The organism is Agrococcus sp. GW821-FHT14H11, assembly GCF_058803545.1.
In genome coordinates, this window is sequence record NZ_JBXAPA010000013.1 from 1 (window position 1) to 54,290 (window position 54,290).

Sequence of the window (54,290 nt, forward strand, 5' to 3'; positions counted from 1 at the left end):
CCCGGTGGTGTCGTCGAGGTCGCGGGCGGCGCCGCGGCGGCCGCGGCGGTGCGCGCGCAGGCGGCGGCGGGCGCGAGCCTCGTGAAGCTCGTGTCGAACACCGACGACGGGCCGGCCCTCGACGACGAGGCGCTCGCGGCGGCGGTCGCCGAGGCGCACGCGCTGGGGCTCCGCGTCGCGGTGCACGCGCAGGGCGCGGGCCAGCCGGAGCGCGCGATCGTCGCCGGCGCCGACGTGCTCGCGCACACGCCGTGGACGCATCCGCTCGCCGACGACGTCGTGCGCCGCGCCGCCGGGCGCACGGTGTGGATCTCGACCCTCGGCATGCACGCGCGCGACGGCGACGACGAGGCCTTCGCGCGCGCCACCGACAACCTCGCGCGCTTCGCAGCGGCCGGGGGAGCGGTCGCCTACGGCACCGACCTCGGCAACGGCTCGAGCCGCCTCGACCTCGACCAGGCGGAGGTCGCGGCGCTGCGGCAGGCCGGGGTCGAGGGGGCGGCGCTCGTCGACGCGCTCACCGCGGCCCGGCTGCTGCCCGGCGGCGCCGTCGCGAGCGCCTTCCCGCCCGACGTCGACGGCGACGCCGCCGCGCTCGCATCCCTGCACCGGTCCCGGCCCGTGCGCATCACCGACCTGGAGGCCCCTCGATGACCGACACCGCCCGCCTCGCCGCCGAGCTCGACGCCGCCGACCCGCTCGCCGCCCACACGAACGCGTTCGTGCGCGACCCCGGCGTCGTCTCCTACCTCGACGGCAACTCGCTCGGCCGCCCGCTCGCGTCGCTCGAGGAGCGCTTCGCGCGCTTCGTCGGCCACGACTGGGGCAGCCGCCTCATCCGCGGCTGGGACGAGGGCTGGATGCGCCTGCCGTACGAGCTGGGCGACCGCATCGGCGCGCTCGTCGGCGCGGCGCCGGGCCAGACCGTCGTCGGCGACTCGACCACGGTGCTGCTCTACAAGCTCATCCGCGCCGCGGTCGACGCGCCGCGCAGCGCCGGCCGCACCGAGATCGTCATCGACGACGACAACTTCCCGACCGACCGCTTCATCGTCGAGGGCGTCGCCGCCGAGCGCGGCCTCACGATCCGGTGGATCGAGGTCGACCGCACCGCCGGCGCGACGCTCGAGCAGGTCGAGGCCGCCGTCGGCGAGCGCACCGCGCTCGTGGTGCTGAGCCACGTCGCCTACCGCTCGGGGTTCCTCGCCGACGTCGCTGGCGTCACCCGCGCCGTGCACGACGCGGGCGCGCTCGTGCTGTGGGACCTGTGCCACTCGGCGGGCGTCATCCCCACCGAGCTCGACGCGCACGGCGTCGACCTCGCGGTCGGCTGCACGTACAAGTACTTGAACGGCGGGCCCGGGTCGCCCGCCTTCGCCTACGTGCGGCGCGAGCTGCAGGGCGAGCTGCAGCAGCCGATCCAGGGCTGGATGGGCGCCGCCGACGTCTTCGCGATGGCGCCGAGCTACCGGCCCGCGCCGGACCTGGCCCGGTTCCTCAGCGGCACCCCGCCGGTGCTCGCGACCGTCGCGCTCGAGGCGATGGTCGAGCTCGTCGAGCAGGTGGGCGTCGCCGCCGTGCGCGAGAAGTCGATCGCCCTCACCGGCTTCGCCGAGCAGGCGCTCGCCGCGCACGTGCTGCCGCACGGGGCGGTGCTCGCGAGCCCGCCCGCCGGGCCGCGCCGGGGCGGCCACCTCACCGTCGCGCATCCGTCGTTCCGCGACGTCAACGCGAGGCTCTGGGAGCGCGGCGTCATCCCCGACTTCCGGGCCCCCGACGGCATCCGCATCGGGCTGTCGCCGCTCAGCACCACGTTCGCCGAGGTCGAGCTCGGCGTCGCGGCGCTCGGGGAGGAGCTCGCGCGCGCTACTCGCGGATGAGGTCGTGCACGGCGACCGCGGCGTCGACCGCCTGCTGGCCCGTGAACGCCGCCTCGCCGCCGTCCCAGCCGACCGAGACGGTCTCGAACTGGTCGAAGGTGTTCACGGTGCCCGAGAACGTCTCGCTCAGCACCGGCGGCTCGCCCACGCCCATCACGAACAGGCCGCGCTCGTTGGCGCCCGGGTCGGCGACGGTGAGGCGCGAGCTCGCGAGCGCGATGAGCTCGTCGGGCGCGAACGTGATGCCGCTGAGCGTGAGGCGCAGCGTGCTGCCGCCCGCCGTCCACGCGCACTGGCGCTCGACGGCGATGTCCTCCTGGTCCTGCGCGTCGCTCGCGGCCTGGTCGAAGTCGAGGCCGCCGGTGAGCTCGGCGACCGCGCCCTCGAGCGCCGCGCACTCGGGGAACTCGGTCGGCGGCTCGATCGGATAGCCCTCGGGGGCGTCCGGGTCGCCCTCGGCGGTCACGGGCGACTCGGATGCGGCGGGGTCGGATGCGGCCGGCTCGCTCGCGGTCGGCTGCGGGCCGGCGGCGGTGGGCTCGGGCGTCTCGTCGGGCGCGGCGGAGCCGCAGCCGGCGAGCGCGAGGGCGGAGACGACGGCGAGGGGGAGCAGGAGTCGGGGCACCAGGGCAGGGTACCGGCACCGCGGACCCTCCCCGGCTAGGCTCGTCAGCGGCGGGCGACCCCCGCATCCGCACACCTCCCAGGCCCACCAGGCGCTGGGCCACCGACGGCGATGGAGCCCGCATGACCGACACGCCCCAGTACAAGCTCGACCCGGCCCCGCAGGGCGAGCACCACTACACGGGTCCGACCCGCCTCGAGCGCGACTCGCTCGGCGAGCTGCCGGTCCCCGCCGACGCCTACTGGGGCATCCACACCGAGCGCGCGCTCATCAACTTCCCGATCACCGGCCGCTCGATCTCGGTCTACTCCGACCTCGTCAACGCGCTCGCGGTCGTCAAGCAGGCCTGCGCCCGCGCCAACCGCGAGATCGGGGTGCTCGACCCCGAGAAGGCCGACCTCATCGACCGCGTGTGCCGGCGCATCCGCGGCGGCGAGCTGCACGACCAGTTCAAGGTGGGCGTCATCCAGGGCGGCGCCGGCACCTCGACGAACATGAACACGAACGAGGTCATCGCCAACGCGTGCCTCGTCGAGCTCGGCTTCCCGAAGGGGTCGTACGAGCACTTCAGCCCCATCGACGACGTCAACCGCTCGCAGTCGACGAACGACACCTACCCGACCTCCATCAAGGTCGCGATGTCGTTCACGCTGCGCCGCCTGCTCGACGAGCTGACGCGGCTGACGGATGCGTTCGACGCGAAGGCCGACGAGTTCCGCGACGTGCTGAAGGTCGGCCGTACGCAGCTGCAGGACGCCGTGCCGATGACGCTCGGCCAGGAGTTCCACGGCTTCGCCGTGACGCTGCGCGAGGACCGCGACCGGCTCGAGGAGACCATCAAGTGGCTGAGCGAGGTCAACCTCGGCGCCACCGCGATCGGCACGGGCATCACCGCCGACCCGCGCTACGCCGAGGCCGCCTGCCGGCACCTCGCCGAGCTCACCGGCCTGCCGATCACGGCCGCCGCCGACCTCATCGAGGCGACGAGCGACACCGGCGTGTTCATGACGCTCTCGGGGACGCTCAAGCGCTGCGCGGCGAAGCTGTCCAAGATCTGCAACGACCTGCGGCTGCTCTCCTCGGGCCCGCAGGCGGGCTTCGGCGAGATCTCGCTGCCCGCGAAGCAGGCCGGGTCGTCGATCATGCCCGGCAAGGTCAACCCGGTCATCCCCGAGGTCGTGAACCAGGTGGCGTTCGCCGTCATCGGGTCGGATGCGACGGTGACGGCGGCGTCGGAGGCCGGGCAGCTGCAGCTCAACGCGTTCGAGCCGGTGATCGCCCACTCCATCCTGCAGAGCCTCCACTGGATGACGCAGGCGTGCCTGACGCTGCGGGTGAACTGCGTCGTCGGCATCGAGGCGAACCGCGAGCGGCTCGATCTCATGGTCGGCACGTCGGTCGGCGTCGTCACGGCGCTCACGCCGTACCTCGGCTACGCCGAGTCGGCGAAGCTCGCCCACGAGGCGCTCACGAGCAGCAAGTCGATCGCCGACCTCGTCGTCGAGGCGGGCCTGATGGAGCGCGAGCGGGTCGAGAAGCTGCTGCAGCCCGCGCGCCTGTCGGGCCTGCAGCCCGTGACGCAGGCGATCCCGGTCATCCCGCTGCCCGACGCCGAGCGCTGAGGCGCGGCACGGCACGGCTCGGTACGCTCCTCGGGTGACCGCCACCGCACCGCTCTCGCCGCTCGCGCGCCGACGGGAGGGCCCGAACGTCGGGCTGATCGTCGGCATCATCGGCATCGCGGTGCTCGCGCTCGCCTCGTTCGGCGTGATCTTCGTGCTCGGCGGCGCGATCGGCAACCCGCTGCTCGTCGCCGTCTCCGGCGTCATGGCGCTCGTGCCGCTCGGCTTCGTCATCTGGGCGGTCGTCGCGATCGACCGGTGGGAGCCCGAGCCGCGGGTGGCGATGTGGTTCGCGGGCCTGTGGGGCGGTGTCGCGGCGGTGCTGCTGACGCTCGCGCTCAACGAGTGGGTGCTGCAGCCGCTCGTCGTGCCGCTGCTGCGCTCGCAGGAGGAGTTCGAGTTCTACGCGACCGTCATCCAGGCGCCGGTGGTGGAGGAGCTCTGGAAGGCGATCCCGGTCGTCATCATGTTCCTGTTCTTCCGGCGCACGTTCGACGGGCCGGTCGACGGCGTCGTCTTCGCGGCGCTGTCGGCAGCGGGATTCGCGTTCACCGAGAACATCCTCTACTTCGGCACGTCGCTCGCCGAGTCGGGCGACGGCTCGTTCATCTTCTTCCTGCGCGGCATCATGAGCCCGCTCACGCACGCGATCTTCACGGCGGTCGGGATCGGGCTCGCGCTCGGCTTCGCGGCGAGGCTGCGCAGCCGGTGGTGGATCCTCGTCGCCTTCCCGGCGGGCTGGCTCGTGTCCGCCGCGCTGCACGCGCTGTGGAACTCGGCGAGCTGGTGGGTGCCTGGCGGCACCGTCGGCTTCTTCGTCTACTACCTCGTCGTGCAGGTGCCGCTGTGCGCGCTCGCCGCGGTCGCGGTCTGGCTCCTGCTGCGCCAGGAGGTGCGGCTCACGCGGCTCCGCCTCGACGACTACGGGCGCGCCGGCTGGTTCACCCGCGAGGAGGTCGAGCGACTCTCGAGCGGCGACGGCCGCGCCTCGCTCATGGACTGGGCGAAGCGCCGCGGCGTGCGGCGGTCGATGCACCACTACATCCAGACCGCGACGAAGCTCGCCAACCACCGCCAGCGCGCGCTCGTCGGCCGCACGGGCTCCGGCCACGCCGCCGACGAGACGGCGCTGCTCGGCGACCTCATGCACCACCGCCGCTCGATGGCGGCCGCCGCGATGGGGCAGCCGGTGCAGCTGTCGCACGGCCAGGCGGTGGCGGCACCGGTCGGCGGACGCGTGCAGCGCTTCGGCGAGCTCGACGCCCGATGGCCGGTGCGCCGCTGACCTGGTAGTCTTGGCCAGTTGCCGTACATCGGCCGCGGACAGAGAGCGCTCGTGCATCCCGCACGGGCACCGCGCTGTGAGCAGAGAGGGGTCCACATGAGCCTGAACGCAGAGGTCAAGAAGGCCATCATCGAGGAGTACGCCACGCACGAGGGCGACACCGGGAGCCCCGAGGTGCAGGTCGCGATGCTGTCGCGCCGCATCAAGGACCTCACGGAGCACCTGAAGGAGCACAAGCACGACCACCACTCGCGTCGTGGCCTGCTGCTGCTCGTCGGTCAGCGTCGTCGTCTGCTCGGCTACCTGTCCGACGTCGACATCGAGCGCTACCGCTCGCTGATCGAGCGCCTCGGCCTTCGCCGATAGCCTTCCCAGCGTTCCCGAAGGGCCGTCCCGCGAGGGGCGGCCCTTCGTCGTGCTCAGGGACCTGGTGCGCCTCGGCGCCTCCCTGGCATCTCGGGCCCGGCTGATAGCATCGTCGAGGCTGCAGCAGTTCTTCGCAGCCGATCGCGCATCCGCAGACGAGAGCCACGGGGCTGGTCGTTGGTGGAGGATGCCGAAGCGGAGCTTCGACCTCCTCCACTGATGACCACCTCCTCGCCCGTCGATCGCGATATCGACAGCGCGTCCGCGCGCCCACGAGAGGAGTGACCCTATGGAGGGTCCAGAGATCACATTCGCCGAAGCCGTCCTCGACAACGGCCGCTTCGGCACCCGCACCGTCCGCTTCGAGACCGGCCGCCTCGCGCAGCAGGCGCAGGGCGCCGCGGTCGCATACATCGACGAGGAGACGATGCTGCTGAGCGCCACGAGCGTCTCCAAGCAGCCGAAGGACCACTTCGACTTCTTCCCGCTCACCGTCGACGTCGAGGAGCGCATGTACGCCGCGGGCCGCATCCCCGGCTCGTTCTTCCGCCGCGAGGGCCGCCCCTCGACCGACGCGATCCTCACGTGCCGCCTCATCGACCGGCCGCTGCGCCCGTCGTTCGTGGAGGGCATCCGCAACGAGGTGCAGGTCGTCGTCACCGTGCTCGCCATCGAGCCCGACGAGATCTACGACGCGCTCGCGATCAACGCCGCGTCCATGTCGACGCAGCTCTCGGGCCTGCCGTTCGACGGCCCGATCGGCGGCGTGCGCGTCGCGCTCATCGACGGCCAGTGGGTCGCCTTCCCCAAGCACTCGCAGCTCGAGCAGGCCGTGTTCAACATGGTCGTCGCCGGCCGCGTGGTCACCGACGCCGCCGGCGTCGAGGACGTCGCGATCATGATGGTCGAGGCCGAGGCCACCGACAACGCCTGGGAGCTCATCCAGGGCGGCGCCGTGAAGCCGACCGAGGAGATCGTCGCGCAGGGCCTCGAGGCCTCGAAGCCGTTCATCAAGCAGCTCGTCGCCGCGCAGGCCGAGGTCGCCAAGACCGCCGCCAAGGAGACGCAGCAGTACCCGCTGTTCCCGCCGTACTCGGAGGAGGCGCTCGTCGCCGTCCGCGAGGTCGCGCAGGAGCGCCTGTCGGAGGTCTACCGGATCGCCGGCAAGCTCGAGCGCCAGGACGCCGACGACCAGCTCAAGGAGCAGGTCAAGCAGGAGATCAATGCGCGCATCGAGCGCGGCGAGCTGGAGGCCGTCGTCGCGACGCAGGTCTCGGGCGCCTACAAGGCCGTGACGAAGGAGGTCGTCCGCGGACGCATCCTCTCCGAGCAGGTCCGCATGGACGGCCGCGGCCTGGCCGACATCCGTCCGCTCGACGCCGAGGTCGCGGTCGTGCCGCGCGTGCACGGCTCCGCGATCTTCCAGCGCGGCGAGACGCAGATCATGGGCATCACGACCCTGAACATGCTGAAGCTCGAGCAGCAGATCGACTCGCTGAGCCCGGTCACGTCGAAGCGCTACATGCACAACTACAACTTCCCGCCGTACTCGACGGGCGAGACGGGCCGCGTCGGCAGCCCGAAGCGCCGCGAGATCGGCCACGGCGCCCTGGCCGAGCGCGCGCTCGTGCCCGTGCTGCCGAGCCGGGAGGACTTCCCGTACGCGATCCGCCAGGTCTCGGAGGCGCTGGGCTCGAACGGCTCGACGTCGATGGGCTCGGTCTGCGCGTCGACCCTCGCGCTGCTGAACGCCGGCGTGCCGCTCAAGGCGCCCGTCGCGGGCATCGCGATGGGCCTCGTCAGCGACACGGTCGACGGCGAGACCCGCTACGCGGCGCTCACCGACATCCTCGGCGCCGAGGACGCGCTCGGCGACATGGACTTCAAGGTCGCCGGCACGCCGGAGTTCATCACGGCCATCCAGCTCGACACGAAGCTCTCGGGCCTGCCGGCCTCGGTGCTGACGAGCGCACTGACGCAGGCGAAGGAGGCGCGCACGAAGATCCTCGAGGTCCTCAACGCCGCCATCGACGCCCCCGACGAGATGGCGCCCACCGCGCCGCGCGTCATCAGCGTGCAGATCCCGGTCGACAAGATCGGCGAGCTGATCGGCCCGAAGGGCAAGACGATCAACCAGATCCAGGACGACACGGGCGCCCAGATCTCGATCGAGGACAACGGCACCGTCTACATCGGCGCCGTCGACGGGCCGTCGGCCGAGGCCGCGCGCTCCGCGGTCAACGCGATCGCCAACCCCTCGAACCCCGAGGTCGGCGAGCGCTTCCTCGGCACCGTCGTGAAGATCGCGTCGTTCGGCGCGTTCGTCTCGCTGATGCCGGGTCGCGACGGCCTGCTGCACGTGACCGCCATGCGCGCGCTCAACGGCGGCAAGCGCATCGAGAGCGTCGAGGACGTCGTCTCGGTGGGTCAGAAGATCCAGGTCGAGATCACGAAGATCGACGACCGCGGCAAGCTCTCGCTCGAGGTCGTCGACGAGTCGGCGCCGGTCGCCCCCGTCGCGGCGGACGGCTCCGCGGAGTCGTCGGTCTCGGCAGACTCGGCCGAGTAGCGCACGACGCTCGGATGCCCCCACCCCGCCGGGTGGGGGCATCCGTCGTCTCCGGGCGGCTCGTAGACTGGACGGATGCCTGCCGTCGCCCTCCCGCTCGAGACTCCCGAGATCGCCATCGCCGCCGCCGGCGGCGCCGTCGTGCGCCGCAGCGTGCTGCCGAGCGGCGTGCGCGTGCTCACCGAGCAGGTGCCGGGCGCGCTGAGCGCGTCGGTCGGCTTCTGGGTGCCCGTCGGATCGCGCGACGAGCCGGGCGACGCGCGCGGCGCGACGCACTTCCTCGAGCACCTGCTCTTCAAGGGCACCCCGACGCGCACCGCCTTCGACATCGCGGTGGCGTTCGACGAGGTCGGGGGCGAGCACAACGCGCTCACGGCCAAGGAGCACACCTGCTACTACGCGAAGGTGCGCGACCGCGACCTGCCGATGGCCATCGACGTGCTCGCCGACATGGTCACGTCGTCGCTGCTCGACGCCGACGAGTTCGAGCACGAGCGCGAGGTCATCCTCGAGGAGCTCGCGATGGCCGACGACGACCCGGGCGACGTCGCGGGGGAGCGCCTGAGCGAGCTCGTGCACGGCGAGCAGGCGCCGCTCGGCCGCCCCATCGGCGGCACGCCCGAGTCGATCCGGGCCGTCTCGCGCGACCGCGTGCACGAGCACTACCGCGAGCACTACGCGGCGCGCGACCTCGTCGTCACCATCGCGGGCGCCGTCGACCACGACGCGGTCGTCGAGCAGCTGCAGCTCGCGCTCACCCGCTACGGCTGGTCGCTCGCCGATGCCGTCCCGCGGCCCCGCCGCACGGGCAGCGGCGAGGGCTACGCGGCCGGCGGGCTCGCCCTCGTGCAGCGCCCGCTCGAGCAGGTCAACCTCATGCTCGGCACGCCCGGCCTCGTGGCCACCGACGAGCGGCGCAGCGCCATGGCGGTGCTGAACGCGGTGCTCGGCGCCGGCATGTCGTCGCGGCTGTTCCAGGAGATCCGCGAGAAGCGCGGCCTCGCCTACTCGGTCTACTCGTTCGCCTCCGGCTACGCCGACGCGGGGCTCATGGGCATGGCCGCCGCGTGCGCGCCCCGCAAGACGCTCGAGGTGGCCGGCCTCATGGTGGGCGAGCTCGAGCGCCTCGCCGAGGGCGTCGACGACGACGAGCTGCGCCGCGCGAAGGGGCAGCTCGCGGGCGGCTCCGCGCTCGCGCTCGAGGACACCGACACGCGCATGTCGCGCCTCGGCCGGGCCGAGCTGACGCTCGGCGAGTTCCTCGACATCGACGCCACCCTCGAGCGCATCGAGCGCGTCACCGACGCCGACGTGCGCGCCCTGGCCGCGCAGCTCGCATCCGGACCCCGCTCGATCGCGGCCGTCGGCCAGGTGCCGGACGGCCTCGACGCGCTCGCCGTGTCCCCCACGGCGGGTAGGGTGGACGGAGCGGCGGCGGCCGCTCACTGACAGCGAACGACGGCGCGTCCGCGCGCCCACGACGGGGCGCGATGCTGCGCCCGCCGGAGGAACGATGGCGCACCTGCTCTACCTGGTCCGACATGGGGAGCAGCTCGATGCGGAGCACGGCGTCGAGGACGGCCGGCTCTCCGGGCGCGGCGTGCGGCAGGCGCACGCGATCGCGCAGCGGCTCTCGGGCATCGACTTCGACCACGCGTGGACCTCGCCGCTGCAGCGCGCCACCGAGACCGCCGCGATCATGGGGGAGCGACTGCCCGCGGTCGAGTTCGAGCGCTCGTCGCTGCTGCTCGACTGCATCCCCTCGGGCCTCGAGCCCGACACGCCCGTGGGCTTCCACCGCTTCCTCGAGAGCGTGCGTCCCGCCGAGGCCGAGGCGGGTGCCGCGCAGATGCACGACGCCGCCGAGCACTGGCTGCGCCCGTCGCGCGGCGACCTCAACGAGCTGCTCATCACCCACAACTTCGTCATCGGCTGGTTCGTGCGCGAGGTCATGCAGTCGCCCAGCTGGCAGTGGATGGGCCTCAACCAGGCCAACTGCGGCCTGACGATCATCCGCCGCCGCTCGGGCAAGCCGCCGCAGCTCGTCGTGCACAACGACCTCGGCCACCTGCCGCCGGAGGACCGCACGGGCCTCCCGATCCCGCAGCCGTACTAGCCGCGGCACCCGCGGCGCCGAGTGGCGCCTCCCGCGATCGAGTGGCGCCTCGCGCGATCGAGTGGCGCGTCGCGCGATCGAGTGGCGCCTTGGGCGATCGAGTGGCGCCGCCGGCGATCGAGTGGCGCCGTGCGCGATCGAGTGGCGCCGTGCCTGGTGCCGCTCCGACCGAGGGAAGCGAGCCGCCACTCGATGACGGGAGCCGCCACTCGATGCTGGAAGCCGCCACTCGATGGCGGCCGCGGCACCTCAGCCCAGCGGCTTCAGGAACCAGGTCGTCGCGTTCGGGTTGTCGTTGTAGGCGGGCACGGATGCGTAGCCTCGGGTCGTGTAGAGGCGGTTCGCCACCTCGAGCGCGCTGTTCGTGTCGAGCACGACCTCCGTCGCGCCGAGCTCGGCGGCGCGCGCCTCGAGCGCCGCGAGCAGCGCGGCGCCGGTGCCCTGCCCGCGGCCGGCGGGGGCGACGTAGAGGTGCTTGACCTCGAAGCGCGACGGTCCGAGCCGTCGCAGCGCACCGCATCCGACCGCCTCGTCGCCGCTCCAGGCGACGAGGAAGGCTCCGTCGGGGGCGCGGAGCGTCGCGGGGTCGGCCGGCTTCGGGCGGTACTGCCCGCCGACGAAGGTGATCGCCCGGTCGGCGAAGTAGGCGTCGAGCAGCCCCTGCGCGACGGCGGAGGCGGGGTCCTCGGGAGCGATCGTGACTGCCACGGTGCCACTCTACGGGCGGGCCGGGCACGCTCCTCGCCGTAGGCTGGAGGGCATGGCAGGCCCCACCCGCATCGGCATCGCAGGCTCCACCGGCAGGCTCGGATCGCTCGCGCTGCGGCTCGCCCAGGAGGCCGACGACCTCGAGCCGGTCGAGCTCGACGTGCGCGAGGGGCTCGACCTCGACGGGCTCGACGTCGTCTTCGACGCGACCGTGCTCGGCGCGAGCCAGCAGCTCGTCGAGGCGGCGGTCGCCGCGGGCGTGCCGGCGGTGGTCGGCACGAGCGGCTGGACCCATGAGCGCATCGAGGCGCTGCGCGCCCGCGGTGCCGAGCGCATCCGCATCGTCCCCAACTTCTCGCTCGGCAGCGTGCTCGAGACGCACCTCGCGACGATCGCGGCGCAGCACTTCGCCGCGGTCGAGGTCGTCGAGGCGCACCACGACCGCAAGCGCGACGCGCCGAGCGGCACCGCCACGCGCACTGCCGAGGCGATCGGCGCCGTGCGCGGCTTCCACCCCGCGACGCCCGACGAGCCGGGCCGTGGCGCGATCGTCGCGGGCGTGCCGGTCCATGCGATCCGGCTGCCGGGCGTCGTGGCGCGGCAGGAGGTCATCTTCGGCGGCGTCGGCGAGACCCTGACGATCCGTCATGACACGACCTCGAGCGACTCCTACTCGGCCGGCATCCTGCTGGCGCTGCGCGCCGACGCGCGACCCGGCGTCACCGTCGGCATCGGCGACCTGCTGGGGCTCGCGTGACCGAGCGCCCCGCGGCTCGCACCGCGACGCGCAAGTGGGCCGCGCTCGCGATGGCCGCCGTGCTCGCGCTCTACGTCGTGCTCGCCGGCGACCGCGCGGTGCGCTTCCTCGCCTCGGGCGAGCCCGTCGCGATCGCCGTCGGCGTCGCGCTCGTCGCGACGTTCCTCGTCGGCGCGTGGGCGCTCGTGCGCGAGGTGGTCTTCGGGCTGCAGCTCGAGCGCGCGACCCGGCAGCTCGCCGACGAGGGCGGCATGCCCGCGCCGCTGCCGGGCACGCCGTCGGGTCGCGCCGAGCGCGACGCCGCCGAGCAGGCGTTCCCGGTCGCGAAGGCCGACGTCGAGGCGCACCCGGAGTCGTGGCGCTCGTGGCTGCGCCTGTCGATGGCGTACGACGCGGCACGCGATCGGCGGCGCGCGCGCATGGCTGCGCGGAAGGCGATCGCGCTGCGGAAGACTGAGAGCCTGGAGGCACGATGACGCACCCCTACGAGGAGCTCCTCGCCGACGTGCTCGCGCACGGCGAGCACAAGAGCGACCGCACCGGCACCGGCACCCGCTCGGTGTTCGGCCGCCAGCTGCGCTACGACCTGTCGGAGGGCTTCCCGCTCATCACGACGAAGCGCGTGCACTTCAAGTCGATCGCGCTCGAGCTGCTGTGGTTCCTGCGCGGCGACTCCAACGTGCGCTGGCTGCAGAAGCGCGGCGTCACGATCTGGGACGAGTGGGCGGCTGCGGACGGCGAGCTGGGCCCCGTCTACGGCGTGCAGTGGCGCTCGTGGCCGACGCCCGACGGCGGCACCATCGACCAGATCCAGCAGGTGATCGACGAGATCCGCCGCAACCCCGACTCGCGGCGCCTCATCGTCTCCGCGTGGAACCCCGCCGACATCCCCGAGATGGCGCTCGCGCCGTGCCACGCCCTCTTCCAGTTCTCCGTCGCCGACGGCCGGCTCTCGTGCCAGCTGTACCAGCGCTCGGCCGACATGTTCCTCGGCGTGCCGTTCAACATCGCCAGCTACGCGCTGCTCACGCACCTCGTCGCCGACCAGACGGGCCTCGAGGTCGGCGACTTCATCTGGACCGGCGGCGACTGCCACATCTACGACAACCACGTCGAGCAGGTCGCCGAGCAGCTCTCGCGCGAGCCGTTCCCGCTCCCGACGCTGCGCCTGAAGACCCACCGCGCGTCGATCTTCGACGTCGAGTACGACGACCTCGAGGTGGTCGGCTACCAGCACCACCCGGCCATCAAGGCACCGGTCGCCGTCTGATGCTCGGCATGATCTGGGCCGAGGCGCGCGGCGGCGTCATCGGCGAGGCCGGCGACATGCCGTGGCGGCTGCCCGAGGACATGGCGCGCTTCAAGGCGATCACGATGGGCCACCCGGTGGTGATGGGGCGACGCACCTGGGAGTCCTTCCCCGAGCGCTTCCGCCCGCTGCCCGGCCGCGACAACATCGTCATCACCTCCGACCGCGACTACGTCGCTCCCGGCGCCCGCGTCGTGCCGAGCCTCGAGCGCGCGCTCGAGGTCGCCGCAGAGCTCGGCGACGAGGCGTGGGTCGTCGGCGGCGGACGCGTCTACCGCGATGCCATGCACCTCGCCGACCGGCTCGAGATCACCGACATCGACCTCGACGCATCCGGCGACACGACCGCGCCCGACGCCACGACGGAGGGTGCGGATGCGTCGTGGCGGCTGGTCGCGCGCGATCCGGCGGAGGGGTGGCACGTCAGCCGCACGGGCCTGCGCTACCGCTACCGCACGCTCGAGCGCGTCCGCTGACGCCGCTCAGCGGACGGAGAGCGCCCAGCTGCTGTCCGTCATGGCGCGCACGCCGATGACCGAGAGGCCGCCGGCGATCGGGGCCGAGCTCGGGAACTGCGTCCCCACGGCGAACGGCTCCTGCGACTGCCAGTAGCCGTACAGCTGACGGATGCCGGTCGTGCGGGTGGAGCCGCCGCTGCTCACCGTCAGCGTCGCCTCGGGTCCCATCCGCAGCAGCACGGCGTCGGAGGAGCCGGTTGCGGAGCCGGACAGCACCGGGGCGTTGGTCAGGTCCCGCACCTCGAGCGTCCACGACCCCTGCGCCTCGACGCGCAGGTACCGGGCGGGCGATGGGCCCCCGTACGGCGCCAGCAGCGACGTGCCCCGGTAGGGCGCCCAGCCCCCGCCGATGGTGTCGAGGTGCCCCCGGTCCCGGTCGAGCGCATGGATGAAGACCGAACCGCTGCCCTCGATGCGCGCGATCACCTGGGCGTAGCTGATGCTGCGGCCGAGGTCGATGACCCGGGGCCCGGTGCCGGAGTGCTGCTGTGCCGGGAAGGCCCCGTACACCTGCGCGATCTGCTGCCGCAGCGACGTAGTGCACGGCTCGAGCCGCAGGGCGGCGTCGCTGACCGTCGCCGAGCTTCCCAGGCCCACGACGGCCTCGACTCCCAGCTGGTCCGCGCGATCGCGCAGCATGGGCGTGATGGCCGCATGGCAGCCGTTCGGGGTGAGGAACATCGGGGCGTTCGACATCGCCGAGAGCGCCGCCCCGGCGAGGGCGTCCGGGAAGTCCTGCCCCGTGGCGAGCAGCATCACGGGCGACTGCTCGTCGCTCCACGCCGCGTTGATCTCGCGCGCGGTGTCGTAGCGATCGCGTCCCGCGAACCGCGCGACCGATGCCGCTCCCACGCGCTCGAGGCCGAGCGCATCCGCCGCACTGACAGAGGGCTCGCCGCCCGCGATGGAGAGGTGCCGGCCCTCGACCGACGACGCCACGGTCGCCAGCCACGCCTCGGCCGCGGCGGGAGTGCTGCCGTGGTGGTCGAGCACGACGGCCTGGTGGTGACGACCGGCGACGGACGCCGCGACGAGGGCGTCGGGGAACTTCGACCCGGACGCGATCCAGATCTCGTCCACCGGCCCGCTGCGCTCGAGCCGCTCGAGCAGCAGGAGCGACGTCTCCACGCGGCCGGCGCCGCCGAGCCGCGCCACCTCGGCGCGGCTTCCGCCGCGCTCGGCAGCGGCCACGGCCTGCTGGACGACCGCGTCGGAGATCGAGGCCTCGGAGCCGACGATCACGATCTCGCTGGGGGCGAGCTCGGCGATGCGCTCCGCGACCACGCCCGGCAGCGCCTGCTGGGCGGTGAGCAGCAGGTGGCCGCCCTCAGCGGCGACGACGGGGGCCGCGGAGAGGGCGTCCGGGAACTTCTGGCCGTTCGCGAGGAAGACCGGCCCGCCGGCAGCGTCCATGGCGCGGTCGACCTCGACCGCCGTCGTCCAGCGGTCCGGTCCCTCGAGGCGGTGCGCCTCGAACGCCTCGGCGGGCGCCGCCGCCGTGGTCAGGCCGGTCGCGACGAGCGCGAGGGAGGCGGCGAGGGCGACGAGAGCGCGCATGGCTGTCCTAGCTGCGAGGGGCAGCATGGGGGCTGCACGACGGGGGTCAGCGCGATCCTATGAAGAACCCTCAGCTGTGCGCGGCTCGGCACGGTAACGATTCGGTCACACCCAGCGTGGCGACGGCTGAGGCCCCTGCCGCCACCTGGGACGTGCACCCGATAGCCTGGGGGAGTGAACCCCAATCCCTTCGGCCAGGTGCTCGTCGCGCTCGTGACCCCGATGGGCGCCGACGGCGAGGTCGACTGGGACGACGTCGAGCGGCTCATCGACGACGTCGTCACGCACGGCGCCGACGGCATCGTCGTCTCCGGCACCACCGGCGAGACCTCCACGCTCACCGACCCCGAGAAGATCAAGCTCGTCGAGGTGGCGAAGGCCGTCGCCGGCGACCGGGCGAAGATCATCCAGGGCGGCGGCTCCAACGAGACCGCGCACGCGATGGACCTCTACCGGCAGGCGGAGCAGGCGGGCGCCGACGGCGTCATGATCGTCACGCCGTACTACAACAAGCCCACGCAGGCGGGCATCCTCACGCACTTCCGGATGATCGCCGACGCGACCGACCTGCCGGTCATCCTGTACGACATCCCCGGCCGCGCAGGCATCCCGATCCGCTACGAGACGCTGCTCCGCGCGGCGAAGCACCCGAACATCCTCGCCGTGAAGGACGCCAAGGGCGACTTCGCCGAGGTGAGCCGCGTGCTCAACCAGACCGACCTGCTCTACTTCTCGGGCGACGACGCCAACGTGCTGCCGCACCTCGCGATCGGCGCCTCCGGGCTCATCGGCGTCACCGCCAACATCGCCCCGCGCCCGTACCGCACCATGATCGACGCGGTGAACGAGGGCGACCTCGCGACGGCCCAGGCGCAGCACAAGGCGCTCGAGCCGCTCGTGCGTGCGACGATGACGCACGTGCCCGGCACCGTCGCGACGAAGTACATCCTCCACGGCCTCGGCCGCATCGGCAGCCCGCGCGTGCGCCTGCCGCTCGTCGGCCCCGAGGACACCGAGGCGGCCCTCATCGAGGACGAGATCGCCCTCGTCCGGGGCGTCGACGGCCTCGACCTGAGCCGCTTCCGGCCCGACCGCAACGCGGCGGCCGGCGGCGCGCTGCCCAAGGTGCACGGCACCACCCGATAGGGCGACGGCCCACGCAGACCACAGAGCGCGCGAGGTGCGCGCACCCCACCACATCCGCTCGACCCCGGCACACCGCGGGCGAGCCCCACATGAAGGAGGCCCATTGACGGCCATCACCCAGCCCGCCCCGCTCGAGGCAGGCACGCTCCGCATCTTCCCGCTCGGCGGCCTCGGCGAGGTCGGCCGCAACATGACGGTCTACGAGCTCGACGGCAAGCTGCTCATCGTCGACTGCGGCGTGCTCTTCCCCGAGGAGCACCAGCCCGGCGTCGACCTGATCCTGCCCGACTTCGGCCCCATCCGCGACCGCCTCGACGACGTCGTCGGCCTCGTGCTCACGCACGGCCACGAGGACCACATCGGCGCCGTGCCGTACCTCCTGCGCCTCAAGGCCGACATCCCCCTGCTCGGCTCGCAGCTCACGCTCGCGCTCGTCGAGGCGAAGCTCAAGGAGCACCGCATCAAGCCCTACACGCACACGGTGCGCGAGGGCGAGAAGGAGCAGCTCGGCCCGTTCGAGACCGAGTTCATCGCGGTCAACCACTCCATCCCCGACGCCCTCGCGGTCGCGATCCGCACCCGCGCGGGCCTCGTGCTCCACACGGGCGACTTCAAGATGGACCAGCTGCCGCTCGACGACCGCATCACCGACCTGCGCGCCTTCGCGCGGCTCGGCGAGGAGGGGGTGGATGCGTTCCTGGTCGACTCCACGAACGCCGACGTCCCCGGGTTCACGGCTCCCGAGCGCGAGATCGGCCCCGTCATCTCGCAGGTCATCGCGAAGACGACCGGTCTCGTCGTCGTCGCGTCGTTCTCGAGCCACGTGCACCGCGTGCAGCAGGTGCTCGACGCCGCCGCCGAGAACGGCCGCAAGGTCGCGTTCGTCGGCCGCTCGATGGTGCGCAACATGGGCATCGCCGCCGACCTGGGCTACCTGAAGGTGCCGGACGGCATCGTCGTCGACCAGAAGAAGGCCGAGGGGATGCCGCGCGAGCAGGTCGTCTTCATGTCGACCGGGTCGCAGGGCGAGCCGATGGCGGTCCTGAGCCGCATCGTCAACGGCGAGCACCGCATCGAGGTGGGGGAGGACGACACCGTCATCCTCGCCTCGAGCCTCATCCCCGGCAACGAGAACGCCGTCTTCCGCATCATCAACGGCCTCATGCAGCTCGGCGCGAAGGTCGTGCACAAGGGCTCGGCGAAGGTGCACGTCTCGGGCCACGCCTCCGCCGGCGAGCTGCTGTACTGCTACAACATCCTCGGCCCGCGCAACGTCATCCCCGTGCACGGCGAGTACCGCCACCTGCACGCGGCCGCGCAGCTCGCGATCGACACCGGCGTGCCGCGCGAGCGCGCGATGGTCGGCGAGAACGGCACCGTCTGGGATCTCAAGGACCACGAGATCCGCGTCGCCGGACAGCTCGAGATCGGCTTCGTCTACGTCGACGGCTCCTCCGTCGGCCGCATCGACGAGGCCGACCTGAAGGACCGCCGCATCCTCGCGGAGGAGGGCTTCATCTCGATCTTCATCGCGCTCGAGCCGCAGACGGGCAAGGTCATCGTCGGGCCCGAGATCCACGCGCGCGGCTTCGCCGAGGACGACAAGGTCTTCGACGACATCCGCCCCAAGATCATCAAGGCGCTCGCCGAGGCCGGCGAGCAGGGCGTGCGCGACCAGCACCAGTACCAGCAGGTCGTGCGCCGCACGGTCGGCCGCTGGGTCGGCACGCGCATCCGTCGCCGCCCGATGATCATCCCCGTCGTCATCGAGGCGTAGACCGCGGGATCGGGGAGGCGCGGAGCGCCTCCCCGTCCCTGTCGCCGCCTCGATCTAGGGTGTGCGCATGTCCACGAGCACCAAGCCGACGCGCCCGCAGCCCAAGGGGAAGTCGACCGCGAGCACCGCCAAGACGCAGCGCCAGACGCGCGCGACGACGGTGCAGCCGACGTTCGAGGAGACCGGCCCCGGCGTCGGGCAGCGCGCCTGGATGGGGCTCGCGCACGCGACCGGCGCCGCCGCGCGCGTGTTCGGCCGCGAGTCGCTCGCCAAGGAGGAGCGCCGCGACGGCGTGCCCTTCTTCCTCACGATCCTCGCCGTGCTCGGCGCCGTGGTCGAGTGGATCCTGCCCGCGAACCCGGTCGCCCAGGCGATCTCGGCCTACACGTGGGGCGGGCTCTTCGGCCAGGTCGCGATCGCGCTGCCCGTGGTCTTCGTGCTGCTCGCGCTGTGGATGTTCCGCCACCCCGCCTCCGTCAGCGACAACGGCCGCGTCGGCGTGGGCCTCGCCCTGCTGCTGATCTCGGTGGCGGGCCTGTGCCACGTGGTGCTGGGCATGCCGGATGCGTCGCAGGGCATGCCGGCGCTCGCCGACGCGGGCGGCATCCTCGGCTGGGTCGCCTCGGCGCCGCTCGCGGCGCTGCTGACCCCGATCGGCGCGGGCATCGTCTGCGGCCTCGTGGCCCTGCTCGCCGTGCTCGTCATCACCCGCACGGCGCCCAACCGCATCCCCGAGCGCCTCGTCGAGCTCTACGGCTACCTCTTCGGCGTCGAGACCGCGAGCGCCGAGGAGCGCGAGGAGGCCCGCCGCGCGCGCAAGGAGGCGAAGGAGCTCGCCCGCGCCGAGGCGGCCGACGCCGCCGACGACGAGCCGGTCGACGACGATCCCGACGCGCTGCCGTTCTGGCGCCGCAACGCCACCTGGCGCGAGGTCGACCCGGCCTACGACACGCCCGTGCTCATCGACCGCGACCAGCCGACCACGCGCGTCGACGAGGTGCCGGCGTCGACGCCCGAGCCGCTGCCCGCGGCGACCCCGGCGCCCGACGAGCACGACGACTACGCGACCGCCGTGCTCGCCTCGCTCGAGCAGGCGGAGGAGGCGATGCGCCGCCACACCGGCGAGGTCGCCGAGGCGCCGGCGGCGCCGCCCGCCGCGGCCCCCGCCCCCGCGCGCGAGCGCCCCTACCGGCTCCCGTCGATCGCGTCGCTCGGCCAGGGCGACCCGCCCCGCGCGCGGTCGCAGGCCAACGACGACATCGTCGCCGCGATCACCCAGGTGCTCGGCTCGTTCAACGTCGACGCGAAGGTCACCGGCTTCTCGCGCGGCCCGACCGTCACCCGCTACGAGATCGAGGTCGCGCCGGGCGTCAAGGTGGAGCGCGTCACCGCCCTGTCGAAGAACCTCTCGTACGCCGTCGCCTCGAACGAGGTGCGCATCCTCTCGCCCATCCCCGGCAAGTCGGCGATCGGCATCGAGATCCCGAACCCCGACCGCGAGACCGTCAAGCTCGGCGACGTGCTGCGCTCGCGCGCGGCCGCCGACTCGAAGCACCCGATGACGATCGGCATCGGCAAGGACGTCGAGGGCGGCTACGTCGTCGCGAACCTCGCGAAGATGCCGCACCTGCTCGTGGCCGGCTCCACCGGCTCCGGCAAGTCGTCGTTCGTCAACTCGATGATCACGAGCCTGCTGATGCGGGCGAGCCCGGCCGACGTGCGGATGGTGCTCGTCGACCCGAAGCGCGTCGAGCTCACCGCGTACCAGGGCGTGCCGCACCTCATCACGCCCATCATCACGAACCCCAAGAAGGCCGCCGAGGCGCTGCAGTGGGTCGTGAAGGAGATGGACATGCGGTACGACGACCTCGCGTCGTTCGGCTACAAGCACATCGACGACTTCAACAAGGCGGTGCGCGCCGACGAGATCGTGCTGCCCGCCGGCAGCCAGCGCACGCTCAAGCCCTACCCGTACCTGCTGGTCGTCGTCGACGAGCTCGCCGACCTCATGATGGTGGCGCCGCGCGACGTCGAGGACTCCATCGTGCGCATCACGCAGCTCGCGCGCGCGGCCGGCATCCACCTCGTGCTCGCGACGCAGCGCCCCTCCGTCGACGTGGTGACCGGCCTCATCAAGGCCAACGTGCCCTCGCGCTTCGCGTTCGCGGTCTCCTCGGTGACCGACTCGCGCGTCATCCTCGACCAGCCGGGCGCCGACAAGCTCATCGGCCAGGGCGACGGGCTGTTCCTGCCCATGGGCGCGAACAAGGCGATGCGCGTGCAGGGCGCGTGGGTCGACGAGGCCGAGATCCAGCGCGTCGTGCAGCACGTCACCGGGCAGGCGCAGCCCGAGTACCGCGACGACGTCGCCGAGGTCGCCGAGAAGCGCGAGATCGACAGCGACATCGGCGACGACCTCGAGGACCTCTGCGCGGCCGCCGAGCTCGTCGTCTCGACGCAGTTCGGCTCCACCTCGATGCTGCAGCGCAAGCTGCGGGTCGGGTTCGCGAAGGCCGGTCGCCTCATGGACCTGCTCGAGTCCCGCGAGATCGTCGGCCCGTCCGAGGGCTCGAAGGCGCGCGACGTGCTCGTGCCGCCGGACGGCCTCGCCGCCGTGCTCGCCTCGCTGCGCGGGGAGGGCCCGGCGCCGGCCGCCGCGCCGGCCGCACCCGCCGCGCCGCCCGTCGCGGCCGCCGCGCCTGCCGCGCCCGAGCCCGCCGACGCATCCGACGACGACGAGGGCGCGTGGGTCGAGACCGACGACCGGTACGCCGACCCCTTCGACGAGGCGAATCGCGACGGGCTCGAGGTCGTCGAGGCCGAGGGCGGCGACGACGACGCGTGGTCGCTCACGGGCCGCGACTGACGCGTTAGCCTGCCTCCATGGGGATCCTGAGCCCGTGGCGCGGTCGCGTCTGGCGCCGCGGCGACGAGCCTGCGAGCGTCGCCAGCGTGCCGAACATCATCTCGGTCGTGCGCATCCTGCTCACCCCGGTGTTCATCGCCGTTGCGCTCACCAACCCAGAGCCCGGCCTCGCGCGCACGATGGGCGCGCTGCTGTTCGCGGTGCTCATCGCCACCGACTTCGTCGACGGGCAGATCGCGCGCGGGCGCGGGCTCGTGACCGACTTCGGCAAGCTCATCGACCCGATCGCCGACAAGGCGATCACGGGCAGCGCCTTCGTGGTGCTGTCGATCCTCGGCGAGCTGCCGTGGTGGATCACCGCGGTCGTGCTGCTGCGCGAGTGGGGCATCACCGCCTACCGGCTCGTGGTCGCGAGCGACGTCGTGATCGCCGCCGACTGGGCGGGCAAGGCCAAGACCATGGCGCAGGCGATCGCGCTGCCGCTCGCGCTCCTGCCGCTGCAGGCGTGGCTCGGCGACTGGGCGGTCTGGGTGTGCGTCGTCACGATGACGGTCGCGGTCGCGCTCACCATCTACTCCGGGGTGGAGTTCGTCGTGCACGCGGTGAGGAGCCGGTGATGGATGCAGAGGCGGTCGCAGCGAGGATCGTCGCGAGGGCGGCGGCGAGGGGCGTGACCGTCGCGGTCGCCGAGTCGCTCACGGGCGGCCTCGTCGCCGAGACGCTCGTGCGCACGCCGGGCGCGTCGTCGGTGCTGCGCCTCGGCGTCGTGGCGTACGCGACCGAGATGAAGCAGCAGGTGCTGCGGGTGCCGGCGCGGCTGCTGCAGGAGCGCGGGCCGGTCGATCCCGAGGTGGCGATCTGGATGGCGCGCGGCGTGCGGCAGCTGGCGGCGATCGATCGCGGCGCCTGCACGATCGGCGTGGCGACCACGGGGGTCGCGGGCCCCGCGGCCCAGGACGACCACGCGCCGGGGGAGTTCCACATCGGCATCGAGCTCGACACCGTGGGCGGGCTCGTCGCCGAGTCGTCGTCGCACCTCGTGCGCGGCGATCGCGAGGAGGTGCGGCGCGCCGCGCTCGAGGCGGCCCTCGCGCACCTCGACGCTGCGCTCGAGCGCACCGACCTCCGGATGCACAGCGAATCCACACAGTGAGCAGTGCCCGCCGCGGAATGCCCGGTGTGACACTGGCGTTGTCCAGGTCGTGAGGGCTTCAGCAGGCGGCGGGATCGCTGCCACTAGGCTGATGCATCCGACCACGGTGAAGGGGGAGACCATGGTGCTGGTACGACAGGAGATCGGCGACGTGCTGCGCGACGTGCGCCTGCGACAGGGCAGGACGCTCCGCCAGGTCGCCTCGCGCGCCTCGGTCGCCCTCGGCTACCTCAGCGAGGTCGAGCGCGGCCAGAAGGAGGCCTCCAGCGAGATCCTCGCGTCGGTCGCCGACGCGCTCGAGGTGCCGCTGTCGAGCATCCTGCACCAGGTGGGCGACCGCCTGGCGGTGCTCGAGGGCCTCGGCTACAGCGAGCTCGAGCCGCTCGGCTCGACCGTGCCCGACACGCTGCCCGACGAGCTCGTGGCGGAGTTCGACTCGGCCGTGCGCTGAGGGCCCGCGGATGCGGACGAGCGAGCTGCAGATCGCGATCGAGGAGGAGTTCGGCGCCCTGGGCGCCGTGCTGATGACCGACACGACGCTCGGCAGCCTCGGCGGCCGGACCGGCGCCGAGGCCCTCGCCGCCGGCGTCCCGGCGCGCGACGTGTGGCGCGCGCTGTGCGACGCGAAGGACGTCCCGGCGAGCCGCCGGCACGGGCGAGGGATGCGCGAGCCCCAGCGCTGAGGGCCGCGCGCGACACGCCGAGACAACGTTCGAAGACTCGTTCGATCCGGGCGTAGGCTCGAGGTGCTCGTCGGGGCCGTCATCCACAGGTGGCGACCCGAGCCGCACGCATGTCAGCGGCCGGACGTAGCGTGAGCGCACCACCAACGGAAAGGCCGGCAATGCCCACACCCGCAGACCGCGACAAGTCGCTCGAGGCGGCGCTCGCGCAGATCGACCGTCAGTTCGGCAAGGGGTCGGTGATGCGCCTCGGCAGCGAGGAGCGCGCACCGGTCGACACCATCCCCACCGGCTCGATCGCCCTCGACGTCGCACTCGGCATCGGCGGGCTCCCGCGCGGCCGCATCATCGAGATCTACGGCCCCGAGTCCTCGGGCAAGACCACGCTGACGCTGCACGCGATCGCCAACGCCCAGCGCAACGGCGGCATCGCCGCCTTCATCGACGCCGAGCACGCGCTCGACCCCGAGTACGCCAAGAAGCTCGGCGTCGACATCGACGCGCTCCTCGTCTCCCAGCCCGACACGGGCGAGCAGGCGCTCGAGATCGCCGACATGCTGATCCGCTCAGGCTCGATCGACCTGATCGTCATCGACTCCGTCGCGGCGCTGGTGCCGCGCGCCGAGATCGAGGGCGAGATGGGCGACAGCCACGTGGGCCTGCAGGCCCGCCTCATGTCGCAGGCGCTCCGCAAGCTGACCGGCGGCCTCAACCAGACGCAGACGACGATGATCTTCATCAACCAGCTGCGCGAGAAGATCGGCGTGTTCTTCGGCAGCCCCGAGACCACCGCGGGCGGCAAGGCGCTGAAGTTCTACGCGTCCGTGCGGCTCGACATCCGTCGCATCGAGACGCTGAAGGACGGCTCCGACGCGGTCGGCAACCGCACGCGCGTCAAGGTCGTCAAGAACAAGATGGCACCGCCCTTCAAGCAGGCCGAGTTCGACATCCTCTACGGCGTCGGCATCTCCCGCGAGGGCAGCCTCATCGACTTCGGCGTCGAGCACGGCATCGTCCGCAAGTCGGGCGCCTGGTTCACGTACGACGGCGACCAGCTGGGGCAGGGCAAGGAGAAGGCCCGGCAGTTCCTCATCGACAACCCCGACATCGCGGCCGACATCGAGCGCCAGATCCTGACCAAGCTCGGCATCGGCGCGGGCAGGGCCGCCGCAGCCGACGCCAAGGGCAGCGTCGAGTCGCTCGACGCCCGCCGCCAGGAGCGCCAGGGCGCGTGAGCGATCGCGACCGGCTCGCCGCCATCACCGAGCTCTCCGCCTGGGTCGCCCAGCGCGACGAGCCCGAGGAGGCGGCTGAGCCGGGCGACGCGGCCCCGGTGGAGCGCGTCGACGAGGAGTCGGCGCGCTCCATCGCGCTGCGGGCGCTCGGGCGCAGGGCCGCCAGCCGGCAGGAGCTCGATCGCACCCTCGAGCGCCGCGACGTCGAGCCCGAGGTGCGCGCGAGCGTGCTCGATCGGCTCGCCGCCGAGGGACTCGTCGACGACGCGCAGCTGGCTCGCGACCTCGCCGACCGCCTGCGCGAGCGCAAGCAGCTGGGTGAGCGCGGCGTCTCGGCCGAGCTGCGCCGGCGCGGCCTCGACCCCGCGGTGCTCGACGACCCCGATCGCGACGACGAGCTGCAGCGGGCGATCGACGCCGCCGGCGAGCGACGGCGGCGCATGGGCTCGCTCGACGACGAGACCGCCGAGCGCCGCCTCGCCGGGTGGCTGCAGCGGCGGGGCTTCGGAGGCTCCGCCGTGCGCGTCGCGATCGAGCGCACGCGGCCGAAGGGCCCGCGCTTCCGGTGACCGCAGTGCGTCCGGGAGACCTCCAGGACGCATCCAGTCTCGGTTCCTGGGAGAGGGCTAGATTCGAGCCATGAAGAGCACCAGGATCCTCGCCGTCCCGGCCATCGCGGCCGCCTCCCTCCTCGCCCTCACGGGCTGCTTCCAGCTGCCCCCGATGGGCGGCGGCACCACGACCGAGACGCAGGCTCCCGCGCCCTCCGGCGACGGCGGCGACACCGGCTCGGCCTCGGTCGACCTCGCCGACACCGCCTGGTCGGGCGAGGACGCCGCGGGCAACACGATGGATCTCGTGCTCGAGGGCGACGGCACGGTGCTGCTCAACGACTGGAACGGGCAGAACTGGGACGAGGCCGGCGACACGTGGGAGGTCGCGGGCGACCAGATCACGATCTTCATCGGCGGCATCGAGAACATCCAGAGCCTCACGTACACCGGCACCGCGCAGCTCGAGACGATGGAGCTCACCGGCGTCGACGGCAACGGCGACAGCGGCTACGACGTCACCCTGACCCAGGGCTGATCGCCGCGCCGGCGGGAGTCGGCCGCGGCAGCACGAGCGGGGCGGGCCACGCGGTCCGCCCCGCTCGCGCGCTCGGTACGCTGAGGGCATGTCCGCGATCGCCCCGCAGCGCACCTACGAGGTGAAGACGTTCGGCTGCCAGATGAACGTGCACGACTCCGAGCGGCTGCGGGGCTCGCTCGAGGAGGCCGGCTACGCCGCCGCCGTCGACGGCGCCCCCGACGTCATCGTGATCAACACGTGCGCGGTGCGCGAGAACGCCGACCAGAAGCTCTACGGCCACCTGGGCCACCTGGCCAAGACGAAGCGCGAGCGGCCCGGGTTCCAGATCGCCGTCGGCGGCTGCCTCGCGCAGAAGGACCGCGCGACGATCGTCGAGCGCGCCCCCTGGGTCGACGTCGTCTTCGGCACCCACAACATCGGGTCGCTGCCGACGCTGCTCGAGCGCAGCCGCCACAACGGCGACGCCGAGGTCGAGATCCTCGAGGCCCTGGAGGTCTTCCCGTCGACGCTGCCGACGAAGCGCGAGTCGACGTACGCCGGCTGGGTCTCGATCTCGGTCGGCTGCAACAACACCTGCACGTTCTGCATCGTGCCGTCGCTGCGCGGCAAGGAGCGCGACCGGCGGCCCGGCGAGATCCTCGCCGAGGTGCAGGCGCTCGTCGACGACGGCGCGATCGAGGTGACGCTGCTCGGCCAGAACGTCAACTCCTACGGCGTCGAGTTCGGCGACCGGCTGGCCTTCGGCAAGCTCCTGCGCGCGGCCGGCGCGATCGACGGGCTCGAGCGCATCCGCTTCACGAGCCCGCACCCCGCGGCGTTCACCGACGACGTCATCGACGCGATGGCCGAGACCGACGCGGTCATGCCGCAGCTGCACATGCCGCTGCAGTCGGGGTCCGACCGCGTGCTGCGCGCGATGCGCCGCTCCTACCGCTCCTCGAAGTTCCTCGGCATCCTCGACCGCGTGCGCGAGCGCACCCCGCACGCGGCGATCACGACCGACATCATCGTCGGCTTCCCGGGCGAGACCGAGGAGGACTTCGCCGAGACGATGCGGGTCGTCGAGGCGTCGCGCTTCGCCTCCGCGTTCACCTTCCAGTACTCCATCCGCCCCGGCACACCGGCCGCCACCATGCCCGACCAGGTGCCGAAGGCGGCCGTGCAGGAGCGCTTCGAGCGCCTCGTCGAGCTGCAGGACCGCATCGCGCACGAGGAGAACCGCGCGCAGGTCGGCCGCACGGCCGAGGTGCTCGTCTCGGTCGGCGAGGGCAAGAAGGATGCGCAGACCCACCGGCTGAGCGGGCGCGCCGAGGACAACCGCCTCGTGCACTTCGCTCCGGCGCCGGACGGCGAGCAGCCGCGGCCCGGCGACGTCGTCACCGTCGAGATCACCGAGGCGGCGCCGTTCCACCTCATCGCCGATGGCGGACCGCTCGCGCTCCGCCGCACGCGCGCCGGCGACGCCTGGGACCGCGCGCAGGCCGACTCGTGCGGCGTGCCCGCGCCCACCGGCGCATCCGCCGCCGCGGGCGCCGCCGGCCCGGTCCTGCTCGGCCTGCCCACGCTGCGCGTCGGCACGTGACCCTCATCGCCGTCGTCGGCGCCACCGGCACCGGCAAGACGGCGCTGTCGCTCGACATCGCCGACGCGGTGGTCGCGCTCGGCGCGCGCTGCGAGCTCGTGAACTGCGACGCGATGCAGCTGTACCGCGGCATGGACATCGGCACGGCGAAGGCGAGCGCCCAGGAGCGGCGGGGGCACCCGCACCACCTGATCGACGTGCTCGAGCCGTGGGAGGACGCCGCCGTCGCGGCCTACCGCGAGGCGGCCCTGGCGGCGATCGCCGGCATCGAGGCCCGGGGGGCGGTGCCGGTGCTCGTGGGCGGGAGCGGCCTCTACGCCTCGAGCGCCCTGTACGAGTTCGCCTTCCCGGCGACCGATGCAACGCTCCGCGCCGAGCTCGAGGCCGAGCTCGCCGAGCGGGGCCCGACCGCCATGCACGAGCGGCTCGCCGCCGTCGACCGGGCGGCCGCCGACGCCATCGGACCGCACAACGGCAGGCGCCTCGTGCGCGCGCTCGAGGCGGTGACGCTCACCGGCGAGCCGTTCCGCGTGGGACTGCCGCCCGAGGAGTCGCTGCTGCGGCCGACGATCATCCAGCATGTGCGCGTCGAGCGCGATCGGCTCGTCGCGCGGCTCGACGAGCGGGTGGAGCGGATGTGGCGGCTCGGCATCGTCGAGGAGGCGCGGGCGCTGCGCGCGGCCGGCATCGAGCGCGGCACGACCGCGCAGCAGGCCATCGGCTACCGCCAGGCGCTCGACCAGCTCGACGGCGCGATCGACGAGGCCGAGGCCATCGCGCGCACCCAGGCGCTCACCCGTCGGTACGCGCGGCGGCAGGTCTCGTGGTTCCAGCGCTACCCGGCGGCGCCGCCCGCCGACCCGGCAGCGCTCGCCGCGCGCGCGGTCGCTAGCCTGGAGGCATGACGCAGCGCGCGAGCGGCCCGTTCTCCAAGGGCCACGGCACCGGCAACGACTTCGTGCTCGTGGCCGATCCCGAGGGCGCGCATCCCCTCAGCGCGGCACGCGTGCGCGAGCTGGCCGACCGCCGCTTCGGCGTCGGCGGCGACGGCGTGATCCGCGCGGTGCCCGCGGGCGCGACCGGCGACGCGGCGCTCGACGCGCTGCCGGCCGGCACGTGGGCGATGGACTACTGGAACGCCGACGGCAGCCTGAGCGAGATGTGCGGCAACGGCGTGCGCGTCTTCGTGCGCTTCCTGCTCGAGTCCGGGCTCGCCGAGCTGCCGGAGGGCGGCGCGCTCGACGTGGCGACTCGGGCGGGCCTCAAGCGCGTCGTGCGGCGCGGCGGCCTGCTCTCGGCCGACCTCGGGCCGTTCGAGCTCGGCGGCACCCGACTCGTCGCATCCGCCGGCCTCGACGTGCCCCGCCCGGGCCAGGACGTCTCGACCGGCAACCCGCACGTCGTCGTCGCCCTCGCGAGCGAGGAGGAGCTCGCGGGCCTCGACCTGCACCGCGCGCCGGCGCTCGAGCCGGCGGCGGACGACGGCGCGAACGTCGAGTTCGTCGTGCCGGGCACGATCGCCGACGGCGTGGGCTCGATCCGCATGCGGGTGCACGAGCGCGGGGTCGGCGAGACGCTCTCGTGCGGCACCGGCGCGGTCGCCGCCGCCATGGCGACGCGGCACTGGTCGGGCGATGCTGCCGACCGGTGGATCGTCGACGTGCCGGGCGGCAGGCTCGAGGTCGAGCTCGACGACCGCGGCCACGTGTGGCTCACCGGTCCGGCGGAGATCGTCTTCCGAGGAGAGACGCTCAGTCCGGTGCCGTGACGGCGATGATGCGATACGTCTTCCGCGAGTCCGCGCGCTCCACCTCGTACCCGGCGAAGCGCTCGGCCAGCCAGCGCAGCAGCGAGTCGGCGCCGAGGTGCTTCTGCACCACGAGCCACGCGGTCGCCCCCGGCGCGAGCCGCGGGATCCAGGTCTCCAGCAGCGCGTGGAGCTGCGGCTTCCCGATGCGGATGGGCGGGTTCGACCAGATGGCGTCGAAGCGCACGTCGGCCGGCACGCGCTCGGGGAGCGCCGGGGTGATGTTCGATATGCTGAGCAGCTCGGCATTCCGCTCCACGAGCGAGAGCGCTCGGGCGTTGACGTCGACCGCCCACACGCGGGCGGCGGGGGAGCGGAGCGCGAGCGTCGCCGCGATCGGCCCCCAGCCGCAGCCGAGATCCAGCAGCTCACCGGTCTCGGGCGGCGCGGGCACGGCATCCAGCAGCACCGCCGTGCCGACGTCGAGGCGGTCGCCGGAGAAGACACCGGTCGCCGTGACCATCTCCCGCTCGCGACCGTCGAGCGGGACCCGGATGGTCCGGACCGCCTCGGGCGCGACGGGATCGGGTGAGAAGTAGTGGTCCGGCACGGACACGACAGTAGCGAAGGACGAAGCATGGCAGCACCGAACGAGGCAGACCCCACCCAGCCCGGCCCCGCCGAGGCCGAGGGTCACGGGCGCGCGACGGAGCGCATCCTGGCCTGGGCGGCCCCCGGCGAGCGCGAGCTGCTCGCCGCGCGCGCGCAGGCGCTCCAGGAGGGTGACGACGCGGTCGACCCCGACGGCGACCAGCTCGACCGCGACGAGCGCGCGGCCCTCCGCCGCGTCGACGGCCTCCGCACCGAGCTCGAGGACGTCACCGAGGTCGAGTACCGGCAGCTGCGCCTCGAGAACGTCGTGCTCGTGGGCGTCTACTCCGGCTCCGCGGAGGACGCCGAGAACTCCCTCCGGGAGCTCGCGGCGCTCGCCGAGACCGCGGGCGCGCTCGTGCTCGACGGCATGCTGCAGCGCCGCCCCAACCCCGATCCCGCCACGTACGTGGGCCGCGGCAAGGCCGAGGAGCTCGCCGCGATCGTGAAAGAGCTGGGCGCCGACACCGTCATCGCCGACAGCGAGCTCTCGCCCAGCCAGCGGCGCGCGCTCGAGGACTGCGTCAAGGTGAAGGTCATCGACCGCACCGCCGTCATCCTCGACATCTTCAGCCAGCACGCCAAGAGTCGAGAGGGCAAGGCGCAGGTCGAGCTCGCGCAGCTCGAGTACCTGCTGCCGCGCCTGCGCGGCTGGGGCGAGTCCATGTCGCGCCAGGCCGGTGGCCAGGTCGGCGGCCAGGGCGCCGGCATGGGCTCCCGCGGCCCCGGTGAGACCAAGATCGAGCTCGACCGCCGTCGCATCCACTCGCGCATGGCGCGGCTGCGCAAGCAGATCAAGGGCTTCGCGCCGGCGCGGCAGGCGAAGCGCGCGAACCGCGACCGGTTCGAGGTGCCGGGCGTGGCGATCGCCGGCTACACGAACGCCGGCAAGTCGAGCCTGCTCAACCGCATCACCGGTGCCGGCGTGCTGGTCGAGAACGCGCTGTTCGCGACCCTCGACGCGACCGTGCGCCGCGCGCGCACGCCGGACGGCCGGGAGTTCACGATCGCCGACACCGTGGGCTTCGTGCGCAACCTGCCGCACCAGCTCGTGGAGGCGTTCCGCTCGACGCTCGAGGAGGTCGCGGAGTCGGAGGTCATCGTGCACGTCGTCGATGCGAGCCACCCGGATCCGGCCTCGCAGATCGCGACGGTGCGCGATGTGCTGGGCGAGACGGGCGCGCGCTCGATCCCCGAGATCGTCGTCTTCAACAAGGCCGACCTCGTGACCGCCGACGAGCGGCTCGTGCTGCGCGGCCTGCAGCCCGACGCGGTCTTCGCGTCGGCCCGCACCGGCGAGGGCGTCGACGAGCTGCTCGCGCGGATCGCCGAGCTGCTGCCGCGCCCGCAGGTCGCGGTGTCGCTGCTCGTGCCCTACGACCGCGGCGATGTCGTGGCCGACCTCCACGAGCGCTTCGAGGTGCTGCGCGAGACGCACGACGAGGCGGGCACGCGCATCGATGCGATGGTGACGGAGGCCGCGGCGGGCCAGCTGGCCGAGTTCCGGGCCTGATCTGGCGGCCCGGGCGCCGCCCGGGCCGTCAGACCGACCGGAGCACGGCCACCACGCGGCCGAGCACGTCGGCCTCGTCGCCGAGGATCGGCTCGAACGCGGAGTTGCGCGGCAGCAGCCAGGTGTGGCCGTCGCGCTGGCGGAACACCTTGACCGTCGCCTCGCTGTCGAGCATCGCGGCGACGATGTCGCCGTTCTCGGCCGTCTGCTGCTGGCGCACGACCACCCAGTCGCCGTCGCAGATCGCGGCGTCGATCATGGAGTCGCCGACGACCTTCAGCATGAAGAGGTCGCCGGTGCCCACGAGCTGCCGGGGGAGCGGGAAGACGTCCTCGACGTGCTGCTCGGCCGTGATGGGCACGCCTGCGGCGATGCGGCCGACGAGGGGCACGAACGCGGCCTGGTCGATGCTGCCCGCGGTCTCGTCGACCTCGTCGTCGATGAGCACCTCGATCGTGCGCGGGCGGGACGGGTCGCGGCGGATGCAGCCCGCGAGCTCGAGCTGGCCGAGCTGGTGGGTGACGCTCGAGAGCGACGAGAGCCCCACGGCGTCGCCGATCTCGCGGTAGCTCGGCGGGTAGCCGCGCTGGCGCACCGCCCGCTGGATGACCTGCAGGATCGCCTGCTGCTTCTCGGTCAGCTGCCTCGTCATGCCCGCTCCGCTCCCTCAGGTGCATCGCGTGTCAGTGGCCCGCGATTGACTCCTCGTGGTTCGAAAGCGTATCCGACAGGACGCCCGGATCAAACGGATGTTCGAGTGTGTCGTGGAGAAACTCCGCGACAGGGCTTGACGCATCCGGAGGATCGAAGATAGATTCGAAACAGAGATTCGCGGCCGGTGCTCCCGGCCGAGCACCGGCCGCGGACTCCACCGAGAGGAACTGCGATGACTGCGATCACCACCACCACGCCGGGTGCCCGCGTGCGCCTGACCGCTCGCGGCCGCCGTGCCCTGGCACTGCTCGTCGCCGCGCCCGTGCTCGCCGCAGGCGCGCTCGCCGGCGCCGGCGTGCTCGGCGACGCCCTCGCCGGTGCCGTCGCCTCGTCGACGGCCGAGACGGCGCAGTTCGAGCACATCACCGTCATGCCGGGCCAGTCGCTGTGGCAGATCGCCGAGGCCGTCGCGCCTGAGGCCGACCCGCGCGACGTGGTCGCCGAGATCGAGCTGCTGAACGGCATCGCCGGAGCCATCCAGCCGGGCGAGCGGCTCGCGATCCCCGCGCACTACTCCGGCTGAGCCACGAGCGGCATCCGCGCCGGTCCTAGGCTGGTTCGGTGACGAGCCTCGACGACCTGCCCATCCGCGACGACCTGCGCGGCCTGACGCCCTACGGTGCGCCGCAGCTCGACGTGCCGGTGCGGCTCAACGTGAACGAGAACGCGTACCGCGTGCCGGAGGCCGTGGCGCTCGACATCGTGCAGGAGATCGCCCGTGCCCTGCCCGACGCCAACCGCTACCCCGATCGCGAGTTCGACGCGCTGCGCGCGGCCTTCGCCGGCTACCTCGGCCACGGCCTCCAGCCCGCGCAGATCTGGGCCGGCAACGGCTCCAACGAGGTGCTGCAGCACGTGCTCCAGGCATTCGGCGGCCCGGGGCGCTCCCTGCTGTCGTTCACGCCCACCTACTCGATGTACCCGCTGCTCGCGCAGGGCGTCGGCATGCGCTGGGTGCCCGTGCCCCGTGCCGACGACTTCACGCTCACGCCGCAGGCGGTGCGGGAGGCGATCGCCGAGCACGATCCCGACGTGGTGTTCCTCTGCTCGCCCAACAACCCCACCGGCACCGCCATCGACCTCGAGACGGTCGAGGCAGCCGCCGAGGCCGCGCGCGGCATCGTGCTGGTCGACGAGGCCTACGCCGAGTTCGCCCACGACCGCAGCCGCACGGCGCTGACGCTCCTGGAGCGGCACCCCCGGCTGCTCGTCTCGCGCACGATGAGCAAGGCCTTCGCCTTCGCCGGCATCCGCGTGGGCTACCTCGCCGCCGATCCCGCGGTGATCGACGCGCTGCGGCTGGTGCGGCTGCCCTACCACCTGTCGGCGCTCACGCAGGCGGCGGCCGTCGCGGCACTGCGCCACAGCGACGCGATGCTCTCGCGCGTCGACGAGCTGCGCACGCAGCGCGACCGCATCGTCGACGAGCTCACGGCGCTCGGCTACCGCCCCTACCCGTCCGACGCGAACTTCGTGCTGGTGGGCGGCATCGACGATCCGCGGGCTACGTTCGAGGCGCTGCTCGAGCGGGGCATCCTCGTGCGCGACGTCGGGCTGCCGCACACCCTCCGCATCACCGCCGGCACCGCCGCCGAGACGAGCGCGCTGCTGTCGGCGATGGCAGCGCTGCGCGCGGAATAGGATCGAGGCCATGGCCCGCACCGCATCCATCGAGCGCACGACGAGCGAGTCGAGCATCCGCCTCTCGCTCGACCTCGACGGCACCGGCGCCTCGTCGATCTCGACGACGGTGCCGTTCTACGACCACATGCTGACGGCCTTCGCGAAGCACTCGCTCATCGACCTGCAGGTCGAGGCGAGCGGCGACACCGACATCGACGCGCACCACACGGTCGAGGACACCGCCATCTCGCTCGGCCTCGCGCTCGCCGAGGCCCTGGGCGACAAGGCCGGGGTGCGCCGCTACGGCGACGCGACCGTGCCGCTCGACGAGGCGCTCGCGCGCGCCGTCGTCGACCTCTCCGGCCGACCGTTCCTCGTGCACTCCGGCGAGCCCGCGGGCTTCGAGCTGCACCGCATCGGCGGGCACTTCACCGGCTCGCTCGTGCGGCACGTGCTCGAGGCGATCACCCTGAACTCCCGCATCACGGCGCACGTCGAGGTGCTCGCGGGCCGCGACCCGCACCACATCGCCGAGGCCGAGTTCAAGGCGCTCGCCCGCGCGATGCGCGTGGCGGTCGAGCCCGACCCGCGCGTCACCGGCGTGCCCTCGACGAAGGGCGCGCTGTGACGCGCTCCCCGCTCGCCCGGCCGCGCGTCGCGCTGCTCGACTACGGCCTCGGCAACGTGCACTCGGCGGCGAAGGCCCTCGAGGCGGCCGGCGCCGACGTCACGCTCACGGCCGACCGCACCGCGGTCATGGAGGCCGACGGCCTCGTCGTCCCCGGCGTCGGCTCGATGGCCGCCTGCATGGCCGGCATCCAGGCGATCCGCGGCGGCGAGCTCATCGGCCGGCGCCTCGCCGGCTCGCGCCCCGTGCTCGGCATCTGCGTCGGCATGCAGGTGCTGTTCTCGAGCGGCGAGGAGGGCGGCGGCACGACCGCGGGCCTCGACGAGTGGCCGGGCACCGTGCGGAGGCTCCGCGCCGACATCCTGCCCCACATGGGCTGGGCGCAGGTCGAGGCGCCCGAGGACTCCGTGCTCTTCGAGGGCGTGCGCGACGAGCGCTTCTACTTCGTGCACACCTACGCCGCCACCGAGTGGCACATCGACCCGCACCCGCGCATCCGCCCCCCGCGGGTGACGTGGGCCGAGCACGGCGAGCGGTTCATCGCCGCCGTCGAGAACGGCCCCCTCTCCGCCACGCAGTTCCACCCCGAGAAGTCGGGCGAGGCGGGCATCCGCCTGCTCGGCAACTGGGTGCGCGGCCTCTGAGCTGGCCGCCGCCGAGCGGCGGCAGTAGCATCGCCGTGGCCCCGACACCGGAAGGCATCCCCATCCCCATGACCGACTTCAACCAGTCGCCCAAGCTGCAGCTGCTGCCCGCGATCGACGTGGCGGGCGGCAAGGCCGTGCGGCTCACGCAGGGCAAGGCCGGCACCGAGACCTCGTTCGGCAGCCCCGTCGACGCCGCCGAGGACTGGGTGCAGCAGGGTGCCGAGTGGATCCACCTCGTCGACCTCGACGCCGCCTTCGGGCGCGGCGACAACCGCGCCGTCATCAAGAAGGTGATCAAGGCCAGCAAGGGTCGTGTGCAGGTCGAGCTCTCGGGCGGCATCCGCGACGAGGCCTCGCTCGAGTCGGCGCTCGCCACCGGCGTGAAGCGCATCAACCTCGGCACCGCGGCGCTCGAGAACCCCGAGTGGACGGCCTCCGTCATCGCCGAGTACGGCGACCAGATCGCGGTGGGCCTCGACGTGCGCGGCACGACGCTCGCCGCCCGCGGCTGGACGCAGGACGGCGGCGACCTGTGGGATGTGCTGGCGCGCCTCGAGGCCGCAGGCTGCAGCCGCTACGTGGTCACCGACGTGACGAAGGACGGCACCCTCCAGGGCCCGAACCTCACGCTGCTGCGCCAGGTCGCCGAGCGCACGCAGAAGCCGATCGTCGCCTCCGGCGGCGTCGCGAGCCTCGACGACATCGCCGCGCTCCGCGAGCTCGTGCCGTACGGCGTCGAGGGCGCCATCGTGGGCAAGGCGCTCTACGCCGGCGCGTTCACGCTCGCCGCCGCGCTCGACGTCGCCGGCCAGTAGGCCGGTGGCCGACGGGCAGCCGCGCCGCGCGGCCGACTCGGCGGGCCGGCCGTGGGAGGGTCGCTCCTTCGACCACCACGACACGGCCTACGCGCACGACGACGGCTCCGCGCCCGCGGGCTTCGTCGACGCGGTGCGCGCGCTCGCCGACGGCAGCGGCGGCCGCTCGGCCGTCGTGGACGCGCTGCGCGGCGCGCGGCTGCTCGTGCCGCTGCTCGCGGCGGCGGGGGAGACCGGCGTCGACGAGCGGGGCCGCACCGTCGACAAGACGCAGGAGCTCTCGATCGTGACCGTCCTCGGGCCCGACGGACGGCCCATCCTGCCCATGTTCTCGTCGGTCGACGGCATGCGCGGCTGGAACGCCGCCGCCCGCCCCGTGCCGACCGCCACCGACCGCGCCGCCGCGGCGGCGCTCGACGGGCCCGGCCGCATCGTCGTCGACCCGGGGGCCGCGACCGAGCTCGTGCTCACCCGCACGATGCTCGAGGCGCTGCTGACGGATGCGCCCTGGACGTGGGGCGTCGAGGACCCGGCCGTGCAGGGGGCCGTCGTCGACGCGATGCTCGCCCAGCCCGCGGTGCAGGCCGTCGTGCTCGCGACGGGGGACCCGCGCAGCACGCTCGCGGGCGCCGATCTCGAGGTGCACGCGCTCGTCGACGCGGCGCCCGACGCCGCCGAGCAGGTGCAGCGCGCAGCGGCGGCGCTCGCCGAGGCCGAGCTCGTGCGCGAGCGCATCGACAGCGTGGCCGTGCGCGTGCACCGCTGGGACGGGGGCGCGGCGCGGCTGCCGCTGCGTGCGCCGGCGGTGCTCGCCGTCACGCGCGCCGAGCGGGAGGCCGCCCGCTAGGCAGCCCTCCGACTAGGAGACGGGCCCGGTGAACTTCTCGCCCGGGCCCTTGCCGGGGGCGTCGGGCATCGGGCTCGCCTCGCGGAACGCGAGCTGCACCGACCGCAGGCCGTCGCGCAGGGGTGCGGCGTGGATGCCGCCCACCTCGGGCGCGGCCGCGGTGACGAGGCCGGCGAGCGCGTTGATGAGCTTGCGCGCCTCGTCGAGGTCGAGCTGCTGCTCGGGGTCGTCGGCGAGGCCGACCTTCACCGCGGCGGCGCTCAGCAGGTGGATCGCGACGGTGTTGATCAGCTCGACCGCCGGGACGTCGGCGATGTCGCGCGCCTCGGTCAGCGCGTCGTCGCGGTGGTCGTGCTCGATCGGGTCAGTCATCGCGCTCTTCTCCTGGAGGCCGGTGTCTGGTAGAGTTCTGCAGGTTTCGGGCTTCCGCCCGGAGGTGAAAGAGGAGCAATCCCACCCGCAGCCGTTCCAGGCTATCGGGTCAGCAGCACCGGGCAGCGCGTCGTGAGGCGGGCACCGCGGTGCTGAGCCACGCAGGTCGATCCCGCGCTCTGGCTCCTCGTTCGCCGTGCACCAGCACACAGCACAGCAACGTGAAGGAGCCCGCGATCAGCGATCCCCGCACCAACGAGCGCATCCGCGTCCCCGAAGTCCGACTGGTCGGCCCTGCCGGCGAGCAGGTCGGCGTCGTCCGGGTCGAGGATGCCCTTCGTCTTGCCCGTGAGGCAGACCTCGACCTCGTCGAGGTCGCGCCGAACTCGCGCCCGCCCGTCGTCAAGATCATGGACTACGGCAAGTTCAAGTACGAGCAGGCGCAGAAGGCCAAGGAGGCCCGTCGCAACCAGGCGAACACCGTCCTCAAGGAGGTCCGGTTCCGCCTGAAGATCGACGATCACGACTACGAGACGAAGCGCAAGCGTGCACAGGGGTTCCTGGAGGCGGGCGACAAGGTCAAGGCGATGATCCTCTTCCGCGGCCGCGAGCAGTCGCGCCCCGAGATGGGCGTCAAGTTGCTGCAGCGCTTCGCGGAGGACATCCAGGAGTACGGCGCGGTCGAGTCGTCGCCGACCATCGACGGTCGCAACATGGTGATGATCGTCGGCCCCATGCGCTCGAAGTCGGACGCCAAGGCCGAGCTGAACGCGACGCGCACCGCGCAGCGCAAGGCCGACCAGGAGAAGCGCCGCGCCGAGGCCGAGCGGCAGGCGGCACGCCAGGCCGAGGTCGAGGCGTCGCGCCCCGCTCGCCCGACGCTGCCCGCGGGCAGCTCGACGAACGGCGACACCGAGCTCACCCGCTCGCCGCGCCCGGCCACGTCGCGCCCGTCGACCACGTCGCGCCCGGCCGGCTCGTCGCGCCCGTCCTCCGACAGCCGCGGCTCCGACGCGCGCCCGCCCCGCTCGTCCGAGCGCAGCTCGGAGCCGCGCTCCGACTCGCGCTCGTCCGAGCCGCGCAGCGACTCGCGTCCCCGCCAGGCGCCGCGCACCGTCCAGCCGACGCCCGCCCAGGCGCCCCGGCCGGCGTCCGCGCCCAAGCCCGCTGCCGCATCCGCCGCAGCCGCCCCCGCTGCACCCGCAGCCGCCAAGCCCGCCGCGACGCCCGCGACGCCGAAGCCCGCGGGCAAGCCCGCTGCGCCGGGGTCCGCGAAGCCCGCTGCGCCCAAGGCCAAGCCCGCAGGCTCGCCCGCGAGCAAGCCAGCATCCGAGTAGGAGACAAGAATGCCCAAGCAGAAGACGCACTCCGGTGCGAAGAAGCGCTTCAAGATCACCGGCACCGGCAAGATCCGCAAGCAGCAGGCCGGCATGCGCCACAACCTCGAGGTGAAGTCGTCGGTCCAGACGCGCCGCCTCAACAAGGACAAGGTCGTCGCGCCCGCCGACGCCAAGATCATCAAGAAGCTGCTCGCCCGCTGACGCGCGCGACGACGAAGAGATAGAGGGAACACACTCATGGCACGTGTCAAGAGGGCGGTCAACGCCCACAAGAAGCGTCGCGTCATCCTCGAGCAGGCAGCCGGCTACCGCGGGCAGCGCTCGCGCCTGTACCGCAAGGCCAAGGAGCAGCTGCTCCACTCGCACGTCTACGCCTTCCGCGACCGCAAGGCGAAGAAGGGCGAGTTCCGCCGCCTGTGGATCCAGCGCATCAACGCCGCTGCCCGTCAGAACGGCCTCACGTACAACCGCCTGATCCAGGGCCTCGGCCTCGCGGGCATCGAGGTCGACCGCCGCATGCTGGCCGAGCTCGCCGTGCACGAGCCCGCCACCTTCACGGCGCTGGTCGAGGCCGCCAAGGCGGCCCTGCCGACCGACACGTCGGCTCCGCAGAACGCGGCCTGACATGCTCGACAGCCCCCGCGCGCCCCGCGTGCGAGAGGCTGCGAGACTCCAGCAGCGAGCAGCCCGGTCATCGACCGGGCTGTTCCTGTTGGAGGGCCCCGCGGCGCTCGACGAGGCGGTGCGCTGGCAGCCCGCGCAGCTCGTCGACGTCTTCGTCACCGACGCGGCGCGCGAGCGCCACGCCGACCTCATCGACCGCGCCGCGCAGCACGCGCCGGTGACCGCCGCCTCCGAGCGCGCGCTCGCCGCCATCGCCGACACCGTGCATCCGCAGGGCATCGTCGCGGTCGCGAGGCAGGCCCCCGTCCGGCTCGAGGACGCCATCGCGCGCGCCGCTGCCGCCGAGCACCCGCTCGTCGCGATCCTCCACGAGGTGCGCGACCCCGGCAACCTCGGCACGATCCTCCGCGCGGCCGACGCGGCCGGCGCATCCGCCGTCATCGTCACCGCCAACTCCGTCGACCCCTACGCGCCCAAGGTCGTGCGCTCGACGACGGGCTCGCTCTTCCACGTCGACATCGCCGTCGGCGCCGCCACGATCGACGCGGTCGAGGCCGCCGCTGCGGCCGGCCTCAGCGTGCTCGCCGCCGACGTGTCGGGCGAGGACCTCACGGCGCTGCGCGCCGAAGGCGTGCTCGCGCGGCCCACCGCGTGGCTGTTCGGCAACGAGGCGCGCGGCCTCGACGCCGCGACCCTCGCGCTCGCCGACCGCGCGGCCAGGCTGCCCGTCTACGGGCGCGCCGAGTCGCTCAACCTGGCCACGGCGGCATCCGTCTGCCTCTACCAGAGCGCCTTCGCGCAGCGCGACGTGTAACCGTTTCGTTTCGATCCGAACGAGCGGCCGCAGCGGGGCCATAGGTCATGCTTTGATGAGCGCATGCAGCCCCTCGTCGAGCTCGATCACGTCAACAAGCACTACGGCGACCTGCACGTGCTGAACGACATCGACGTCGCCATCCCCAAGGGCCAGGTCGTGGTCGTCATCGGCCCCTCCGGCTCCGGCAAGTCGACCTTCTGCCGCGCGATCAACCGCCTCGAGACCATCGACGACGGCGAGATCCGCATCGACGGCGTGCCGCTGCCCGCCGAGGGCAAGGAGCTCGCGCAGCTGCGCGCCGACGTCGGCATGGTCTTCCAGTCGTTCAACCTCTTCGCCCACAAGTCGATCCTCGAGAACGTGACGCTCGGCCCCATGAAGGTGCGCGGCAAGAAGCGCAAGGAGGCCGAGGAGCACGCGATGGCGCTGCTCGAGCGCGTCGGCATCGCGAACCAGGCGCACAAGATGCCGGCGCAGCTCTCGGGCGGTCAGCAGCAGCGCGTCGCGATCGCCCGCTCGCTCGCGATGGAGCCGAAGCTCATGCTCTTCGACGAGCCCACGAGCGCGCTCGACCCCGAGATGATCAACGAGGTGCTCGACGTGATGGTCGAGCTCGCGCACGGCGGCATGACGATGATCACGGTCACGCACGAGATGGGCTTCGCCCGCAAGGCGGCCGACCGCGTGCTGTTCATGGCCGACGGGCGGGTGATGGAGGACACCACTCCGGAGGAGTTCTTCTCGAACCCGCGCACCGAGCGGGCCAAGGACTTCCTGTCCAAGATCCTCAGCCACTGACCCGAACCACCCCACAGAAGGAGCAGCACCATGCGCAGCAAGCTCATGATCGGCGCGGCAGCGCTGTCGGTATTCGCGCTCACCGCCTGCGGCGGCCCCGCGGGCACGTCGTCCACCGGCGAGCCCGAGGAGCCCGGCGAGACCGGCGCCACCAGCGAGCACCCCTACGGCCTCGAGGTCGTCGAGTCGCCCGAGTTCGAGGAGGGCACCACGATGGCCGAGCTCGCCGAGGCGGGCTCCATCACGATCGGCACGAAGTTCGACCAGCCGCTGTTCGGCCTCGTCGGCCCGGACGGCGCTCCCGTCGGCTTCGACGTCGCCATCGGCTCGCTCATCGCGGCCGAGCTCGGCATCCCGTTCGAGAGCATCGAGTGGACCGAGACCGTATCGGCGAACCGCGAGCCCTTCATCGAGCAGGGCCAGGTCGACATCGTCGTCGCGACGTACACGATCAACGACACCCGCAAGGAGATCATCGACTTCGCCGGGCCGTACTTCATGGCCGGACAGGCGCTCATGGTGCAGGCGGGCAACCCCGAGGGCATCACGGGCCCGGAGGACGTCGAGGGCCAGCCGGTGTGCTCGGTCGAGGGCTCCACGCCCGCAGCGACCATCGTCGAGGAGTACGGCGCCGAGCTCGTCGCGACCGACGTCTACTCGAACTGCCTCGACCCGCTGCGCAACGGGCAGGTCGTCGCGGTCACGACCGACAACGTGATCCTGGGCGGCTTCGTCGACCAGAACGCCGGTGAGTTCGAGCTCGTCGCCGACGGCGAGACCTTCACGGAGGAGCCGTACGGCATCGGCCTGGCGAAGGGCGACGACGAGTTCCGCGCCTTCATCAACGACACGCTGGAGGCCGCCTTCGAGGACGGTCGCTACGAGTCGCTCTGGGAGCAGACGGCGGGCGCAGTGCTCCCGACGCCCGAGCCTCCGGCCGTCGACCGGTACTGATACCCGGCCGAACCGACCCTGACGGGCGGGGCCCGCGACGCGGGCCCCGCCTCGTCGAGACTGACGGAGACGCATGGAAGCCCTGCTCTCGAACGGACCGCTGTGGTGGGACGGCATGCGCAGCACGCTGCTGCTCGTGCTCGTGACCACCGCCATCGGCCTGCCCGCCGGCGCCATCATCGCCGGCATGCGCGTGTCGCCAGTGGCGGCACTGCGCGTGGCGGCGGCGGTCTACACCGAGCTCGCGCGCAACACCCCGCTGACGCTGGTGTTCTTCTTCGTGTTCTTCGTGCTGCCGCGCGTGGGCGTGACGCTCGACTTCTTCCTCTCCGGCGTCATCGCGCTCGCGTTCTACACGACCGCGTTCTTCGCCGAGGCGGTGCGCAGCGGCATCAACTCCGTCGCCTTCGGGCAGGCGGAGGCCGCGCGCTCCATCGGCCTCGGCTTCCGGCAGACCATGACCGAGGTCGTGCTGCCGCAGGCCATCCGCTCCGTCGTCCCGCCGATCATCAACGTGATCATCGCGCTCACGAAGAACACCTCGGTCGCGATGGGCTTCTTCATCTTCGTGCTCACCTCGGTCGCGCAGCGCCTGTCGAACACCAACGGCGACCAGACCCTCGAGATCTTCCTCGGCATCGCCCTGAGCTACCTGCTCATCACCGTGCCGCTCGGGCAGCTCGCCGACTGGCTCGAGCGCAAGTGGAGGGTGGTCCGATGAGCGCCAGCGTCCTGTACGACGAGCCCGGCCCGAAGGCGCGGCGCTTCTCCCGCATGCTCTCGGTCGTCTTCGCGGTCGTGTTCGCCGCGGTCATCGGCTGGGCGGTCTACCAGCTGTGGCTCGGCGGCACCTTCTACGCCGACCGCTGGGACATCTTCCTCGAGCCGGCCTACTGGACGGGCGCTCGCGGCCTGCTCTTCGGCCTCCAGACCACCCTCATCACCGCGGCGATCGCCTCGGTCGGGGCGATCGCGCTCGGCCTCGTCTTCGCCGTCGGCCGCAGCGCCCGCAGCCGTTGGGTGCGCATCCCCGTCACGATCGTGCTCGAGTTCTTCCGCGGCATGCCGGTGCTGCTGATGATCCTCTTCGTGCTGCTGGCCATGCGGATGGGCCCGATGATCTCCGTCATCATCGCGCTCATCGTCTACAACGGCGCGATCATCGGCGAGGCGATCCGCACAGGCGTCGCGGCCCTGCCCAAGGGCCAGCGCGAGAGCGGGCTGGCGATCGGGCTGAGCCCGCTGCGCACGCTCGCGCTCATCGAGCTGCCGCAGGCGATCCGCATCATGCTGCCGGTCATCATCGCCCAGCTCGTGGTGCTGCTGAAGGACACGGCGCTCGGCTACATCGTCTCGAGCCCCGAGCTCATCACCATCGGCCGCGACCTGGCGGAGTTCTACGGCGCGGGACAGTACGCGCTGTCGACCACGTTCGTGCTGCTGGCGATCTACCTGGCGCTCAACCTCTCGCTCACCTGGCTCGCGCACCGCACCGCCGCGTGGGCGTCGCGGCCGCGCACGAAGGGCAAGCGCCCGGACGGCACGCCGACCACGAGCATCCCCGTCTCGACGCGGGCCATCCGGCAGCAGCGGCAGCAGCCGGACCAGGATCCGACCGACCTCACCTGAGCAGGCGGGCCCGCCCCGCTCGGTAGGATCGTCGGGTGCCAACCCCTGACGAGAACGCCGACCTCGGCGCGCGCGTCGACGCCGCGGTGGCCGCGGCGCTCGCCGCGATCGAGGCCGCGCAGACGACCGCCGACCTGCAGGCCGCGAAGGCCGCCCACAACGGGCAGGGCTCCGAGCTCGCCGGCCTCAACGCGAGCCTGCGCGACATCGCGCCAGAGCAGCGCAAGGCCGCCGGCCAGACGATCGGCGCCGGTCGCGGCCGCGTCGCCGAGGCGATCGCCGCCCGCCAGCAGGAGCTCGCGGCGGCCGAGGAGGCCGCCCAGCTCGAGGCCGAGCGCGTCGACGTCACCGCGCTGCCGCGCATCCGCACCGCCGGTGGCCGCCACCCGCTGACGATGCTCATGGACGAGATGAGCGATGTCTTCGTCGGCATGGGCTGGGAGGTCGCGGAGGGCCCCGAGCTCGAGCACGAGTGGTACAACTTCGACGCGCTCAACGTCGACCCCGACCACCCCGCGCGCAGCGAGTCCGACACCTTCTACGTCGCGCCCGCAGACCGCCACATGGTGCTGCGCACCCAGACGAGCCCCGTGCAGGCGCGCTCGCTGCTCACGCGTGAGCTGCCGGTGTACATCGTCGCGCCCGGCCGCGTCTACCGCACCGACGACATCGACGCCACGCACCTGCCGGTCTTCACGCAGATGGAGGGCCTCGCCGTCGACAAGGGCATCACGATGGCCAACCTGCGCGGCACGCTCGAGCACCTCGCGCGCATCATGTTCGGCGACGAGGCGAGGATCCGCCTCCGCCCCAACTACTTCCCCTTCACCGAGCCGAGCGCCGAGATGGACGTCTGGCACCCCGGCATGCGCGGCGGCCCGCGCTGGGTCGAGTGGGGCGGCTGCGGCATGGTCAACCCCAACGTGCTGCGCGCGGCGGGCGTCGACCCCGAGGTCTACTCGGGCTTCGCGTTCGGCATGGGCGTCGAGCGCACCCTCCAGTTCCGGTACCAGCTCGACGACATGCGCGACATGATCGAGGGCGATGTGCGCTTCACCGAGCAGTTCGGGATGGTGATCTGATGCGGATCCCGCTGTCATGGCTGCGCGAGCACGTCGACGTGCCCGCCGACGACGCCGCCGACTGGCTGCACGCGACGCTCGTGCGCGTCGGCTTCGAGGAGGAGACGGTGCACGGCGGCGAGCTGCGCGGCCCGATCGTCGTCGGCCGCGTGCTCTCGTTCGTCGAGGAGCCCCAGAAGAACGGCAAGACGATCCGCTACGCGCAGGTCGACGTCGGCGAGGCGAACGGCGGCGTGCGCGGCATCGTCTGCGGCGCGCTCAACTTCGTCGAGGGCGACCGCGTCGTCGTGACGCTGCCTGGCGCGGCGCTCCCGGGCGGCTTCGAGATCGCCGCGCGCAAGACCTACGGCCACGTCTCCGACGGCATGATCGCCTCCGAGCGCGAGCTCGGCCTCGGCGACGACCACGACGGCATCATGCGCCTCGACCCGCTCGGCATCCCGGGCGAGGTCGGTGCGGATGCGCTGGCGCTGCTGGGCCTGGACGACCAGGCGGTCGAGATCAACGTGACGCCCGACCGCGGGTACGCGCTCTCCATCCGCGGCATCGCCCGCGAGGTGGCGTCCGCCACGGGGCAGGCGTTCGTCGACCCCGCAGACACCGCGCGCGCCGCGGTCGACGCGGGCCCCGCATCCGGCTTCCCGCTCGAGCTGCGCGACGACGCGCCCATCCGCGGCCGCGCCGGCTGCACCCGCTTCGTGGTGCGCGTGGTGCGCGGCATCGACCCGACCCGCGCGACGCCGTCGTGGATGGCCTCGCGGCTGCGGCTCGCGGGCATCCGCTCCATCTCGCTGCCGGTCGACATCACCAACTACGTGATGCTCGAGCTCGGGCAGCCGATCCACGGCTACGACCTCGCGAAGCTCCGCGGCGGCATCGTGGTGCGCCGCGCGCAGCCCGGGGAGCGGCTCACGACGCTCGACGGCGTCGACCGCGCGCTCAGCCCCGAGGACCTCCTCATCACCGACGACCGCGGCGCGATCGGCCTCGCGGGCGTCATGGGCGGCGCCGAGACCGAGATCGACGCGACGACGACCGATGTCCTCATCGAGTCGGCAACCTTCGACGGCGTCACGATCGGCCGCTCGGCACGCCGGCACAAGCTGTTCTCCGAGGCGTCGAAGCGCTACGAGCGCGGCGTCGACCCGGCTGTGGCCGACGCGGCAGCCGCCCGCGTGGCCCAGCTGCTCGTCGACCTGGCGGGCGGCACGATCGACGCCCTCGGCGCCGACCAGGGCGAGGTGCCCGCGATGCGGCCGATCACGATCGGCGTCGGCTTCTGGAACGCGCTGCTCGGCACCGACTACCGCGTCGAGGAGGCGCGCGGCGCGCTCGAGCGCATCGGCGCCGTCGTCGTCGAGCAGGGCGCGGATGCGTGGACGGTCACGCCGCCCACGTGGCGCCGCGACCTCGTCGACCGCGAGGGGCTCGTCGAGGAGATCGCGCGCATCGTCGGCTTCGACCGCATCCCCTCCGTGCTGCCGGTCGCGCCGCCCGGGCGCGGCTACACGCGGGCGCAGCGCCTGCGACGGCGCGTCGCCGACGCGCTCGCCTCGGCCGGCCTCACCGAGGTGCTCGTGGCGCCCTTCGCCACCGAGCGCCAGGCGCGCATGACGGGTGCCGAGCCCGTGCGGCTCGAGAACCCGCTCGACGGCGAGCGCCCGTGGCTGCGCACCGCGCTGCTGCCGGGCATGCTCGACACCGCGCACCGCAACCTCGGCCGCGGCCTCACCGACCTCGCGCTGTTCGAGCTCGGCCGCGTGTTCGTCGCGGTCGACGGCCAGGGCACCGACGAGCTGCCGGCCGCCGACGCGCGCCCCGCCGACGACGTGCTCGCCGCGCTCGACGCGTTGCCCGCGCAGCCCGACCACGCGGCGGTGCTGCTGGTGGGCGAGCGGGTGCGCAAGCAGCCAGGCACCGCCGCGGCGCGCTACGGGATCGCCGACGCGATCGAGGCCGCGGAGCGCGTCGCGCGCACGCTCGGGCTCGAGCTCGACGTGCGCCAGGGGCAGCGGGAGTGGCTGCACCCGGGGCGCACCGCCGAGCTGCTCGTCGGCGACGAGGTCGTCGGCGTGGCCGGCGAGCTGCTGCCGCAGGTGGCGGCCGACGCCGACCTGCCGCGGGTGGTGGCGGTCGCCGAGCTCGACCTCACCGCGATGATCGCCCGCGCCCGCGTCGGACTCGACACCGCGCGCATCGCGCCGGTGCCGGCGGCTACGCAGGACCTCTCGCTCGTGGTGCCCATCGGGGTGCCGGCGGGCGAGGTGCAGCGGGCGGTGCGCGACGGTGCAGGCACGCTCCTCGAGCACATCGCGCTCGTCGACGACTACCGCGGGCAGGGCCTCGGCGAGGGCGAGAAGTCGCTCACGTTCGCCCTCCGCTTCCGGGCGCCCGACCGCACGCTGACCGCGGCCGAGGCATCCGAGGCGAAGCTCGCGGGGCTGCGGGTCGCGACCGACCGGCACGGGGCGAGGCTGCGCGAGTAGCATCGCGGCCATGGTCGAGATCCTGGTCACCGGAGAGGCCGTCGAGCGAGCCGCCGCCGAGCGGGCGACCGTCACGGTGCAGTCGCGGTGGCAGGCGGATGCGCCGGAGGCGGCGATGACGCTCGTCGCGAAGGCGCACAGCCGGGTGAGCGCCGAGGCGCGCGCCTTCGCGGAGTCGGGGGCCGTCGACACCTGGCACGCCGACCGCGTCTGGGTCTCGCACCACCGCGAGTGGGTGGGGGAGGGCCAGCCGCAGCGGCTGGTCTTCACGGCTTCGGCCTCCGTCACCGCGACGTTCGTCGACGTCGAGGCGCTCGGCACCTGGATCGGCGAGCTGGGCGCCGAGCAGGTCCACGAGGTGGGCGGCATCGCCTGGTCGCTCGCCGAGGGCACCGAGCGCGAGCTCGCGAGCCGCGCCCGCTCGCGCGCGATCGCCGACGCGGTGGCGCGCGCGGCCGACTACGCCGAGGCGGCGGGCCTCGGCGCGCCGGTCGTGCGCAGCATCCGGGAGCCCGGGGCCGAGCCGCCCCGCCCGCTGCTCGCCAAGCGGCAGCGCGGCGTCGAGTCGATGGTGCTCGGCGCGGCCGACGCGGGCGGCGCGGTCGAGCTCGCGGCGGGCGACATCGAGGTGCAGGCGCTCGTCGAGGTGGGCTTCTCGGCGGAAGCCGCATCGCGCGGCGACTAGCCTGGAGGCATGAGCCTCTCCGTCGCCGTCGCAGGGGCGAGCGGGTACGCAGGGGGAGAGCTGCTGCGGCTGCTCGCCCACCACCCCGAGCTGGAGGTGCGCACCGTCACCGCGCACGCCAACGCCGGGCAGCCCCTCGTCTCCGTGCACCCCAACCTCCGGTCCTTCGCCTCGCTGACCTTCCAGGAGACGACCGCCGAGGTGCTCGCCGGCCACGACGTCGTCTTCCTCGCGCTGCCGCACGGGCACTCGGGCGGCATCGCCGCGCAGCTGCCCGAGTCGACGCTCGTCGTCGACGCCGGTGCCGACCACCGGCTCGAGCGCGCCGACGACTGGCAGGCGTTCTACGGCACCGAGCACGCGGGCACCTGGCCCTACGGGATGCCCGAGCTGATCCTCGCCGACGGCGGCCGCCAGCGCCGCGAGCTGCGCGCCGCGCGCCGCATCGCGGTGCCCGGCTGCAACGCGACCGCGGTCACGCTCGCAGCCGCCCCCGGCATCGCCGCGGGCCTCATCGACGCGACCGCGCTCACCTCCGTGCTGGCCGTCGGCTCCTCGGGCGCCGGCCGTGCTGCGAAGACGCAGCTGCTCGCGGCCGAGCTCACCGGCAGCGCCACGCCGTACGGCGTCGGCGGCAGCCACCGGCACCTGCCCGAGATCGCGCAGAACCTGCGCGCGGTCGGCGCGGCCGAGGTGCGCCACTCCTTCACGCCGGTGCTCGTGCCCATGACCCGCGGCATCCTCGCGACCGTCACCGCGCCGCTCATCGGCGAGGCGACGCCCGAGCAGGTGCGCAGCGCCTGGCTCACCGCCTACGGCGACGAGCGGTTCATCCACGTGCTGCCGACGGGCGAGTACCCGCGCACGGCCGACGTGCTCGGCTCCAACTCGGTGCACATCGGCGTCGGCCTCGACGAGGCGGCGGGCCGCGTCGTCATGATCGCCGCGATCGACAACCTCGGCAAGGGCACGGCGGGCGCGGCCGTGCAGTCGGCGAACATCGCGCTCGGCTTCGACGAGCAGCTCGGCCTCCCCGTCGACGGGGTCGCCCCGTGAGCGTGACGGCGGCGGACGGCTTCCGCGCGGCCGGCGTCGCCGCAGGCGTCAAGGCGTCCGGCGGGCTCGACGTCGCGATGGTCGTGAACGACGGCCCGCTCTCGGCCGCGGCGGGCGTCTTCACGTCCAACCGCGCGAAGGCCAACCCGGTGCTGTGGAGCGAGCAGGCGCTCGCGGGCGGCAGCGCCCGCGCGGTCGTGCTCAACTCCGGCGGCGCCAACTGCTTCACCGGCGCGTTCGGCTTCCAGACGACCCACCAGACCGCCGAGCGCGCCGCCGAGCGCCTCGGCATCGGCGCGATCGACGTGCAGGTGTGCTCGACCGGCCTCATCGGCGTCGGCGACGAGTCGTTCCGCGCGGCCGTGCTGCGCGGCGTCGACCTGGCGGCGGATGCGCTGGCCGGCGCGGGCGGGGACGCCGCGGCCGGGCTGACCGCCGCCCAGGCCATCATGACCACCGACTCGGTGCCGAAGCAGGCGGTCGCGCGCGGCGACGGCTTCACCGTCGGCGGCATGGCGAAGGGCGCGGGCATGCTCGCGCCGGGCCTCGCCACGATGCTCGTCGTGCTGACCACCGACGCCGCGTGCACCGCCGACGTGCTCGACCGGGCGCTGCGCGCCGCGACCCGCGTCACCTTCGACCGGCTCGACTCCGACGGCTGCATGTCGACGAACGACACCGTGCTGCTGCTCGCGAGCGGCGCCTCGGGCGTCGAGCCCGACGAGGCCGCGCTGACGGCGACGGTCACCGCGGTCTGCGACGACCTCGCCCGGCAGCTGCAGGAGGACGCCGAGGGCGCGAGCCACGACATCGCGATCGAGGTGCGGCATGCCGCGACCGAGGACGAGGCGGTCGTCGTCGCGCGCTCGGTCGCGCGCTCCAACCTCTTCAAGGCCGCGATCTTCGGCAACGACCCGAACTGGGGCCGCGTGCTCGCGGCGATCGGTACGACGGATGCGTCCTTCGACCCGTACGCGGTCGACGTGCACTTCAACGGGGTGCGCGTCTGCCACGCCGGCGAGCCCGACCGCCCGCGCGACGAGGTCGACCTGACGCCGCGGGCGACGGCGATCGTGATCGACCTGTTCGCGGGCGAGGCGACCGCGACCATCCGCACCAACGACCTCACCCACGAGTACGTGCACGAGAACTCCGCATATGCCAGCTAGGGACGCGGCGCTGCTGGCGCAGAAGGCCGAGACGCTCATCGAGTCGCTGCCGTGGCTCGAGCGCTACCGCGGCGCGACGATGGTCGTGAAGTACGGCGGCAACGCGATGGTCTCGGCCGAGCTGCAGCGCGCCTTCGCCGAGGACATGGTGTACCTGCGCCACGTCGGCATCCGGCCGGTCGTCGTGCACGGCGGCGGGCCGCAGATCAGCGAGGCGCTGCGCATCCACGGCATCGAGAGCGAGTTCCGCGGGGGCTACCGCGTCACGAGCCCCGCGGCGATGGACGTGGTGCGGATGGTGCTCACCGGTCAGGTGGCGCGCACGCTCGTGTCGCTCATCAACGCGCACGGCCCGCTCGCCGCGAGCATGTCCGGCGAGGACGCGGGGCTCTTCACGGGCCGCCGTCGCGGGACGGTCGTCGACGGCGAGGAGGTCGACCTCGGCCAGGTCGGCGACGTCGTCGCGGTCGACCCGGCGCCCGTCCAGCGGCTCGTCGAGGCGGGCCTCATCCCGGTGGTGTCGTCGATCGCGCCCGACGGCGACCGCCCAGGGGAGTCGCTCAACGTGAACGCCGACGCCGCCGCGGCGGCGCTCGCAGCTGCGCTCGGCGCGCAGAAGCTCGTCATCCTCACCGACGTCGAGGGCCTCTACCGCGACTGGCCCGACCGCGGCTCCCTCATCAGCGAGCTCACCGACCGCGAGCTCGAGGCGCTGCTGCCGTCGCTCGAGTCGGGCATGATCCCCAAGATGCAGGCGTGCCTCGACGCGGTGCGAGGCGGCGTGCCGAAGGCCGCCATCATCGACGGCCGCGCGCCCCACTCCATCCTCACCGAGATCTTCACGAGCGCCGGCTCGGGCACCGAGGTCGTGCCGGCCGCCGCGCCGACCCAGGGCAAGGAGCCTGCATGACCCGCCACTTCCTCCGCGACGACGACCTGAGCCCGGCCGAGCAGCGCGAGGTGCTCGAGCGCGCGACGCGCATGAAGGCCGACCGCTTCGCGGAGCGGCCGCTCGAGGGCCCTCGTTCGGTGGCGGTCATCTTCGACAAGTCGTCGACCCGCACCCGCGTCTCGTTCCACGTCGGCATCTCCGACCTCGGCGGGTCGCCGCTCATCATCTCGACCGCGTCGAGCCAGCTCGGCGGCAAGGAGACCGCTGCCGACACCGCGCGCGTGCTCGAGCGCCAGGTGGCCGCGATCGTGTGGCGCACCTACGCGCAGGCGGGGCTCGAGGAGATGGCCGAGGGCACGACGGTGCCGGTCGTCAACGCGCTCTCCGACGACTTCCACCCCTGCCAGCTGCTCGCCGACCTGCTCACGATCCGCGAGCACAAGGGCGAGCTCGCCGGGCTCACCGTCGCGTTCGTCGGCGACGGGCGCTCGAACATGGCGCAGTCGTACCTCCTGGCGTGCGCGACCGCCGGCATGCACGTGCGCGTCGGCGCGCCGGCCGAGTACGCGCCGGATGCGCGGGTCGTCGCCGATGCCCAGCGCATCGCGAGCGGCACCGGCGGCAGCGCGTCGCTCACGACCAGCGCGTCCGAGGCCGTCGCGGGCGCCGACGTCGTCGTCACCGACACCTGGGTGTCGATGGGCAAGGAGGACGAGAAGGCCGAGCGGGTCGCGACCTTCGGCGGATTCAAGGTCGACGCGGCGCTCATGGCGCAGGCGAAGCCCGACGCGGTCTTCATGCACTGCCTGCCCGCCGACCGCGGCTTCGAGGTGACCGCCGACGTCATCGACGGACCGCAGTCGATCATCTGGGACGAGGCGGAGAACCGCCTGCACGCGCAGAAGGCGCTGCTGGCCTGGCTGCTCGAGCGGAGCGCGGCATGAGCGACCAGCACGGCACGAACGAGGGCTCCCTCTGGGGCGGCAGGTTCGCCGCGGGGCCGAGCCCCGAGATGGCACGGCTGTCGAAGTCGACGCAGTTCGACTGGCGGCTCGCGCAGCTCGACATCCGCGGCTCCAAGGCCCACGCGACCGCGCTGCACGCGGCCGGCCTGCTCTCGGACGACGAGCTGGCCGGCATGCGCGCCGCCCTCGACGAGCTCGCCGAGCGCGTGCGCACGGGGGCGTTCGTCGCCGCCGAGTCCGACGAGGACGTGCACGGCGCGCTCGAGCGCGGCCTCATCGAGGTGGTGGGCGCAGAGCTCGGCGGGCGGCTGCGCGCCGGCCGCTCCCGCAACGACCAGATCGCGACGCTCGTGCGGGTGTGGATGCTCGAGGAGAGCGTCGAGGTCGAGCGCGGCATCCGCGCGGTGATCGAGGCCCTGCGCCTGCAGGCCGACGCGCATCCGCACGCCCCGATGCCCGGGCGCACGCACCTGCAGCACGCGCAGCCGGTGCTGCTCGCGCACCACCTGCTCGCGCACGCGTGGCCGCTCGTGCGCGACCTCGAGCGGCTCGCCGACTGGCGCGAGCGGGCGAGCGAGTCGCCCTACGGCTCTGGCGCGCTCGCCGGATCGACCCTCGGGCTCGACCCCGCGCTCGTGGCGCACGAGCTGGGGCTCGCCGCCCCGAGCCCGAACTCCATCGACGCGACCGCGGCGCGCGACGTCGTCGCCGAGCTCACCTTCGTGCTCACGATGACGGCCATCGACCTCTCGCGGCTCGCCGAGGAGGTCATCTTCTGGACCACGCGCGACGTCGGCTTCGCGCGCCTCCACGACGGCTTCTCGACGGGGTCGTCGATCATGCCGCAGAAGAAGAACCCCGACATCGCCGAGCTCGCCCGCGGCAAGGCCGGCCGGCTCATCGGCGACCACGCGGGCCTGCTCGCGACGCTCAAGGCGCTGCCGCTGGCCTACAACCGTGACCTGCAGGAGGACAAGGAGCCGGTCTTCGACGCGGTCGACCAGCTGCAGGTGCTGCTGCCGGCCTTCGCCGGCATGGTCGCGACCCTCGCCTTCGACGAGGAGCGGATGCGCGCGGGCGCGGCTGCGGGATACGCGCTCGCGACCGACGTGGCCGAGTGGCTCGTGCGGCGCCGCGTGCCGTTCCGGGAGGCGCACGAGATCGCGGGCAGCCTCGTGCGGCTGTGCGAGGAGCGCGGGATCGAGCTCGACGAGGCGACCGACGACGACTACCGCTCGGTGTCCGAGCACCTGCTGCCCGAGGTGCGCGAGGTGCTCACCGTCGACGGCGCTATCGCCGCGCGCGACGGCGTCGGCGGCACGGCGCGGTCGGCCGTCGACGCGCAGCTCGCCACGCTCGACGCGCACCTCGCGCGCCTCGCCGAGCGCTGACGTTCGATAGGTTCGACGGGTGACCGAACTCGCTCCCATCCAGCTCGACCCGGCGTTCCCGAATGTCTGGGACGAGCTGCAGTACCGCGGCAGCGTGCACGTGTCGACCGACCCGGAGGCGCTGCGGTTCCTCCTCGGCGGCGCGCCGATCACCTTCTACTGCGGCTTCGACCCGACCGCGCCGAGCCTGCACCTCGGCAACCTGGCGCAGCTCATCATCATGCGCCGCCTGCAGCTGGCCGGCCACCGGCCGCTCGCGCTGGTCGGAGGCTCGACGGGCCTCATCGGCGACCCGAAGCCGACCGCCGAGCGGCAGCTCAACGACCGCGAGACGGTCGCCGAGTGGGTCACCTACCTCGGCGAGCAGATGCTGCGGTTCCTCTCCGCCGAGGGCGACAACCCGGTCGAGCTCGTGAACAACCTCGACTGGACGGCGCCGATGTCGACCGTCGACTTCCTGCGCGAGATCGGCAAGCACTTCCGCGTCGGCACCATGCTGCGCAAGGACGCCGTCGCATCGCGGATGGAGTCCGAGGAGGGCATCTCCTACGCCGAGTTCAGCTACCAGGTGCTGCAGGGGCTCGACTTCCGCGAGCTCTTCCTCCGCTACGGCTGCATCATGCAGCTCGGCGGGAGCGATCAGTGGGGCAACCTCACCGCCGGCACCGAGCTGATCCGCAAGGCGGAGGGCGTGCACGCCCACGCGCTGGGCTCTCCGCTCGTCACCGACGCCGATGGGAAGAAGTTCGGCAAGAGCGAGGGCAACGCGGTCTGGCTCGACCCGCAGCTGACCACCCCGTACGCGATGTACCAGTTCTGGCTCAACCAGGACGACGCGATCGTGGTGCAGCTGCTCAAGACGTTCACGTTCCTGCCCTCGTCCCGCATCGAGGAGCTCGCGCAGGCGACGGCGGATGCGCCGTTCCGGCGCGAGGCGCAGAAGGAGCTCGCGCTCCAGGCGACGTCGTTCATCCATGGGGAGCCCGCGACGCAGCAGGCCATCGCCGCATCCCACGCGCTGTTCGGCGCCGGCGACCTCCAGGCGCTGGGGGAGGACACGCTCGCCGCAGCTGTCGCCTCGCTCGACAAGCAGGCGACCGCGACACCGGACGCCCCGGTGCTGCAGCTGCTGCAGGAGACCGGTCTCGTCGACTCGCTCTCGGATGCCCGGCGCGCGATCGCCCAGGGCGGCGTCTCCGTGAACAACCAGCGCATCGACGACCCGGCCGCCACGCTCGAGGGCCGGCTCCTGCACGGCCGGTACGCCGTGCTGCGGCGCGGCAAGAAGACGCTCGCGGGCGTCGATGCAGGGCTCGACGCGGCGCGAGCCTGACCACCCGGGCGCACGCCCTGCTCCCCGGATCTCCGGGCGAGGAGCGAGACACGCCCGGGATGCGCGGGGTTTGGGATGCGGGCACGGATGCCGTGTAACGTGATCCCTCGTCACCCCATAGACGCCGGGCCGAGAGGCTGGCGGATCAAGAGGGACCAACACCTCCTCGTCTTCGGGTTCGTGCGCACGTTGTGCGCTGGCTCGTGGGGCGAGTATCGTGACTACTCCACTTCGATGATGAGTGTGCGGATGGCGTGCGGGCAGCTGAGGCTGCTGGCGGGCCGGCTTGAACGGGCGTTCCGGATCGTGTAACCTAGCGAGGTTGCCATGAGCCGGATCTGAAGGTCTGGTGTGAGCTTCGCTCCGCACGGTGTGTCGATTTGACACTCGTCGAGAAGTGGTTACGATTGAGAAGTTGCCTCGGCGCAGACCCGGAAGGGAATGCACGAGAGCGTCTGATCCTTGAGAACTCAACAGCGTGCACAATGTCAAATGCCAAATATTAACTCGTCGTGCCTGAGGGCACAACGAATTCCTTTGGATGAGACAGATTGTCAGTAGACAGTCTATTTTGTCAGTTTCAAACTCGCTGCCGACCGGTTTTCCCCGGCCGGCATGCAACATTTCTTTACGGAGAGTTTGATCCTGGCTCAGGACGAACGCTGG

Annotated in this window: 54 protein-coding genes and 1 pseudogene; 49 read left to right on the forward strand and 6 right to left on the reverse strand. The window is 72.9% G+C overall.

Annotated elements, in window-relative coordinates; all coding sequences use genetic code 11:
• Together AC1RNL_RS12595 and AC1RNL_RS12600 are read left to right on the forward strand one after the other, a co-directional pair.
• Positions 1-654, forward strand: a pseudogene (locus AC1RNL_RS12595) (amidohydrolase family protein); the annotation flags it as partial.
• Positions 651-1,880 (forward strand): kynureninase, encoded by a 1,230-nt coding sequence (locus AC1RNL_RS12600; RefSeq protein ID WP_492935435.1) that lies wholly within the window; start codon positions 651-653, stop codon positions 1,878-1,880. The pseudogene AC1RNL_RS12595 and the gene AC1RNL_RS12600, both read left to right, overlap by 4 nt.
• Here AC1RNL_RS12600 and AC1RNL_RS12605 read toward each other — a convergent pair.
• Entirely contained in the window at positions 1,867-2,505 is a 639-nt protein-coding gene (locus tag AC1RNL_RS12605) for a hypothetical protein (protein WP_146357373.1), read from the reverse strand. The genes AC1RNL_RS12600 and AC1RNL_RS12605 overlap by 14 nt on opposite strands.
• Positions 2,506-2,627: 122 nt before the next feature.
• On the opposite strand from AC1RNL_RS12605, the gene AC1RNL_RS12610 reads away from it, so the two are divergent.
• The 6 genes from AC1RNL_RS12610 (at position 2,628) to AC1RNL_RS12635 (ending at position 10,463) form a co-directional block, all read left to right on the forward strand.
• Positions 2,628-4,127 carry an aspartate ammonia-lyase gene (locus tag AC1RNL_RS12610; protein ID WP_246990713.1) on the forward strand — a complete coding sequence of 500 codons (1,500 nt, stop codon included), beginning with the start codon at positions 2,628-2,630 and terminating at the stop codon, positions 4,125-4,127.
• A 34-nt stretch (positions 4,128-4,161) separates the two neighbouring features.
• Complete coding sequence (locus AC1RNL_RS12615) at positions 4,162-5,412, forward strand: PrsW family intramembrane metalloprotease (protein ID WP_310121111.1); 1,251 nt, start codon at positions 4,162-4,164, stop codon at positions 5,410-5,412.
• 96 nt (positions 5,413-5,508) lie between these two features.
• The gene (rpsO, locus tag AC1RNL_RS12620; RefSeq protein ID WP_128190649.1) at positions 5,509-5,778 is read left to right on the forward strand and encodes a 30S ribosomal protein S15; all 270 of its coding nucleotides are present in this window, start codon (positions 5,509-5,511) and stop codon (positions 5,776-5,778) included.
• Between the two features lie 289 nt (positions 5,779-6,067).
• Positions 6,068-8,347 carry a polyribonucleotide nucleotidyltransferase gene (locus tag AC1RNL_RS12625; protein ID WP_128190648.1) on the forward strand — a complete coding sequence of 760 codons (2,280 nt, stop codon included), beginning with the start codon at positions 6,068-6,070 and terminating at the stop codon, positions 8,345-8,347.
• Between the two features lie 75 nt (positions 8,348-8,422).
• Positions 8,423-9,796, forward strand: coding sequence for a M16 family metallopeptidase (locus AC1RNL_RS12630; protein WP_492935436.1), 1,374 nt, complete (start codon positions 8,423-8,425; stop codon positions 9,794-9,796).
• 64 nt (positions 9,797-9,860) lie between these two features.
• On the forward strand, positions 9,861-10,463 hold the full coding sequence (locus AC1RNL_RS12635) for a histidine phosphatase family protein (protein WP_492935437.1): 603 nt from the start codon (positions 9,861-9,863) through the stop codon (positions 10,461-10,463).
• 249 nt (positions 10,464-10,712) lie between these two features.
• Here AC1RNL_RS12635 and AC1RNL_RS12640 read toward each other — a convergent pair whose 3' ends face one another.
• A complete protein-coding gene (locus AC1RNL_RS12640) occupies positions 10,713-11,171 on the reverse strand; it encodes a GNAT family N-acetyltransferase (protein WP_400531950.1) in 459 nt (152 codons plus the stop codon).
• Between the two features lie 52 nt (positions 11,172-11,223).
• Between AC1RNL_RS12640 and dapB the strand changes: the two genes are divergently transcribed.
• The 4 genes from dapB to AC1RNL_RS12660 are packed head-to-tail and all read left to right on the forward strand — an operon-like array spanning position 11,224 to position 13,713.
• Positions 11,224-11,928, forward strand: a complete 705-nt coding sequence (dapB, locus tag AC1RNL_RS12645; RefSeq protein ID WP_310121088.1) for a 4-hydroxy-tetrahydrodipicolinate reductase — start codon at positions 11,224-11,226, stop codon at positions 11,926-11,928.
• Positions 11,925-12,404: a hypothetical protein gene (locus AC1RNL_RS12650; RefSeq protein ID WP_310121084.1), complete on the forward strand. Its 480-nt coding sequence runs from the start codon at positions 11,925-11,927 to the stop codon at positions 12,402-12,404. The genes dapB and AC1RNL_RS12650 overlap by 4 nt, the downstream gene beginning before the upstream one ends.
• On the forward strand, positions 12,401-13,198 hold the full coding sequence (locus AC1RNL_RS12655) for a thymidylate synthase (protein WP_310121081.1): 798 nt from the start codon (positions 12,401-12,403) through the stop codon (positions 13,196-13,198). Before AC1RNL_RS12650 ends, AC1RNL_RS12655 begins: the two co-directional genes overlap by 4 nt.
• A gap of 8 nt (positions 13,199-13,206) precedes the next feature.
• Entirely contained in the window at positions 13,207-13,713 is a 507-nt protein-coding gene (locus AC1RNL_RS12660; RefSeq protein ID WP_310121076.1) for a dihydrofolate reductase, read from the forward strand.
• Between the two features lie 6 nt (positions 13,714-13,719).
• On the opposite strand, the gene AC1RNL_RS12665 is transcribed toward AC1RNL_RS12660, so the two are convergent.
• Positions 13,720-15,312: a cell wall-binding repeat-containing protein gene (locus tag AC1RNL_RS12665; protein WP_492935438.1), complete on the reverse strand. Its 1,593-nt coding sequence runs from the start codon at positions 15,310-15,312 to the stop codon at positions 13,720-13,722.
• Positions 15,313-15,486: 174 nt separating this feature from the next.
• Between AC1RNL_RS12665 and dapA the strand changes: the two genes are divergently transcribed.
• From dapA to dapF, 13 genes are all read left to right on the forward strand, one after another.
• Positions 15,487-16,458 carry a 4-hydroxy-tetrahydrodipicolinate synthase gene (gene dapA, locus AC1RNL_RS12670; RefSeq protein ID WP_281439989.1) on the forward strand — a complete coding sequence of 324 codons (972 nt, stop codon included), beginning with the start codon at positions 15,487-15,489 and terminating at the stop codon, positions 16,456-16,458.
• A gap of 103 nt (positions 16,459-16,561) precedes the next feature.
• Positions 16,562-18,235 (forward strand): ribonuclease J, encoded by a 1,674-nt coding sequence (locus AC1RNL_RS12675; protein WP_281439990.1) that lies wholly within the window; start codon positions 16,562-16,564, stop codon positions 18,233-18,235.
• Positions 18,236-18,302: 67 nt separating this feature from the next.
• Complete coding sequence (locus AC1RNL_RS12680) at positions 18,303-21,101, forward strand: FtsK/SpoIIIE family DNA translocase (protein WP_492935439.1); 2,799 nt, start codon at positions 18,303-18,305, stop codon at positions 21,099-21,101.
• Between the two features lie 17 nt (positions 21,102-21,118).
• The gene (gene pgsA, locus AC1RNL_RS12685) at positions 21,119-21,718 is read left to right on the forward strand and encodes a CDP-diacylglycerol--glycerol-3-phosphate 3-phosphatidyltransferase (RefSeq protein ID WP_128189562.1); all 600 of its coding nucleotides are present in this window, start codon (positions 21,119-21,121) and stop codon (positions 21,716-21,718) included.
• On the forward strand, positions 21,718-22,254 hold the full coding sequence (locus tag AC1RNL_RS12690) for a CinA family protein (protein ID WP_492935440.1): 537 nt from the start codon (positions 21,718-21,720) through the stop codon (positions 22,252-22,254). The genes pgsA and AC1RNL_RS12690 overlap by 1 nt, the downstream gene beginning before the upstream one ends.
• A gap of 121 nt (positions 22,255-22,375) precedes the next feature.
• Positions 22,376-22,705, forward strand: a complete 330-nt coding sequence (locus AC1RNL_RS12695) for a helix-turn-helix domain-containing protein (protein ID WP_128189574.1) — start codon at positions 22,376-22,378, stop codon at positions 22,703-22,705.
• 10 nt (positions 22,706-22,715) lie between these two features.
• A complete protein-coding gene (locus AC1RNL_RS12700; RefSeq protein ID WP_128189560.1) occupies positions 22,716-22,937 on the forward strand; it encodes a DUF3046 domain-containing protein in 222 nt (73 codons plus the stop codon).
• 161 nt (positions 22,938-23,098) lie between these two features.
• Positions 23,099-24,172: a recombinase RecA gene (gene recA, locus AC1RNL_RS12705; protein WP_128189559.1), complete on the forward strand. Its 1,074-nt coding sequence runs from the start codon at positions 23,099-23,101 to the stop codon at positions 24,170-24,172.
• The gene (locus AC1RNL_RS12710; protein WP_128189558.1) at positions 24,169-24,741 is read left to right on the forward strand and encodes a regulatory protein RecX; all 573 of its coding nucleotides are present in this window, start codon (positions 24,169-24,171) and stop codon (positions 24,739-24,741) included. The genes recA and AC1RNL_RS12710 overlap by 4 nt, the downstream gene beginning before the upstream one ends.
• 70 nt (positions 24,742-24,811) lie before the next feature.
• Positions 24,812-25,261: a hypothetical protein gene (locus AC1RNL_RS12715; protein ID WP_128189557.1), complete on the forward strand. Its 450-nt coding sequence runs from the start codon at positions 24,812-24,814 to the stop codon at positions 25,259-25,261.
• Positions 25,262-25,349: 88 nt separating this feature from the next.
• Positions 25,350-26,846 carry a tRNA (N6-isopentenyl adenosine(37)-C2)-methylthiotransferase MiaB gene (gene miaB, locus AC1RNL_RS12720; protein WP_492935441.1) on the forward strand — a complete coding sequence of 499 codons (1,497 nt, stop codon included), beginning with the start codon at positions 25,350-25,352 and terminating at the stop codon, positions 26,844-26,846.
• The gene (miaA, locus tag AC1RNL_RS12725) at positions 26,843-27,751 is read left to right on the forward strand and encodes a tRNA (adenosine(37)-N6)-dimethylallyltransferase MiaA (protein WP_492935442.1); all 909 of its coding nucleotides are present in this window, start codon (positions 26,843-26,845) and stop codon (positions 27,749-27,751) included. Before miaB ends, miaA begins: the two co-directional genes overlap by 4 nt.
• On the forward strand, positions 27,748-28,614 hold the full coding sequence (dapF, locus tag AC1RNL_RS12730; protein ID WP_364194919.1) for a diaminopimelate epimerase: 867 nt from the start codon (positions 27,748-27,750) through the stop codon (positions 28,612-28,614). Before miaA ends, dapF begins: the two co-directional genes overlap by 4 nt.
• Here dapF and AC1RNL_RS12735 read toward each other — a convergent pair.
• The gene (locus AC1RNL_RS12735) at positions 28,598-29,203 is read right to left on the reverse strand and encodes a class I SAM-dependent methyltransferase (protein ID WP_364194976.1); all 606 of its coding nucleotides are present in this window, start codon (positions 29,201-29,203) and stop codon (positions 28,598-28,600) included. The two genes, dapF and AC1RNL_RS12735, sit on opposite strands and share 17 nt — an antisense overlap.
• A 27-nt stretch (positions 29,204-29,230) precedes the next feature.
• Between AC1RNL_RS12735 and hflX the strand changes: the two genes are divergently transcribed.
• Positions 29,231-30,757, forward strand: a complete 1,527-nt coding sequence (hflX, locus tag AC1RNL_RS12740) for a GTPase HflX (RefSeq protein ID WP_492935443.1) — start codon at positions 29,231-29,233, stop codon at positions 30,755-30,757.
• A 28-nt stretch (positions 30,758-30,785) separates the two neighbouring features.
• Here hflX and lexA read toward each other — a convergent pair whose 3' ends face one another.
• Positions 30,786-31,409: a transcriptional repressor LexA gene (gene lexA / locus AC1RNL_RS12745; RefSeq protein WP_492935444.1), complete on the reverse strand. Its 624-nt coding sequence runs from the start codon at positions 31,407-31,409 to the stop codon at positions 30,786-30,788.
• A 234-nt stretch (positions 31,410-31,643) separates the two neighbouring features.
• On the opposite strand from lexA, the gene AC1RNL_RS12750 reads away from it, so the two are divergent.
• From AC1RNL_RS12750 to AC1RNL_RS12775, 6 genes are all read left to right on the forward strand, one after another.
• Positions 31,644-31,994: a hypothetical protein gene (locus AC1RNL_RS12750; RefSeq protein ID WP_128189551.1), complete on the forward strand. Its 351-nt coding sequence runs from the start codon at positions 31,644-31,646 to the stop codon at positions 31,992-31,994.
• A gap of 38 nt (positions 31,995-32,032) precedes the next feature.
• Entirely contained in the window at positions 32,033-33,112 is a 1,080-nt protein-coding gene (locus AC1RNL_RS12755; protein ID WP_492935445.1) for a histidinol-phosphate transaminase, read from the forward strand.
• 1 nt (position 33,113) lies between these two features.
• Positions 33,114-33,722, forward strand: a complete 609-nt coding sequence (hisB, locus tag AC1RNL_RS12760; RefSeq protein WP_492935452.1) for an imidazoleglycerol-phosphate dehydratase HisB — start codon at positions 33,114-33,116, stop codon at positions 33,720-33,722.
• Positions 33,719-34,366 (forward strand): imidazole glycerol phosphate synthase subunit HisH, encoded by a 648-nt coding sequence (hisH, locus tag AC1RNL_RS12765; protein WP_246990728.1) that lies wholly within the window; start codon positions 33,719-33,721, stop codon positions 34,364-34,366. The genes hisB and hisH overlap by 4 nt, the downstream gene beginning before the upstream one ends.
• 68 nt (positions 34,367-34,434) lie before the next feature.
• Complete coding sequence (gene priA, locus AC1RNL_RS12770; protein ID WP_492935453.1) at positions 34,435-35,184, forward strand: bifunctional 1-(5-phosphoribosyl)-5-((5-phosphoribosylamino)methylideneamino)imidazole-4-carboxamide isomerase/phosphoribosylanthranilate isomerase PriA; 750 nt, start codon at positions 34,435-34,437, stop codon at positions 35,182-35,184.
• A gap of 4 nt (positions 35,185-35,188) precedes the next feature.
• Positions 35,189-36,031: an SseB family protein gene (locus AC1RNL_RS12775; protein ID WP_492935446.1), complete on the forward strand. Its 843-nt coding sequence runs from the start codon at positions 35,189-35,191 to the stop codon at positions 36,029-36,031.
• A gap of 12 nt (positions 36,032-36,043) precedes the next feature.
• Here AC1RNL_RS12775 and AC1RNL_RS12780 read toward each other — a convergent pair whose 3' ends face one another.
• On the reverse strand, positions 36,044-36,403 hold the full coding sequence (locus AC1RNL_RS12780) for a DUF1844 domain-containing protein (protein WP_246990730.1): 360 nt from the start codon (positions 36,401-36,403) through the stop codon (positions 36,044-36,046).
• Between the two features lie 221 nt (positions 36,404-36,624).
• Here AC1RNL_RS12780 and infC point away from each other — a divergent pair, with 221 nt between their 5' ends.
• The 17 genes from infC (at position 36,625) to tyrS (ending at position 53,624) form a co-directional block, all read left to right on the forward strand.
• Positions 36,625-37,740 carry a translation initiation factor IF-3 gene (gene infC, locus AC1RNL_RS12785; RefSeq protein WP_128189996.1) on the forward strand — a complete coding sequence of 372 codons (1,116 nt, stop codon included), beginning with the start codon at positions 36,625-36,627 and terminating at the stop codon, positions 37,738-37,740.
• 9 nt (positions 37,741-37,749) lie between these two features.
• Positions 37,750-37,944, forward strand: coding sequence for a 50S ribosomal protein L35 (gene rpmI, locus AC1RNL_RS12790; protein WP_128189995.1), 195 nt, complete (start codon positions 37,750-37,752; stop codon positions 37,942-37,944).
• A 36-nt stretch (positions 37,945-37,980) separates the two neighbouring features.
• Entirely contained in the window at positions 37,981-38,367 is a 387-nt protein-coding gene (gene rplT, locus AC1RNL_RS12795) for a 50S ribosomal protein L20 (protein ID WP_128189994.1), read from the forward strand.
• A 1-nt stretch (position 38,368) separates the two neighbouring features.
• Positions 38,369-39,181 (forward strand): TrmH family RNA methyltransferase, encoded by an 813-nt coding sequence (locus tag AC1RNL_RS12800; protein WP_492935447.1) that lies wholly within the window; start codon positions 38,369-38,371, stop codon positions 39,179-39,181.
• A gap of 63 nt (positions 39,182-39,244) precedes the next feature.
• Positions 39,245-39,982 carry an amino acid ABC transporter ATP-binding protein gene (locus tag AC1RNL_RS12805; protein ID WP_246990733.1) on the forward strand — a complete coding sequence of 246 codons (738 nt, stop codon included), beginning with the start codon at positions 39,245-39,247 and terminating at the stop codon, positions 39,980-39,982.
• A gap of 30 nt (positions 39,983-40,012) precedes the next feature.
• Complete coding sequence (locus AC1RNL_RS12810) at positions 40,013-40,936, forward strand: glutamate ABC transporter substrate-binding protein (RefSeq protein WP_246990734.1); 924 nt, start codon at positions 40,013-40,015, stop codon at positions 40,934-40,936.
• 73 nt (positions 40,937-41,009) lie between these two features.
• The gene (locus tag AC1RNL_RS12815) at positions 41,010-41,657 is read left to right on the forward strand and encodes an amino acid ABC transporter permease (protein ID WP_246990735.1); all 648 of its coding nucleotides are present in this window, start codon (positions 41,010-41,012) and stop codon (positions 41,655-41,657) included.
• Positions 41,654-42,565, forward strand: a complete 912-nt coding sequence (locus AC1RNL_RS12820; RefSeq protein WP_246990736.1) for an amino acid ABC transporter permease — start codon at positions 41,654-41,656, stop codon at positions 42,563-42,565. Before AC1RNL_RS12815 ends, AC1RNL_RS12820 begins: the two co-directional genes overlap by 4 nt.
• A 35-nt stretch (positions 42,566-42,600) precedes the next feature.
• Positions 42,601-43,647, forward strand: a complete 1,047-nt coding sequence (pheS, locus tag AC1RNL_RS12825; protein ID WP_128189988.1) for a phenylalanine--tRNA ligase subunit alpha — start codon at positions 42,601-42,603, stop codon at positions 43,645-43,647.
• Positions 43,647-46,133 carry a phenylalanine--tRNA ligase subunit beta gene (gene pheT / locus AC1RNL_RS12830; RefSeq protein WP_492935448.1) on the forward strand — a complete coding sequence of 829 codons (2,487 nt, stop codon included), beginning with the start codon at positions 43,647-43,649 and terminating at the stop codon, positions 46,131-46,133. Before pheS ends, pheT begins: the two co-directional genes overlap by 1 nt.
• Positions 46,134-46,143: 10 nt before the next feature.
• Positions 46,144-46,818, forward strand: coding sequence for an SIMPL domain-containing protein (locus tag AC1RNL_RS12835; protein WP_310121005.1), 675 nt, complete (start codon positions 46,144-46,146; stop codon positions 46,816-46,818).
• Positions 46,819-46,827: 9 nt separating this feature from the next.
• The gene (gene argC, locus AC1RNL_RS12840) at positions 46,828-47,874 is read left to right on the forward strand and encodes an N-acetyl-gamma-glutamyl-phosphate reductase (RefSeq protein ID WP_400531931.1); all 1,047 of its coding nucleotides are present in this window, start codon (positions 46,828-46,830) and stop codon (positions 47,872-47,874) included.
• Positions 47,871-49,043, forward strand: coding sequence for a bifunctional glutamate N-acetyltransferase/amino-acid acetyltransferase ArgJ (gene argJ, locus AC1RNL_RS12845; protein ID WP_492935449.1), 1,173 nt, complete (start codon positions 47,871-47,873; stop codon positions 49,041-49,043). Before argC ends, argJ begins: the two co-directional genes overlap by 4 nt.
• On the forward strand, positions 49,033-49,953 hold the full coding sequence (argB, locus tag AC1RNL_RS12850) for an acetylglutamate kinase (RefSeq protein ID WP_492935450.1): 921 nt from the start codon (positions 49,033-49,035) through the stop codon (positions 49,951-49,953). The genes argJ and argB overlap by 11 nt, the downstream gene beginning before the upstream one ends.
• A complete protein-coding gene (gene argF / locus AC1RNL_RS12855) occupies positions 49,950-50,879 on the forward strand; it encodes an ornithine carbamoyltransferase (protein WP_128189982.1) in 930 nt (309 codons plus the stop codon). The genes argB and argF overlap by 4 nt, the downstream gene beginning before the upstream one ends.
• Positions 50,876-52,291, forward strand: a complete 1,416-nt coding sequence (gene argH, locus AC1RNL_RS12860; protein ID WP_492935451.1) for an argininosuccinate lyase — start codon at positions 50,876-50,878, stop codon at positions 52,289-52,291. The genes argF and argH overlap by 4 nt, the downstream gene beginning before the upstream one ends.
• Before the next feature lie 19 nt (positions 52,292-52,310).
• Positions 52,311-53,624, forward strand: a complete 1,314-nt coding sequence (gene tyrS / locus AC1RNL_RS12865; RefSeq protein WP_146354264.1) for a tyrosine--tRNA ligase — start codon at positions 52,311-52,313, stop codon at positions 53,622-53,624.
• Positions 53,625-54,290 lie beyond the last annotated feature (666 nt).

Excerpts from the sequence above, each read along its gene's own strand:
- miaB (WP_492935441.1), top strand. The coding sequence starts at position 25,350 with ATGTCCGCGATCGCCCCGCAGCGCACCTACGAGGTGAAGACGTTCGGC.
- pgsA (WP_128189562.1), top strand. The coding sequence starts at position 21,119 with ATGGGGATCCTGAGCCCGTGGCGCGGTCGCGTCTGGCGCCGCGGCGAC.
- AC1RNL_RS12660 (WP_310121076.1), top strand. The coding sequence starts at position 13,207 with ATGATCTGGGCCGAGGCGCGCGGCGGCGTCATCGGCGAGGCCGGCGAC.
- AC1RNL_RS12780 (WP_246990730.1), bottom strand. The coding sequence starts at position 36,403 with ATGACTGACCCGATCGAGCACGACCACCGCGACGACGCGCTGACCGAG.
- AC1RNL_RS12835 (WP_310121005.1), top strand. The coding sequence starts at position 46,144 with ATGGTCGAGATCCTGGTCACCGGAGAGGCCGTCGAGCGAGCCGCCGCC.
- argC (WP_400531931.1), top strand. The coding sequence starts at position 46,828 with ATGAGCCTCTCCGTCGCCGTCGCAGGGGCGAGCGGGTACGCAGGGGGA.
- AC1RNL_RS12800 (WP_492935447.1), top strand. The coding sequence starts at position 38,369 with ATGCTCGACAGCCCCCGCGCGCCCCGCGTGCGAGAGGCTGCGAGACTC.
- AC1RNL_RS12610 (WP_246990713.1), top strand. The coding sequence starts at position 2,628 with ATGACCGACACGCCCCAGTACAAGCTCGACCCGGCCCCGCAGGGCGAG.
- AC1RNL_RS12810 (WP_246990734.1), top strand. The coding sequence starts at position 40,013 with ATGCGCAGCAAGCTCATGATCGGCGCGGCAGCGCTGTCGGTATTCGCG.
- AC1RNL_RS12700 (WP_128189560.1), top strand. The coding sequence starts at position 22,716 with ATGCGGACGAGCGAGCTGCAGATCGCGATCGAGGAGGAGTTCGGCGCC.
- AC1RNL_RS12695 (WP_128189574.1), top strand. The coding sequence starts at position 22,376 with ATGGTGCTGGTACGACAGGAGATCGGCGACGTGCTGCGCGACGTGCGC.
- priA (WP_492935453.1), top strand. The coding sequence starts at position 34,435 with ATGACCGACTTCAACCAGTCGCCCAAGCTGCAGCTGCTGCCCGCGATC.
- dapB (WP_310121088.1), top strand. The coding sequence starts at position 11,224 with ATGGCAGGCCCCACCCGCATCGGCATCGCAGGCTCCACCGGCAGGCTC.
- AC1RNL_RS12715 (WP_128189557.1), top strand. The coding sequence starts at position 24,812 with ATGAAGAGCACCAGGATCCTCGCCGTCCCGGCCATCGCGGCCGCCTCC.
- rpsO (WP_128190649.1), top strand. The coding sequence starts at position 5,509 with ATGAGCCTGAACGCAGAGGTCAAGAAGGCCATCATCGAGGAGTACGCC.
- AC1RNL_RS12680 (WP_492935439.1), top strand. The coding sequence starts at position 18,303 with ATGTCCACGAGCACCAAGCCGACGCGCCCGCAGCCCAAGGGGAAGTCG.
- AC1RNL_RS12600 (WP_492935435.1), top strand. The coding sequence starts at position 651 with ATGACCGACACCGCCCGCCTCGCCGCCGAGCTCGACGCCGCCGACCCG.
- AC1RNL_RS12655 (WP_310121081.1), top strand. The coding sequence starts at position 12,401 with ATGACGCACCCCTACGAGGAGCTCCTCGCCGACGTGCTCGCGCACGGC.
- AC1RNL_RS12820 (WP_246990736.1), top strand. The coding sequence starts at position 41,654 with ATGAGCGCCAGCGTCCTGTACGACGAGCCCGGCCCGAAGGCGCGGCGC.
- AC1RNL_RS12805 (WP_246990733.1), top strand. The coding sequence starts at position 39,245 with ATGCAGCCCCTCGTCGAGCTCGATCACGTCAACAAGCACTACGGCGAC.
- AC1RNL_RS12630 (WP_492935436.1), top strand. The coding sequence starts at position 8,423 with ATGCCTGCCGTCGCCCTCCCGCTCGAGACTCCCGAGATCGCCATCGCC.
- rpmI (WP_128189995.1), top strand. The coding sequence starts at position 37,750 with ATGCCCAAGCAGAAGACGCACTCCGGTGCGAAGAAGCGCTTCAAGATC.
- AC1RNL_RS12750 (WP_128189551.1), top strand. The coding sequence starts at position 31,644 with ATGACTGCGATCACCACCACCACGCCGGGTGCCCGCGTGCGCCTGACC.
- rplT (WP_128189994.1), top strand. The coding sequence starts at position 37,981 with ATGGCACGTGTCAAGAGGGCGGTCAACGCCCACAAGAAGCGTCGCGTC.
- AC1RNL_RS12815 (WP_246990735.1), top strand. The coding sequence starts at position 41,010 with ATGGAAGCCCTGCTCTCGAACGGACCGCTGTGGTGGGACGGCATGCGC.
- lexA (WP_492935444.1), bottom strand. The coding sequence starts at position 31,409 with ATGACGAGGCAGCTGACCGAGAAGCAGCAGGCGATCCTGCAGGTCATC.
- pheT (WP_492935448.1), top strand. The coding sequence starts at position 43,647 with ATGCGGATCCCGCTGTCATGGCTGCGCGAGCACGTCGACGTGCCCGCC.
- dapF (WP_364194919.1), top strand. The coding sequence starts at position 27,748 with ATGACGCAGCGCGCGAGCGGCCCGTTCTCCAAGGGCCACGGCACCGGC.
- argH (WP_492935451.1), top strand. The coding sequence starts at position 50,876 with ATGAGCGACCAGCACGGCACGAACGAGGGCTCCCTCTGGGGCGGCAGG.
- AC1RNL_RS12665 (WP_492935438.1), bottom strand. The coding sequence starts at position 15,312 with ATGCGCGCTCTCGTCGCCCTCGCCGCCTCCCTCGCGCTCGTCGCGACC.
- recA (WP_128189559.1), top strand. The coding sequence starts at position 23,099 with ATGCCCACACCCGCAGACCGCGACAAGTCGCTCGAGGCGGCGCTCGCG.
- hflX (WP_492935443.1), top strand. The coding sequence starts at position 29,231 with ATGGCAGCACCGAACGAGGCAGACCCCACCCAGCCCGGCCCCGCCGAG.
- AC1RNL_RS12625 (WP_128190648.1), top strand. The coding sequence starts at position 6,068 with ATGGAGGGTCCAGAGATCACATTCGCCGAAGCCGTCCTCGACAACGGC.
- AC1RNL_RS12690 (WP_492935440.1), top strand. The coding sequence starts at position 21,718 with ATGGATGCAGAGGCGGTCGCAGCGAGGATCGTCGCGAGGGCGGCGGCG.
- argF (WP_128189982.1), top strand. The coding sequence starts at position 49,950 with ATGACCCGCCACTTCCTCCGCGACGACGACCTGAGCCCGGCCGAGCAG.
- argB (WP_492935450.1), top strand. The coding sequence starts at position 49,033 with ATGCCAGCTAGGGACGCGGCGCTGCTGGCGCAGAAGGCCGAGACGCTC.
- AC1RNL_RS12635 (WP_492935437.1), top strand. The coding sequence starts at position 9,861 with ATGGCGCACCTGCTCTACCTGGTCCGACATGGGGAGCAGCTCGATGCG.